This is a genomic window from Lysobacter zhanggongensis (assembly GCF_046638635.1).
Lineage (GTDB): Bacteria > Pseudomonadota > Gammaproteobacteria > Xanthomonadales > Xanthomonadaceae > Novilysobacter > Novilysobacter luteus.
Genome location: NZ_JBJXHK010000003.1, coordinates 1 through 54,262, shown reverse-complemented (window position 1 = coordinate 54,262; position 54,262 = coordinate 1). Strand labels below are relative to the sequence as shown.

General features: G+C 69.5%; 55 protein-coding genes and 1 pseudogene (1 of these 56 cut by a window edge). 28 read left to right on the top strand and 28 right to left on the bottom strand.

All coding sequences use genetic code 11. The features are described from left to right. From eno to ACKVMH_RS01195, 4 genes are all read right to left on the bottom strand, one after another. Window positions 1–128, bottom strand: partial view of a phosphopyruvate hydratase gene (gene eno / locus ACKVMH_RS01210; protein WP_412698941.1) — the start only. It extends 1,159 nt beyond the left edge of the window; only the first 128 of its 1,287 coding nucleotides appear in the window; the start codon lies at window positions 126–128; its stop codon lies beyond the left edge, outside the window. A gap of 19 nt (window positions 129–147) precedes the next feature. Then, complete coding sequence (gene kdsA / locus ACKVMH_RS01205) at window positions 148–981, bottom strand: 3-deoxy-8-phosphooctulonate synthase (protein ID WP_215218497.1); 834 nt, start codon at window positions 979–981, stop codon at window positions 148–150. After that, entirely contained in the window at window positions 978–2,645 is a 1,668-nt protein-coding gene (locus ACKVMH_RS01200; RefSeq protein WP_412698940.1) for a CTP synthase, read from the bottom strand. Before ACKVMH_RS01200 ends, kdsA begins: the two co-directional genes overlap by 4 nt. Window positions 2,646–2,817: 172 nt before the next feature. After that, window positions 2,818–3,114, bottom strand: a complete 297-nt coding sequence (locus tag ACKVMH_RS01195; RefSeq protein WP_215218499.1) for a hypothetical protein — start codon at window positions 3,112–3,114, stop codon at window positions 2,818–2,820. A 305-nt stretch (window positions 3,115–3,419) separates the two neighbouring features. Here ACKVMH_RS01195 and parE point away from each other — a divergent pair, with 305 nt between their 5' ends. Beyond that, the gene (gene parE, locus ACKVMH_RS01190; RefSeq protein WP_412698939.1) at window positions 3,420–5,342 is read left to right on the top strand and encodes a DNA topoisomerase IV subunit B; all 1,923 of its coding nucleotides are present in this window, start codon (window positions 3,420–3,422) and stop codon (window positions 5,340–5,342) included. A gap of 56 nt (window positions 5,343–5,398) precedes the next feature. Beyond that, window positions 5,399–7,369: an alpha/beta hydrolase family protein gene (locus tag ACKVMH_RS01185; protein WP_412698938.1), complete on the top strand. Its 1,971-nt coding sequence runs from the start codon at window positions 5,399–5,401 to the stop codon at window positions 7,367–7,369. A 55-nt stretch (window positions 7,370–7,424) separates the two neighbouring features. On the opposite strand, the gene hutG is transcribed toward ACKVMH_RS01185, so the two are convergent. From hutG to ACKVMH_RS01160, 5 genes and pseudogenes are all read right to left on the bottom strand, one after another. Beyond that, window positions 7,425–8,219 (bottom strand): N-formylglutamate deformylase, encoded by a 795-nt coding sequence (hutG, locus tag ACKVMH_RS01180; protein ID WP_412698937.1) that lies wholly within the window; start codon window positions 8,217–8,219, stop codon window positions 7,425–7,427. A gap of 44 nt (window positions 8,220–8,263) precedes the next feature. Then, window positions 8,264–9,607: a glutathione-disulfide reductase gene (gorA, locus tag ACKVMH_RS01175; protein WP_215218503.1), complete on the bottom strand. Its 1,344-nt coding sequence runs from the start codon at window positions 9,605–9,607 to the stop codon at window positions 8,264–8,266. A gap of 53 nt (window positions 9,608–9,660) precedes the next feature. Next, window positions 9,661–10,932 (bottom strand): NAD(P)/FAD-dependent oxidoreductase, encoded by a 1,272-nt coding sequence (locus ACKVMH_RS01170; protein ID WP_412698936.1) that lies wholly within the window; start codon window positions 10,930–10,932, stop codon window positions 9,661–9,663. Window positions 10,933–11,001: 69 nt separating this feature from the next. Next, window positions 11,002–12,258, bottom strand: a complete 1,257-nt coding sequence (locus ACKVMH_RS01165; RefSeq protein ID WP_412698935.1) for a DUF418 domain-containing protein — start codon at window positions 12,256–12,258, stop codon at window positions 11,002–11,004. 141 nt (window positions 12,259–12,399) lie between these two features. Next, window positions 12,400–12,876: pseudogene (locus ACKVMH_RS01160) on the bottom strand (FKBP-type peptidyl-prolyl cis-trans isomerase); the annotation flags it as partial. Window positions 12,877–12,989: 113 nt separating this feature from the next. Between ACKVMH_RS01160 and ACKVMH_RS01155 the strand changes: the two are divergent. Next, complete coding sequence (locus ACKVMH_RS01155) at window positions 12,990–13,586, top strand: C40 family peptidase (RefSeq protein ID WP_412698934.1); 597 nt, start codon at window positions 12,990–12,992, stop codon at window positions 13,584–13,586. Window positions 13,587–13,704: 118 nt separating this feature from the next. Beyond that, a complete protein-coding gene (locus tag ACKVMH_RS01150) occupies window positions 13,705–14,364 on the top strand; it encodes a C40 family peptidase (protein WP_215218507.1) in 660 nt (219 codons plus the stop codon). A gap of 57 nt (window positions 14,365–14,421) precedes the next feature. Here the strand turns inward: ACKVMH_RS01150 and ACKVMH_RS01145 are convergent, their stop codons facing one another. Beyond that, entirely contained in the window at window positions 14,422–14,913 is a 492-nt protein-coding gene (locus tag ACKVMH_RS01145; RefSeq protein WP_215218508.1) for an acyl-CoA thioesterase, read from the bottom strand. 193 nt (window positions 14,914–15,106) lie between these two features. Between ACKVMH_RS01145 and bla the strand changes: the two genes are divergently transcribed. From bla to ACKVMH_RS01130, 3 genes are read left to right on the top strand one after another with little or no spacing between them, the layout of a single operon-like run. Further along, window positions 15,107–15,988, top strand: coding sequence for a subclass B3 metallo-beta-lactamase (gene bla / locus ACKVMH_RS01140; protein ID WP_215218509.1), 882 nt, complete (start codon window positions 15,107–15,109; stop codon window positions 15,986–15,988). Then, window positions 15,988–16,476, top strand: coding sequence for an NUDIX hydrolase (locus ACKVMH_RS01135; RefSeq protein ID WP_412698933.1), 489 nt, complete (start codon window positions 15,988–15,990; stop codon window positions 16,474–16,476). Before bla ends, ACKVMH_RS01135 begins: the two co-directional genes overlap by 1 nt. Before the next feature lie 58 nt (window positions 16,477–16,534). After that, complete coding sequence (locus ACKVMH_RS01130) at window positions 16,535–18,244, top strand: alkaline phosphatase (protein ID WP_412698932.1); 1,710 nt, start codon at window positions 16,535–16,537, stop codon at window positions 18,242–18,244. A gap of 17 nt (window positions 18,245–18,261) precedes the next feature. Here the strand turns inward: ACKVMH_RS01130 and ACKVMH_RS01125 are convergent, their stop codons facing one another. After that, on the bottom strand, window positions 18,262–18,741 hold the full coding sequence (locus ACKVMH_RS01125; RefSeq protein WP_412698931.1) for a CopD family protein: 480 nt from the start codon (window positions 18,739–18,741) through the stop codon (window positions 18,262–18,264). Between ACKVMH_RS01125 and ACKVMH_RS01120 the strand changes: the two genes are divergently transcribed. The 3 genes from ACKVMH_RS01120 (at window position 18,740) to ACKVMH_RS01110 (ending at window position 21,714) form a co-directional block, all read left to right on the top strand. Next, window positions 18,740–19,348, top strand: coding sequence for a class I SAM-dependent DNA methyltransferase (locus ACKVMH_RS01120; protein ID WP_412698930.1), 609 nt, complete (start codon window positions 18,740–18,742; stop codon window positions 19,346–19,348). The two genes, ACKVMH_RS01125 and ACKVMH_RS01120, sit on opposite strands and share 2 nt — an antisense overlap. 95 nt (window positions 19,349–19,443) lie before the next feature. Further along, window positions 19,444–20,706, top strand: coding sequence for a polyhydroxyalkanoate depolymerase (locus ACKVMH_RS01115; protein WP_412698962.1), 1,263 nt, complete (start codon window positions 19,444–19,446; stop codon window positions 20,704–20,706). Window positions 20,707–20,829: 123 nt separating this feature from the next. Then, window positions 20,830–21,714: a peptidylprolyl isomerase gene (locus ACKVMH_RS01110; RefSeq protein WP_412698961.1), complete on the top strand. Its 885-nt coding sequence runs from the start codon at window positions 20,830–20,832 to the stop codon at window positions 21,712–21,714. 24 nt (window positions 21,715–21,738) lie between these two features. On the opposite strand, the gene speG is transcribed toward ACKVMH_RS01110, so the two are convergent. Continuing rightward, window positions 21,739–22,308 (bottom strand): spermidine N1-acetyltransferase, encoded by a 570-nt coding sequence (gene speG, locus ACKVMH_RS01105; RefSeq protein ID WP_412698929.1) that lies wholly within the window; start codon window positions 22,306–22,308, stop codon window positions 21,739–21,741. A 123-nt stretch (window positions 22,309–22,431) separates the two neighbouring features. Between speG and ACKVMH_RS01100 the strand changes: the two genes are divergently transcribed. Continuing rightward, window positions 22,432–22,728: a hypothetical protein gene (locus tag ACKVMH_RS01100; RefSeq protein WP_215218515.1), complete on the top strand. Its 297-nt coding sequence runs from the start codon at window positions 22,432–22,434 to the stop codon at window positions 22,726–22,728. Beyond that, the gene (locus ACKVMH_RS01095) at window positions 22,725–23,546 is read left to right on the top strand and encodes a DUF72 domain-containing protein (RefSeq protein WP_412698928.1); all 822 of its coding nucleotides are present in this window, start codon (window positions 22,725–22,727) and stop codon (window positions 23,544–23,546) included. Before ACKVMH_RS01100 ends, ACKVMH_RS01095 begins: the two co-directional genes overlap by 4 nt. A 6-nt stretch (window positions 23,547–23,552) precedes the next feature. Here the strand turns inward: ACKVMH_RS01095 and ACKVMH_RS01090 are convergent, their stop codons facing one another. After that, on the bottom strand, window positions 23,553–24,467 hold the full coding sequence (locus ACKVMH_RS01090; RefSeq protein ID WP_412698927.1) for a DMT family transporter: 915 nt from the start codon (window positions 24,465–24,467) through the stop codon (window positions 23,553–23,555). 139 nt (window positions 24,468–24,606) lie between these two features. Between ACKVMH_RS01090 and ACKVMH_RS01085 the strand changes: the two genes are divergently transcribed. Next, window positions 24,607–25,569, top strand: coding sequence for a DMT family transporter (locus tag ACKVMH_RS01085; protein ID WP_412698926.1), 963 nt, complete (start codon window positions 24,607–24,609; stop codon window positions 25,567–25,569). Window positions 25,570–25,645: 76 nt separating this feature from the next. Beyond that, complete coding sequence (locus ACKVMH_RS01080; protein ID WP_215218519.1) at window positions 25,646–26,041, top strand: DoxX family protein; 396 nt, start codon at window positions 25,646–25,648, stop codon at window positions 26,039–26,041. 27 nt (window positions 26,042–26,068) lie between these two features. On the opposite strand, the gene dbpA is transcribed toward ACKVMH_RS01080, so the two are convergent. Next, on the bottom strand, window positions 26,069–27,460 hold the full coding sequence (gene dbpA, locus ACKVMH_RS01075; RefSeq protein WP_412698925.1) for an ATP-dependent RNA helicase DbpA: 1,392 nt from the start codon (window positions 27,458–27,460) through the stop codon (window positions 26,069–26,071). A gap of 105 nt (window positions 27,461–27,565) precedes the next feature. Here dbpA and ACKVMH_RS01070 point away from each other — a divergent pair, with 105 nt between their 5' ends. Both ACKVMH_RS01070 and ACKVMH_RS01065 read left to right on the top strand, forming a co-directional pair. Then, entirely contained in the window at window positions 27,566–27,787 is a 222-nt protein-coding gene (locus tag ACKVMH_RS01070; RefSeq protein WP_215220369.1) for an RNA-binding S4 domain-containing protein, read from the top strand. A gap of 86 nt (window positions 27,788–27,873) precedes the next feature. Beyond that, a complete protein-coding gene (locus ACKVMH_RS01065; RefSeq protein ID WP_412698924.1) occupies window positions 27,874–28,941 on the top strand; it encodes a sigma-54 interaction domain-containing protein in 1,068 nt (355 codons plus the stop codon). Between the two features lie 72 nt (window positions 28,942–29,013). Here the strand turns inward: ACKVMH_RS01065 and ACKVMH_RS01060 are convergent, their stop codons facing one another. Continuing rightward, window positions 29,014–30,243, bottom strand: coding sequence for a BON domain-containing protein (locus ACKVMH_RS01060; protein WP_412698923.1), 1,230 nt, complete (start codon window positions 30,241–30,243; stop codon window positions 29,014–29,016). A gap of 242 nt (window positions 30,244–30,485) precedes the next feature. On the opposite strand from ACKVMH_RS01060, the gene ACKVMH_RS01055 reads away from it, so the two are divergent. Further along, window positions 30,486–30,755, top strand: a complete 270-nt coding sequence (locus tag ACKVMH_RS01055) for a hypothetical protein (RefSeq protein WP_412698922.1) — start codon at window positions 30,486–30,488, stop codon at window positions 30,753–30,755. Between the two features lie 52 nt (window positions 30,756–30,807). Here ACKVMH_RS01055 and ACKVMH_RS01050 read toward each other — a convergent pair whose 3' ends face one another. Then, entirely contained in the window at window positions 30,808–31,026 is a 219-nt protein-coding gene (locus ACKVMH_RS01050; protein ID WP_412698921.1) for a hypothetical protein, read from the bottom strand. Window positions 31,027–31,166: 140 nt separating this feature from the next. Between ACKVMH_RS01050 and ACKVMH_RS01045 the strand changes: the two genes are divergently transcribed. The 3 genes from ACKVMH_RS01045 to ACKVMH_RS01035 all read left to right on the top strand — a co-directional run bounded on the left by ACKVMH_RS01045 (window position 31,167) and on the right by ACKVMH_RS01035 (window position 36,097). Beyond that, window positions 31,167–33,722, top strand: a complete 2,556-nt coding sequence (locus ACKVMH_RS01045; protein WP_412698920.1) for a membrane-bound PQQ-dependent dehydrogenase, glucose/quinate/shikimate family — start codon at window positions 31,167–31,169, stop codon at window positions 33,720–33,722. A 27-nt stretch (window positions 33,723–33,749) separates the two neighbouring features. Continuing rightward, window positions 33,750–34,019, top strand: coding sequence for a GIY-YIG nuclease family protein (locus ACKVMH_RS01040; RefSeq protein WP_412698919.1), 270 nt, complete (start codon window positions 33,750–33,752; stop codon window positions 34,017–34,019). A gap of 86 nt (window positions 34,020–34,105) precedes the next feature. Further along, a complete protein-coding gene (locus ACKVMH_RS01035; RefSeq protein WP_412698918.1) occupies window positions 34,106–36,097 on the top strand; it encodes a protein-L-isoaspartate(D-aspartate) O-methyltransferase in 1,992 nt (663 codons plus the stop codon). A gap of 21 nt (window positions 36,098–36,118) precedes the next feature. Here the strand turns inward: ACKVMH_RS01035 and ACKVMH_RS01030 are convergent, their stop codons facing one another. Both ACKVMH_RS01030 and ACKVMH_RS01025 read right to left on the bottom strand, forming a co-directional pair. Then, the gene (locus ACKVMH_RS01030; protein WP_412698917.1) at window positions 36,119–36,811 is read right to left on the bottom strand and encodes a GNAT family N-acetyltransferase; all 693 of its coding nucleotides are present in this window, start codon (window positions 36,809–36,811) and stop codon (window positions 36,119–36,121) included. Window positions 36,812–36,902: 91 nt separating this feature from the next. After that, on the bottom strand, window positions 36,903–37,850 hold the full coding sequence (locus tag ACKVMH_RS01025; RefSeq protein WP_412698916.1) for a PLP-dependent cysteine synthase family protein: 948 nt from the start codon (window positions 37,848–37,850) through the stop codon (window positions 36,903–36,905). A 149-nt stretch (window positions 37,851–37,999) separates the two neighbouring features. Here ACKVMH_RS01025 and ACKVMH_RS01020 point away from each other — a divergent pair, with 149 nt between their 5' ends. Next, entirely contained in the window at window positions 38,000–38,329 is a 330-nt protein-coding gene (locus ACKVMH_RS01020) for a DUF6122 family protein (RefSeq protein ID WP_215218529.1), read from the top strand. 2 nt (window positions 38,330–38,331) lie between these two features. Here ACKVMH_RS01020 and ACKVMH_RS01015 read toward each other — a convergent pair whose 3' ends face one another. Continuing rightward, entirely contained in the window at window positions 38,332–39,543 is a 1,212-nt protein-coding gene (locus tag ACKVMH_RS01015) for an MFS transporter (RefSeq protein WP_215218530.1), read from the bottom strand. Between the two features lie 91 nt (window positions 39,544–39,634). On the opposite strand from ACKVMH_RS01015, the gene htpG reads away from it, so the two are divergent. Next, window positions 39,635–41,557, top strand: a complete 1,923-nt coding sequence (gene htpG / locus ACKVMH_RS01010; protein ID WP_412698915.1) for a molecular chaperone HtpG — start codon at window positions 39,635–39,637, stop codon at window positions 41,555–41,557. A gap of 91 nt (window positions 41,558–41,648) precedes the next feature. Here htpG and ACKVMH_RS01005 read toward each other — a convergent pair whose 3' ends face one another. The 4 genes from ACKVMH_RS01005 to ACKVMH_RS00990 all read right to left on the bottom strand — a co-directional run bounded on the left by ACKVMH_RS01005 (window position 41,649) and on the right by ACKVMH_RS00990 (window position 44,622). Then, the gene (locus ACKVMH_RS01005) at window positions 41,649–42,020 is read right to left on the bottom strand and encodes a hypothetical protein (RefSeq protein ID WP_412698914.1); all 372 of its coding nucleotides are present in this window, start codon (window positions 42,018–42,020) and stop codon (window positions 41,649–41,651) included. 21 nt (window positions 42,021–42,041) lie between these two features. Next, window positions 42,042–42,518 carry a hypothetical protein gene (locus ACKVMH_RS01000; RefSeq protein WP_412698913.1) on the bottom strand — a complete coding sequence of 159 codons (477 nt, stop codon included), beginning with the start codon at window positions 42,516–42,518 and terminating at the stop codon, window positions 42,042–42,044. A 68-nt stretch (window positions 42,519–42,586) separates the two neighbouring features. Then, window positions 42,587–43,783 carry a PAAR domain-containing protein gene (locus ACKVMH_RS00995; protein WP_412698912.1) on the bottom strand — a complete coding sequence of 399 codons (1,197 nt, stop codon included), beginning with the start codon at window positions 43,781–43,783 and terminating at the stop codon, window positions 42,587–42,589. A 134-nt stretch (window positions 43,784–43,917) separates the two neighbouring features. Continuing rightward, entirely contained in the window at window positions 43,918–44,622 is a 705-nt protein-coding gene (locus ACKVMH_RS00990; protein WP_412698911.1) for a glutathione S-transferase N-terminal domain-containing protein, read from the bottom strand. Window positions 44,623–44,834: 212 nt separating this feature from the next. Here ACKVMH_RS00990 and ACKVMH_RS00985 point away from each other — a divergent pair, with 212 nt between their 5' ends. The 3 genes from ACKVMH_RS00985 (at window position 44,835) to ACKVMH_RS00975 (ending at window position 46,886) form a co-directional block, all read left to right on the top strand. Next, the gene (locus ACKVMH_RS00985) at window positions 44,835–45,449 is read left to right on the top strand and encodes a flavodoxin family protein (protein WP_412698910.1); all 615 of its coding nucleotides are present in this window, start codon (window positions 44,835–44,837) and stop codon (window positions 45,447–45,449) included. Window positions 45,450–45,475: 26 nt separating this feature from the next. Beyond that, on the top strand, window positions 45,476–45,850 hold the full coding sequence (locus ACKVMH_RS00980; RefSeq protein ID WP_412698909.1) for a DUF1428 domain-containing protein: 375 nt from the start codon (window positions 45,476–45,478) through the stop codon (window positions 45,848–45,850). 127 nt (window positions 45,851–45,977) lie between these two features. After that, complete coding sequence (locus ACKVMH_RS00975) at window positions 45,978–46,886, top strand: CPBP family intramembrane glutamic endopeptidase (protein WP_412698908.1); 909 nt, start codon at window positions 45,978–45,980, stop codon at window positions 46,884–46,886. Between the two features lie 28 nt (window positions 46,887–46,914). Here ACKVMH_RS00975 and ACKVMH_RS00970 read toward each other — a convergent pair whose 3' ends face one another. Beyond that, window positions 46,915–48,372 carry an MATE family efflux transporter gene (locus ACKVMH_RS00970; protein ID WP_412698907.1) on the bottom strand — a complete coding sequence of 486 codons (1,458 nt, stop codon included), beginning with the start codon at window positions 48,370–48,372 and terminating at the stop codon, window positions 46,915–46,917. Window positions 48,373–48,554: 182 nt separating this feature from the next. Between ACKVMH_RS00970 and ACKVMH_RS00965 the strand changes: the two genes are divergently transcribed. Then, the gene (locus tag ACKVMH_RS00965; RefSeq protein ID WP_412698906.1) at window positions 48,555–48,989 is read left to right on the top strand and encodes a VOC family protein; all 435 of its coding nucleotides are present in this window, start codon (window positions 48,555–48,557) and stop codon (window positions 48,987–48,989) included. 55 nt (window positions 48,990–49,044) lie between these two features. Here the strand turns inward: ACKVMH_RS00965 and ACKVMH_RS00960 are convergent, their stop codons facing one another. From ACKVMH_RS00960 to ACKVMH_RS00945, 4 genes are all read right to left on the bottom strand, one after another. After that, on the bottom strand, window positions 49,045–49,425 hold the full coding sequence (locus ACKVMH_RS00960) for a hypothetical protein (protein WP_215218538.1): 381 nt from the start codon (window positions 49,423–49,425) through the stop codon (window positions 49,045–49,047). 179 nt (window positions 49,426–49,604) lie between these two features. Beyond that, on the bottom strand, window positions 49,605–50,183 hold the full coding sequence (locus ACKVMH_RS00955; RefSeq protein ID WP_412698905.1) for a hypothetical protein: 579 nt from the start codon (window positions 50,181–50,183) through the stop codon (window positions 49,605–49,607). Between the two features lie 82 nt (window positions 50,184–50,265). Further along, window positions 50,266–51,933, bottom strand: coding sequence for a urocanate hydratase (hutU, locus tag ACKVMH_RS00950; RefSeq protein WP_215218540.1), 1,668 nt, complete (start codon window positions 51,931–51,933; stop codon window positions 50,266–50,268). Between the two features lie 121 nt (window positions 51,934–52,054). Beyond that, a complete protein-coding gene (locus ACKVMH_RS00945) occupies window positions 52,055–52,447 on the bottom strand; it encodes a hypothetical protein (protein WP_412698904.1) in 393 nt (130 codons plus the stop codon). A gap of 168 nt (window positions 52,448–52,615) precedes the next feature. Here ACKVMH_RS00945 and ACKVMH_RS00940 point away from each other — a divergent pair, with 168 nt between their 5' ends. Together ACKVMH_RS00940 and ACKVMH_RS00935 are read left to right on the top strand one after the other, a co-directional pair. After that, on the top strand, window positions 52,616–53,884 hold the full coding sequence (locus ACKVMH_RS00940) for an alkaline phosphatase family protein (protein WP_412698903.1): 1,269 nt from the start codon (window positions 52,616–52,618) through the stop codon (window positions 53,882–53,884). 64 nt (window positions 53,885–53,948) lie between these two features. Beyond that, on the top strand, window positions 53,949–54,262 hold a 314-nt coding region (locus ACKVMH_RS00935), incomplete at its 3' end, for an Ada metal-binding domain-containing protein (RefSeq protein ID WP_412698902.1).

Here is a 54,262-nt window from a genome sequence, read left to right as displayed (position 1 = left end):
GTGGACGCGCCCGACGGCACCATCGCGCGGCCGAAGCTGCCGTCGGCGAGGGTGACCTCGGCCTCCAGGGTCGGGTTGCCGCGGCTGTCGAGGATTTCGCGGGCGTGGACTTTGGCGATGGTCGTCATGTCGGGTTCTTTGCAGGTCTCAGGATTGGGATTCGAGGAAGCCGTTGCGCTTGGTCACTTCGTCGATGGCCATCAACGTCTCCAGCAGCGCGCGCATCTTCGGCAGCGGCCAGGCGTTGGGTCCGTCTGACAGCGCTTCTTCCGGCTTGGGGTGGGTTTCCATGAAGATGCCGGAAATGCCGACCGCCATCGCCGCGCGCGACAGCACCGGCACGAACTCGCGCTGGCCGCCGCTCTTGCCGCCGGCGCCGCCGGGCAGCTGCACCGAATGGGTCGCGTCGAACACCACCGGGCAGCCGGTGTCGCGCATCACCGCCAGCGAGCGCATGTCGCTGACCAGGTTGTTGTAGCCGAAGCTGGCGCCGCGCTCGCAGACCATGATGTCGCGGTTGCCGGTGGCCAGCGCCTTGTCGGCGACGTGCTTCATCTCCCACGGCGACAGGAACTGGCCCTTCTTGATGTTGACCGGCTTGCCGGCGCCGGCGACCTTCTGGATGAAGTCGGTCTGGCGGCACAGGAATGCGGGGGTCTGCAGGACATCGACCACCGAGGCGACCTCGTCCATCGGGGTGTACTCGTGGACGTCGGTCAGCACCGGTACGCCGAGCTGCTTCTTCACCTCCGACAGCACCTTCAGCCCTTCCTCCAGGCCGGGGCCACGGAAGCCCGACACCGAGGTGCGGTTGGCCTTGTCGAAACTGGACTTGAAGATGAAGGGAATCCCGAGCTCGCCGGTGATTTCCTTGAGCGTGCCGGCGGTGTCGAGCTGCAACTGCATCGACTCGATCACGCACGGGCCGGCGATCAGGAAGAAGGGCCGGTCGAGGCCGATCTCGAATCCGCAGAGTTTCATGCGTGTGCCTCCTTGAGCAGCCGTCCGCCGGCCTGCGCCTTGTGCTCGCGGGCGGCGCGGATGAAACCGACGAACAGCGGGTGGCCGTCGCGCGGGGTCGACAGGAACTCCGGGTGGGCCTGGCAGGCCAGGAACCACGGGTGGCGGTCGCGCGGCAGTTCGATCATCTCGACCAGCAGGTCGTCCATCGACTTGGCGCTGATCACCAGCCCCGCGTCCTCGAGCTGGGTGCGGTAGCGGTTGTTGAACTCGTAGCGGTGGCGATGGCGCTCGCCGACGACGTCCTTGCCGTACATCGCGTGCGCCAGCGTGCCGGGCTTGATGCGCTGGTCCTGCAGGCCGAGCCGCATCGTCCCGCCCAGGTCGCTCTCCTCGTTGCGGCGCTCGACGTCACCGGCGGCGGTGCGCCACTCGGTGATCAGGCCGATCACCGGGTGAGGGCTGGCCTTGTCGTTCTCGGTGCTGTTTGCGCCTTCCAGGCCAGCGACGTTGCGGGCGTAGTCCACCACCGCCGCCTGCATGCCGTAGCAGATGCCGAAGTACGGGATGCCGTGCTCGCGCGCGTGGCGGGCGCTGTCGACCTTGCCTTCGAAGCCGCGGTCGCCGAAACCGCCCGGCACCAGGATGCCGTCGACGCCGGCCAGTGCCTCCTCGGCGCCAACCTTCTCGATGTCGCTCGACTCCAGCCACTTCAGGTTGACCCGGGTGCGCTGGCGCAGGCCGCCGTGCTTGAGGGCCTCGGCCACCGACTTGTAGGCGTCCTGGTGGTCGACGTACTTGCCGACCACGCCGATGGTGACCTCGTCGACCGGGTGCTCGCTGGCGTCCAGCACCGCGTCCCACTCGGCCAGGTCGGCCGGGCCGGCCGGCAGGCGCAGGCGGTCGATGATCAGGTCGTCCAGCCCCTGCTCGTGGAAGCGCTGCGGCATCCGGTAGATGTTGTCCAGGTCGACGGCGGAGATGACCGCGCGCTCGGAGACGTTGGTGAACAACGCGATCTTGCGGCGCTCGCTGTCGGGCAGCGGCTGCTCGGAGCGGCACAGCAGGATGTCGGGCTGGATGCCGATCGAGCGCAGCTCCTTGACCGAATGCTGGGTCGGCTTGGTCTTGAGCTCGCCGGCGGCGGCGATCCACGGCACCAGGGTGAGGTGCATGAACAGGGCCTTGTCCGACCCGCGCTCGGTGCGCAGCTGGCGGATGGCCTCCAGAAACGGCAGCGACTCGATGTCGCCCACCGTGCCGCCGATCTCGACCAGGCCGACGTCGAAGCCCTGGGTGGCCTCGACGATGCAGCGCTTGATCTCGTCGGTGATGTGCGGGATCACCTGCACGGTGCCGCCAAGGTAGTCGCCGCGGCGCTCCTTGCGGATCACGTTCTCGTAGATGCGGCCGGTGGTGACCGAGTTCTTGCGGCTCAGGCGGGTCCGGACGTAGCGCTCGTAGTGCCCAAGGTCGAGGTCGGTCTCGGCGCCGTCGTCGGTGACGTACACCTCGCCGTGCTGGAACGGGCTCATGGTGCCCGGGTCGACGTTGATGTACGGATCGAGCTTCATCATCGTCACGCGCAGGCCGCGCGCTTCGAGGATGGCCGCCAGCGAGGCTGCCGCGATGCCCTTGCCGAGCGAGGACACCACGCCGCCAGTGACGAAGATCAGGGGAGTCATGGATTTTTGTGCCGCTGGAAAGCCGCAGTTTACCGGCTGGGGCGCCGGGCCGCGACCGCTTGACTATTCCGGGCCGCACTGTCCCGCATCGGCGACCGCCGCCGCGCGCCCATGAAAAAAGACGCCCCGGCGGACCGGGGCGTCTTTCTGGAACGTGGATCGGTCCGATGGCTCAGTAGCCGTCGTCCTCTTCGGGCTCCACTTCGCCTTCGGCCTCGACCGCGGCATCGGCCTCGACGTCGGTCGCGGCAGCGGCCTCGGTGGCCTCGGCCGCTTCGTCGACCAGCGCCGAAGCGTCGCCGACAACGTCGCCGGCGGTGGTGGCGGCCTGCTCGACCTCGGCCTGCTCGACCTGGGCCTGTGCATCCACCTCGGCCTGGGCATTGACGTCGGCCGACTGGGCGAACGCGGCCGGAGCGGCGATCAGACCGGCAATCACGGCCGGCAGCATCAGCTTGCGAATATTCATGCGATGTCTCTCCTGAGATCTTTGGAAAATGGGTGAAGCGCCCGGGCGGGGGCCCGGGAACGCGGCGGCGGGATCCGGGGGAGAATCCGCGCAGTCGCATGCCGCCGGGGAACAGGGGGTACCTCGACGACGGCCCGACCCTAGCCGCCGGTTCCTCGCTCCAGCCTGAACGAACGGGAAATTAACGCTGGCCGCCCGCGTGACGCGGATACGTGCCGGTCGCGCGAACCGCGCGCGACTTCGCTTGACCGTCCCCCGCCCCGTCTTCATCCTCGCCGCTCCGCCGCGCCGTGCCGTACGCCCAGATGAATACCCGCTACAACGCCGCCGATATCGAAGTCCTGTCCGGGTTGGACCCGGTCAAGCGTCGGCCCGGCATGTACACCGACACCACCCGCCCCAACCACCTGGCGCAGGAGGTCATCGACAACTCGGTGGACGAGGCGCTGGGCGGCCACGCGAAGGTGATCGAGGTGACCCTGCATGCCGACGGCAGCTGCGAGGTGTCCGATGACGGCCGCGGCATGCCGGTCGACATCCACCCCGAGGAGGGCATCCCCGGTGTCGAGCTGATCCTGACCCGGCTGCACGCGGGCGGTAAGTTCAGCGGCAAGAACTACACCTTCTCCGGCGGCCTGCACGGCGTCGGCGTCAGCGTGGTCAACGCGCTGTCTACCCGGGTCGAGCTTTTCATCAAGCGGGACGGCAACGAGTACCGGATGGAGTTCCGGGACGGGGACCGCAGCTCCGAGCTGGAGGTGGTGGGGAGCGTCGGCAGGAAGAACACCGGCACCCGCCTGCGCTTCTGGCCCGACCCGAAGTACTTCGACACCCCCAAGTTCAACCTGCGCTCGCTCAAGCACCTGCTGCGCGCCAAGGCCGTGCTCTGCCCCGGCCTGACCGTCCGGCTGCACGACGTCGCCGGCGACGAGAAGCTGGAGTGGCATTACGAGGACGGCCTGCGCGACTACCTGCGCGGCGAGCTGGCGGAGGCCGAACTGCTGCCGCCGGAGTTGTTCGTCGGCCACCTGCAGAAGGACACCGAGGTGGTCGACTGGGCCGTGGCCTGGGTGCCTGGTGTTGATGGGCGTGCGGGCGAACTGGTGCAGGAGAGCTACGTCAACCTGATCCCGACCGCCCAGCACGGCACCCACGTCAATGGCCTGCGCACCGGCTTCACCGATGCGCTGCGCGAGTTCTGCGACTTCCGCAACCTGCTGCCGCGTGGCGTCAAACTGGCGCCCGAGGATGTGTGGGACCGGGTCGCGTTCGTGCTGTCGCTGAAGATGACCGACCCGCAGTTCTCCGGCCAGACCAAGGAGCGGCTCAGTTCGCGACAGGCCGCGGGCATGGTCGAGGGCGCCGCGCACGACGCTTTCAGCCTGTGGCTCAACCAGCACGTCGAGCTCGGCGAGCGGATCGCCCAGCTGGCGATCGAGCGCGCCAGCGCCCGGCTGAAGACCGAAAAACAGATCACCCGCAAGAAGGTCACCCAGGGTCCCGCCCTACCCGGCAAGCTGGCCGACTGCACCAGCCAGGACCTGTCGCGCACCGAGCTGTTCCTGGTGGAGGGCGACTCCGCCGGCGGCAGCGCGCGCCAGGCGCGCGACAAGGATTTCCAGGCGATCCTCCCGCTGCGCGGGAAGATCCTCAACACCTGGGAGGTGGCCTCCGGCAGCGTGCTGGGCTCGCAGGAAGTGCACGACCTGGCCGTCGCCATCGGCTGCGACCCTGGCAAGGACGACATCACGGGCTTGCGCTACGGCAAGGTGATCATCCTGGCCGACGCCGACTCCGACGGCCTGCACATCGCCACCCTGCTGACCGCGCTGTTCCTGCAGCACTTCCCGGCGCTGGTCGCGGCCGGCCACGTGTTCGTGGCAATGCCGCCGCTGTTCCGCGTCGACCTGGGCAAGCAGGTGTTCTACGCCCTGGACGAGGAGGAGAAGCGGATCCTGCTCGAGAAGATCGAACGCGAAAAGGCCGAGAAAAAGAAGGGCGCGGCCGGCGCGGTCAATGTCACCCGCTTCAAGGGCCTGGGCGAGATGAACCCCTCGCAGCTGCGCGAGTCGACCATCCACCCCGACACCCGCCGGCTGGTCCAGCTGACCGTCGACGACGCCGATGCCACGCATTCGCTGATGGACATGCTGCTGGCCAAGAAGCGCGCCGGTGACCGCAAGGCGTGGCTGGAGAACAAGGGCGACCTGGCGACGCTGGAAGTCTGACCCCCTGCTGCGGCGTGGCAGACTCCCGGGACACATCCGTGTTCCGGGGAGGGAACATGCCACATATCCGCTGTTTCGGCGTTGCGCTGTCCTTGCTGTTGTCTGCCCCCGTGGCAGCCGCCAGCCCACCCGCCGCGGAACTGTTCGCCAAGCATTCCGAGATTTCCGACATCGCACTGTCGCCCGACGGCACCCGGGTCGCGATGGCGGTGCCGGTGGCCGAGGGAACGGAGACGCAGCTGCAGATCATCCCGCTCGACGAGGGCGGAGGCGCGCTGGCATTGCGCTTCGGCAAGCAGCAGCACGTCACCGACGTGTACTGGACCACCAACGAGCGCCTGGTGGTGTCACGCGCCGAGATGGAGCCATTGCACGCGGAACCCTACAGCCGCGGCGAGCTGATCGCGACCAATGCCGATGGCAGCGACCAGGAGCTGCTGTTCGGCTACATCGGCGACTTCTTCATGAAGTCCGGTCGCCGCAAGGACAACGGCTTCTCGGCGCTCACCGGCCTCATCCTCGACGACCCGGGCATGGCGCTGGTGACCTTCCGCTGCTGGAACTGCGGAGAGGAGCCCGACACCGTACTTTTCCGCGTCGACACCCGCACCGGCGTGCGCAAGGAGGTCGAGCGGTTCCGCGGCGACACCATTTTTGGCGCCGACCGAAGCGGCACTGCCCGGATCGCGGTCAGCCGCGATGCCAACGACAACCCGTTGATGCGCTATCGCCCCACCGCCGACGCGGCCTGGCAACCACTGCCGCGGACGATGGCGGGCTATTCGCTGTCGCCGTTGCGGTTCTCGGACCAGCCGGACGTCATGTTCGCACTGGTGTCCGACAAGGGTGAGCCCGAACGCCTGTACCGGCTCGACCTGGCCGCGGGCACCCGCACCCTGCTGGCGGGGCGGGCGGACATGGAGATCGCCCGCGTGCTGTACGAAGGCAGCCGCGGCGCGCCGTTCGGTGTGTTCTTCGATGCCGGCAAGCCCTCGATCGAGTACATCGACAAGGCATCGCCGTGGGCCGCGCTACACGCCGGCTTGATGCAAAGCTTCCCGGGCGAACTGGTCATGCCCTTCGACTTCAGCGACGACGACAGCAAGCTGATCTTCTTCACCTACTCCGGCAGCCACCCCGGCGCGTACTACCTGCTGGATCGGACGGCGGGGAAGATCCGCCTCATCGCCGAGCTGAAGCCCTGGATCGAGCCGGCGAAGATGGCGCCGGTGCGGCCGATCGAATTCAACAGCCGCGACGGCCGGACGCTGTACGGGTTCCTGACCGCTGCCGGTGACGGCCCCCGGCCGATGGTGGTGATGCCCCATGGCGGCCCACACGGGCCGTATGACCGGTGGCGGTTCAATCCGGAGGCGCAGTTCCTGGCCAGCCGCGGCTACGCCGTCCTGCAGGTCAACTACCGCGGATCCGGCGGGCGTGGACAGCAGTTCATCGAGGCGGGCTACCGCGAATGGGGCGGGCGCATCCAGGACGACATCGCCGACGGCGTCCGCTGGGCGGTCGACCAGCAGCTGGCCGACCCGTCGCGCGTGTGCATCTACGGTGCAAGCTTCGGTGGCTACGCCGCACTGATGAACTCGATCCGGTATCCCGACGCCTACCAGTGTGCCATCGGCCACGTCGGCGTCTACGACCTGCAGATGATGTTCAAGGAAGGCGACATCGCCGCCCGCCGCGCCGGACGTTCTTACCTGGAGCGCGTGCTCGGTACCGACGAGGCCGCGCTGGTCGAGAACTCGCCCGCTCGGCAGGTGGACCGCATCAAGGTCCCGGTGTTGCTGGCGCAGGGCCGGATCGACCGGCGCGTTCCGATGGAACAGTTCGACGCGCTCGCCACCGCGTTCCGCAAGAGCGGGCGTCCGGCGGAAACCCTGGTGGTGCCCGGCGAGGGACACGGCTTCTACAAGCCCGAGAACCAGGCGAAGCTGCTGGAAACGATGGCGGATTTCCTCGACCGCCACATCGGCGGCCGCTCCGCGGGCCCGACCGCCGCCACTGCGCCCTGAGAAGTGTGGCGCCGGCCGACGATGCGGTCGGCGCCTCCGCTTTCCCCCCCCGCTTTCAACCGGCTCCAGGCCCGGCCAGCGCGGCCAGCAGCAGGCGCCGAAGCACCGGCTGCAAGCGCGCCGCCCGTTCCGGCAGGTACTCGAACGTCGCCTCGTCCATGTAGCAGCGCTGGCTGGTCTCCAGCTGCACCGCCTCGACCGCACGATCGGGATCGCCGTAATGGCGCGTGATGTGGCCGCCCTTGAACCGTCCATTGGCGACCCAGTCGAAGTCGTGTTGTGCGGCGAGGACCGCCTCCAGTCGCTGCTGCAGTGCCGGCAAGCAGCTCGTCCCGCCGCCGGTGCCGAGGTTGAGGTCGGGCAGGCGGCCGTCGAACAGGAACGGGAGGTCGTCACCACGGATCGAGTGCCCTTCCCACAGCACCGCCCGCCCGTGTTCCAGCCGCAGCCGGGCGAGCTCGCCCGCCAAGGCGTCGTGGTACGGGCGCCAGTAGCGTTCGACGCGATCGCGCACTTCGGCCTCGTCGGGTTCCGCGCCGGGGAGGTAGACCGGCTCGCCGGTGAACCGCACGGTCGGGCACAGGCCGGTCGTGTTCTGCCCGGGGTACAGCGAGGTGTCGTCAGGCGGACGGTTGAGGTCGACGACGTAGCGCGAGTACCGCGGGACCAGCACGGAAGCGCCCAGTTCGCGGGCGAAGTCGTACAGGCGCGAGACGTGCCAGTCGGTGTCGGGCGCGGCACGCGCGACCTCGGTCATGCGCGCGGCGAGTGCCTCGGGGATCACGCTGCCGTCGTGGGGCAGGCTGACCAGCAGCGGCGCAGTGCCGCGGTGGAGCGCGTAGGTATCCATCCGGCCATTGTAGGAGCGGCTCCTACAGGACGCTCGCGCCCGGCCTAGCGCATGAGCACCACTTCTTCGGCGCTGGTGGGGTGGATCGCGACGGTGTCGTGCAGGTCGTCGAGGGTGATGCCCCGCTTCAGCGCGACCGCAAAGCCCTGCAGGATCTCGTCGGCGGCCTCGCCCAGCAGGTGTATGCCGACCACCCGGCGGTCGGGGCCGGCGCAGACCAGCTTGAACACGCTGCGCTGCGGCGAGTCGACCAGCGCATGCAGCATCGGCCGGAACGACGCGGTGGCGACATGCACGTCGTCGCCGTGCTGCTCGCGCGCCTGGTCTTCGGTCAGGCCGACCTTGCCCATGGGCGGATGGCTGAAGACGACCGTTGGGATGTCGTGCGGATCGAGCGGCCGGTCGCGGTTGCCGTAGAGGCGGTCCATCAACCGGCGGGCGGCGGCGATGGCGACCGGCGTCAGCGGCAGGTCGGTGCTGACGTCGCCCACCGCGAAGATGCCGTCCACGTTGGTGGCGTGCCGCTCGTCCACCACGATGTGGCCGCGGCGGTCGGTCTCGACTCCGGCCGTGTCAAGGCCGATTGCGTCGGTGTTGGGGCGCCGGCCGGTGGCGAGCAGCACTTGGTCGAACACCAATTCAGATGCACCGGGGGCGATGACCTGGAATCCGTCGCCGGTCTTTTCCACGCCTTCGACGCTGCAGCTGAAATGGATGTGGATGCCGGCCTGGCGGTAGTCCTCGGCCAGCTGTGCGGTGAGTTGCGCATCGAAACTGTCGACCAGCCGCTGCCCGCGCACGAAGACACTGACCGCGCTGCCCAGCGCCTGCAGCACGCCAGCCAGTTCGACCGCGATGTAGCCGCCACCGACCAGCGCGACCCGGGCCGGCGCTGCGGTCCAGCCGAAGAAATCGTCCGACGTACCGGCCAGCTCCGCGCCCGGCATGTCCGGCCGCACAGGGTGGCCGCCGGTGGCAATCAGTATCCGTGGCGCGCGCAGGCGGACGCCGTTGCTGCATTCGACCGTGCCTGCACCCGCGAGCCGGCCGCGCACCGGCAGCAGGGCCACGCCGGCCTTGTCGAGCCGCTGCTGGTAGCTGGCGTGGATGTTGGTGATGTAGCGCTGGCGGTGGGCGATGAAGGTCGGCCAGTCCAGCGCGCAGTCCTGGGCGGGAAACCCGAGCCGCCCGGCGAACCCCAGCTTGCCGGCCACCTCGGCCGCCAGCCACATCGCCTTCTTGGGCACGCAGCCGGCGTTGACGCAGGTACCGCCCAGCGCTTCGGGTTCCAGCAGTGCCACCCGGGCACCGTGCTCGGCCGCGCGGAAGGCGCCGGCCAGCCCGCCGGATCCGCCACCCACCACGATCAGGTCGAAGTCGTTGTGCATCGCTCGCTCCGCTGGTGATGGCCCATCGTGCCCGAAGCGGCGTGTAGGCGGCCTCAGGCGAAGCGGTCGGGACGGTACGGCGCGGGGTCGACGGCCGGCGCATGCCCGGTCATCAGGTCCGCGACGAGCTGGCCGGTGCCGGTGCTCATGCCCACGCCCATCATCCCGTGGCCGGTCGCCAGCCAAAGGCGCTCGTGGCCGGGGGCACGCCCGATGATCGGGATGTCGTCGCAACTCATCGGCCGCCAGCCGTACCAGCGCTCCCGGACCTCGGGGCCGACCGGTTGGTGCAGGTACTCGGCCGCGCCGCGCTCGAGCGCACCGAGCCGGCGCTCGTTGAGGCTGACGTCGAAGCCGGAGAACTCCATCGTGCTGCCGAGCCGGAACCCGCCGTAACCCCGGCTGTCGTCCCAGGTGGTGACGCAGACCGAGCGCTCGCGCAGGATCAGCGGGCGACGCGGTACCAGCGACGGCAGTGAATAGGTGACCGAATAGCCCTTGCCCGGCTGCATCACCGAACGCAGCCATGGCAGCCCGACCGCGCCCGCCAGCCGGGGCGACCACGCGCCCAGCGCCAGCACCACCTGGTCGGCCTGCACCACCTCGCCGGCCACCCGCAGTGTCACCCCGTCGCGGTCGCTCGCCAGCGAGTCCAAGGCGGCATGCTCGACCACCACCCCGCCGCGCTCGCGCACGGTCCGGGCCAGCTCGATGACGTAGCGGTCGGGACGCAACACGGCATCCCCGGAGAACCGGATCGCGCCGGCGACACCGGGCTTGACCGCCGGTTCCATCGCCTCGAAACGGGCACCGTCGATCACCTCGACCGCGATGCCCAGTTCGCGCAGCAGCGGGATCTCGCGCTGGTCTTCCTCGAACTTGCGGTCACTGCGGAACACGTAGTCCTCGCCCGACTCGCTGAAGCCGCAGTCCAGCCCGTAGCGCGCGATCCAGTCCTGCAGCCGCAGCCGCGAATCGTTGAGCAGTTGTGACTTGGCACGCGCGCTGCTTTCCCAGTCGCGCAGGTTGCAACGACCGGCAAAACGCCACATCCAGCGCCACAGCACCGGGTCGAGCCGCGGCCGGACGTACAGCGGAGCGTCGGGCGTCAGCATCATCCGCAGCGCGGTGGCGACCATGCCCGGCGCTGCCAGCGGCGGTGCGTGGCTGGGCGTGATGGTGCCGCAGTTGCCATGTGAACTGCCGCCGCCGACCCGGCCTGCGTCGATCACCGTGACCCGCCGGCCGGCCTCGATCAGGGCCAGCGCCGAGGCGAGCCCGACCACACCGGCCCCCACCACCACCACGTCTTCGCGTCGATCCATGGCGGCGAGTTTAAGCGGCGGCGAGCAGCCGGTGTCAGGCAGGCGATCCCGCCCGACCGACCCAGGGACTCAGGCAGCCACGGGCGGCACCGGGCCCGACGCGCGCCGCATCGGCGGCCACTGGAGGTAGGTGAAGGCGCGCCACAGCCACTCCATCGGACCGTAGCGGAACCGCGACAGCCACCAGCGGCTGAGCGCCACCTGCAGCGCGAACACCACCACCACGCCCAGCACCTGCCAGGCGCGCGACACCCCGCCCCACAGGCCCAGCCCGTAGCCGTAGAACAGCAGCGTGCCGATCACCGACTGCGCGAGGTAATTGGTCAGCGCCATGCGTCCGGCCGGTGCGACCGCCCGCAGCCAGGCAGCGCCGCGCTGCAGGGCCAGCACCACGATGCCGACGAAGGCCAAGGCCATCAGCGGGGACCCGGCCATGTGCAACGTCATCGCCATCATGGCGTCGGGATCGGCGCCGGCGACCATGTCGGGGTTCGGGTTGATGGCCACGCTCGCCAGCGTCAGCGCAAGGCCAGCCAGCCCGCCAAGCCATGCGAGCCGGACGAACATGCGCCGATGGGCCGCCGGCTCCGACATGGCCCCGCTGCGGACCAGCCACGCGCCTATCAGGAACATCCCCAGCACCAGCGGCACGAGGAAGAAGTTGTCGCCCAGCGACTCCATGAACCACTGAAGCCTTACCGCGTTCGCCTCGGCGTAGCTGCCCGAAGAATAGGCGGCGATCTCGGCGTCCCGCAGCGAGGCCATGGTCTCGGCCATCGCCGCGGCGTCCGGGTCGGAGGCGGCATCGCCCATCGCCATCATCGCGGCCGAACCGAGCAGCATCAGGGCCAGCAGCACGCCCCAGATCCATGCGCCCCACTTCCACAGCTGTGTCGTCGCCGTATTGCGGAACAGCGCCATGAGCAGCAGCGCGGTCACCGCGTAGGACACCAGGATGTCGCCCGACCAGACCAGCAACGCGTGGACCAGGCCGATCAGCAGCAGCCCGAACGTGCGCCGCAGGTACATCGGCACGAACCCGCGGCCGGCCGCCGCGGCACGGCCGAGCATCACCGCGAACCCCATGCCGAACAGCAGCGAGAACAGCGTCCAGAACTTGCCGCGCACGAACACGTAGACGAACGCGTCGGCCAGCCAGTCCAGTCCACGCGCGTCCGGCGCGATGCCAGAGGCCATGTCGGCCAGCGGCGCAGTGAAGTACTCGACGTTCATCAGGGCGATGCCCAGCAGCGCCAGGCCGCGCAGCACGTCGAGGTTGTCGATCCGCTCCGATGCCGATACCGGCGTCAGGGTCGTGGTGGTCATGCGCAGCCTCCCCAGGCATTGAAGCGCCGATCATGCCAGCCGCGCAGGCGTCGGCAACCGCCACACGTCATGCCGGCCCCAGAACGAAGTCGGCCCGCAAAGGCGGGCCGACGGGGTCTGCGATGACGACCGCTGCGGTCCGTGCTGGTGCCCGCCCTCGCCGTGCACGTGGCCGTGCGGGATCTCTTCCTCGCTTGCCTCGCGCCCCTCTACGATCTCGATCTCGAAACTCCGGTCCTGGCCGGCCATCGGGTGGTTGAGGTCGCCGTCGACCACGCTCATACCGACCTTCTGGACGGTCACCGCGCGCGGGCCGAAGTTGGTCGGCAGCACGGCCTGCATGCCGGGGACCAACTTGACGTCCTTGAAGTACTTCTTCGGGACGCGCTGGGTCAGGTTGGGCTGGATCTCGCCGTAGGCCTCGGCTGCCTTCACCTCGGCGGTGAACTTGTCGCCGGCCTCGCGGCCGTCCATCGCCTTCTCCAGCCCCGGGATGATGTTGCCGTGGCCGACCAGGATCGCCAGCGGGCCGCGGCCCTCGGAGGATTCGAGCGACTCGCCACCCTGCTCGGCGACGGAATAGTGGAAGAGGACGACGCGGTCTTTCTCGATTTTCATGCGGTTACTCGGTGGAGGCCGGACGGAGGACCGTCGCGTGGCGCGGGCAGCACCACCGGTCGGTGGCGGCGAAGGGGGTTGCCGTCGCGCCCCGGGACAGCCAAGCTGTCGGCGTGACGAAGGCCGCGCATTATCCCGGCATCAACGCCCACGCGCCAGCACGCCCGGTGCAGGCCGCCGCGTCCCCGACCCTCCGACCCTTGGCCGCGCTGTGCTGCAGCCTGCTGTTTTGCGCAGGTCTGGCCGGCTGCGGAAGCGGAAGCGGAAGCGAAGTGGCGCGCTCGCAGCCTCCGCCGCCCGGTCGCGACTGGGCCACGCGGGCGCCGAGTGATCCCGCCGCCGCCAATGCGGTGCTGATGCGGGCGATCAGCCTGGTCGGCACGCCCTATCTCTATGGCGGCAACACCCCGCAGTCCGGGTTCGACTGCAGCGGGCTGGTCAACTATGTCTACAGCGACATGCTCGACCTGCGCCTGCCGCGCAGCTCGGGCGCCCTGGCGGACTACCAGGGGCCGCGGATCGCCCCGGACCAGCTGTCCCCGGCCGACCTCGTGTTCTTCGGCAGCGGCGGCCGGGTCACCCACGTCGGCATCTATGTCGGCGACGGCCGTTTCGTGCATGCCCCCAGCAGTGGCGGGACGGTCCGGCTCGACCACCTGAACGGGCACTACTGGCGGGACCACTACAGCGGTGCGAAGCGCGTCCTCTGAACGCACCTGCCGAAGTGGAATGAACGCCGCATACTCCTAACGGAAAATTAACTCTATTTGAACCTCTTGGCCGGATTCCGCGGGCATGATGCCCGCGTGATGACTTCGTGATCCCCAAGTGACGACCAAGACCCCAGGCCAAGGCCGCCCGAATACCTCCGCCGCCCGCACCCCGCGTGCCGCAACCCGCCTCCTTCTTTCGATCCTGCTGGCCGCCGCCCCGGCGCTGCCGGCCTTCGCGCAACAGGCCACTCCGGCGACGGCGGCCAACGCCCCGGCGCTGATGCCCGACGCGATGACCCTGCCCGACCGCGCGCTCATGCTCGCCAGCGACATCAACACACTGCTGGTGTCGGGCAAGACCGCCGCCGTGGCGGCCGACTACCAGCCCACCGACGGCAAGGTGAAGAACGTCCTGCAGCGGGCACTCGCCCTGCTCGGCACGCCCTACCGCTGGGGCGGGACCTCGCCGGACAAGGGGTTCGATTGCAGCGGGCTGGTCAGCTACGTGTTTCGCAACGCCCTGGGCGTCGAGCTGCCGCGCGTGTCGCGCGACCAGGCCCGGACCGGTGAGCTGATCGCCGACAAGTCCGAGCTGGCCGAGGGCGACCTGGTGTTCTTCGGCAAGCGTGGCCGCGTCGACCACGTCGGCATCTACGTCGGCGAAGGCCGCTTCGTGCACGCCCCGAGCACCGGCAAGGACGTGATGGTGTCCAGCCTGGAGACCGGTTACTGGAGCGGCAAGTACATGCAGGCCCGGCGCGTGGCGGGCATCTGAAACGAGCCTTCCCGTGGTCCTGCCGAAGCCGCCTCCGGGCGGCTTCGTCGTTTCCGGCTACAGCTCGCCGGCCAGGCGGTAGCGTTCGACGGTCTGCTCGATGCCCTTGCTCAGCTCCATCACCTGCAGGGCGTAGTCGGCGAGGTGGCGGTCGTCGTCGCTGACCGGTGTCCACGCCGGGACCGGAGTGGGCTTGCCTTCGACCCCGTCGAGGGCGACGAACACGATGACGCAATGTGTGCACAGCCGCGGCTCGCCCCCCATCGGATCGCGGGCGCTGACCTCGACCGCGAAGTGCATGCTGCTGGTGCCGGTGTGGACCAGCTTGGTCCGCACCGTGACCAGGTCGCTGATGCGTATCGGCGACACGAAGCGGATGCCGCCGACCGCGACGGTAACGCTGTAGGTACCGCTCCAGCCGACCGCGGCGGCGTAGCCGGCCTGGTCGATCCACTTCATCACCACCCCGCCGTGCACCTTGCCGCCGTAGTTGACGTCGGTGGGCTCGGCCAGGAAGCGCATCGTCAGTTCGCGCTGGCTCCCGCTCACGTGCGGGCCCCCGGCGCGATGCGCCAGACAGGCGGGCTGGGGGCGGCGGCGGTGCAACGGCTCATCGGCGACTCCTGCGAGGGACGGCCGATTATGCGCAGGCATCCGGTGCAGGCGGGTTGACGGTTCGCCGGTGGCGACGCCCGCGGCGATCGCCCACACTTGCGCGCCCGATCCACACCAGGGTGCCCCGATGGTTTCCTCCCGCCTGCCGACCCTCGCCTGCGCGTTGCTGTGGGCCGCCTCCTCCACCACCATCGCCGCCGAGGCGGTGTTGCCGGTGGCGCACGGCTACCAGACCCGCGAGGCCTGGCGCGAGCCGGTGGCACCGTTCCGGATCGCCGACAACACCTGGTACATCGGCACGCGCGGGCTGACCGCGCTGCTGGTGAAGACCGACGAGGGCGCGGTCCTGCTCGACGGCGGCGTGGCATCGGCCGCGGACATGCTGCTGGAGCACATGGCGTCGGTGGGCGTCGAACCCCGCGACCTGACCTACATCCTCCACAGCCACGCGCACGGCGACCACGCCGGCCCGCTCGCGGCGGTCAAGCGCGCCACCGGTGCCATGCTTGCCAGCAACGCAGAATCGGCCGTGCTGCTGGCGCGCGGTGGCAGCGACGACATCCATTACGCCGACGCCATCCTGTTCCCGCCGGTGCAGGCCGACCGCCTGCTGCAGGACGGGGAGACCATCACACTGGGCGGCATGGCTTTCACCGTCCATTTCACGCCCGCCCACACGCCCGGGTCGATGAGCTGGAGCTGGACCGACACCCGTGACGGACAGCCGGTGCGCATCGCATACGCCGACAGCGTCAGCGCGCCCGATTACCGGTTGCTCGACAACCCGCGCTACCCGCGCATCGTGGAGGACTACCGCGCCGGATTTGCCGCCATCCGCGCACTGCCCTGCGATCTGCTGATCGCCCCGCACCCCGACAGCGTCGGCTGGGCGCCGGGCGCCGCCGCAGATCGCCATCCGGCACCGGTCGGCTGCCAGGCCTACGCCGACAACGCCGAGCGCCGGCTGGACGAACAGCTGGCCACGCAGCGCCGGGAGGCAGGCAACTGATGCCCTACACCCCGATCGTCGCAACCCTTGGCTACGTGCTGTCGCCCGACGGCCGCGAGGTGCTGCTGGTCCACCGCAATGCCCGTCCCGACGACCAGCACCTGGGCAAGTACAACGGCCTCGGCGGCAAAATCGAGCCCGACGAGGACGTGGTGGCCGGCATGCGCCGGGAGATCCTCGAGGAGGCCGGCATCACCTGCGAGCAGCTGCGCCTGCGCGGCACCGTCAGCTGGCCGGGGTTCGGCAAGCGGGGCGAGGACTGGCTGGGCTTCGTGTTCCTGGTGACGCGTTTCGCCGGCACGCCCTTCACCCGCAACCCGGAAGGCACGCTGGAATGGGTGCCGCTGGACCGTCTGCACGAACTGCCGATGTGGGAGGGCGACCGTAACTTCCTGCCGCTGGTGTTCGACGACGACGAGCGGCAGTTCCACGGGGTCATGCCGTACCGCGAGGGGCGAATGGTCTCCTGGAGCCATTCGCGCGCCTGAGGCCGGATGCAACAACGGCGCGGCATAATCGCCCGTTCCACGGTCCCAGGTTGTTTCCATGCCCGCACGCGTCCGCCTTCCCTTGCTGCTCGCCTCCGCGTTGTCCTCCGCCCTGCTGACCGCCTGCGTCAGCACGCCGCAGCCGCGGGACAGCGCCGCGGGGCCAACTGCAAGCCTGCAGGTCGAGGTCCCCGCCATCGAGCGCCCTGCCGGTGAAACCGCCGCCTGGTGGTTCCGCGACGGCGCCGCCCAGGCGGCCAGCCGCGGCGCGATGGCAGGCCGGGCGCGCAACGTGATCCTGTTCGTCGGCGACGGCATGAGCCTGACCACGGTCGCCGCCGCACGCATCCTCGACGGCCAGCGCAAGGGCCAGCCGGGCGAGGAGAACCGCCTGGGCTGGGAGGACTTCCCGGCCACCGCGCTGAGCAAGACCTACAACACCGACCAGCAGACCCCCGACTCGGCCGGCACCATGAGCGCCATGGCCACCGGCGCCAAGACCCGTGCAGGCGTCATCAGCATCGGCCAGTCGGCGCCGTTCGGCGACTGCGCGGCGTCGCTGGAAGCCCCGCTGGTGACGTTGTGGGAGCTGGCGGCCGCCAGCGGCATGGCGACGGGCGTGGTAACCACCGCGCGCGCCACCCACGCCACCCCCGCAGCGACGTTCAGCCATGCGCCCAACCGCAACTGGGAGAGCGACAGCGCGATGCCGGCGGCGGCCAAAGCGGCGGGCTGCGTCGACATCGCCCGGCAGATGATCGAGTCGCCGTACGGCAACGGCCCCGACGTGCTGATGGGCGGCGGCCGCACCAATTTCTTCCCGTCCGACCAAGCCGACCCGGAATACCCCGACGCCCGCGGCCGCCGCGCCGACGGGCGCGACCTGATCGCCGAATGGAAGCGTCGCCACCCCGGCGGCACCTATGCGTGGAATGCCGGGCAGCTGGCCGCCGCGCCGGCCGACGGGCCGCTGCTGGGTCTGTTCGAACCCAGCCACATGCAGTACGAGCACGACCGCCCCAACGACCCAGCCGGCGAACCTAGCCTGGCCGAGATGACCCGCGCGGCGATCACCCGCCTGGCGACCGACGCGGACGGGTACGTGCTGCTGGTCGAGGCCGGCCGGATCGACCACGCCCACCACGACGGCAACGCTTTCCGCGCACTGAGCGACACGATCGCGCTGAGCGAGGCGGTCGACGTCGCGCGCCGGATGACCTCGGCCGACGACACCCTGGTACTGGTCACCGCCGACCATGCGCACACGCTGACGTTCGCCGGCTACCCGACACGTGGCAACCCGATCCTGGGCAAGGTCCGCGAGACCAACGCCGACGGCAGCGTCGAAACGTCCACCGACGCGCTGGGCCTGCCGTTCACCACGCTTGGCTACGCCAACGGCCCCGGCTACACCGGTGCCAGCGGCAGCCAGCCGGCCGGGCCGAAGTCGTTCCCGCACCGGCCGGGCGAGTACCTCGCCGCAACCGGCCGCCCGGACCTGAGCTTGGTCGACACCGGTGGCCCCGATTACCTGCAGGAGGCCACCGTGCCGGGCGGCAGCGAGTCGCATGGCGGCGACGACGTCGGCATCTGGGCACGGGGGCCGGGCAGCGCGGCGGTACGCGGCAGCGTCGAGCAGAACACCATCTTCCACTTCATGCTGCAGGCGACGCCACGGCTGCGCGAGGCGATGTGCGCGGCCGGTCGCTGCAACTCCGATGGCGTGCCGGTGGAACTGCCGGACGCCAGCGCCCTGCACGGGCACTGACGGCCATCAGGCGGCGATCAGAACGGCTTGGCCAGGACCAGCCAGACGATCGCCACCAGCACCAGCACCGGCAATTCGTTGAACCAGCGCATCGACCGGGCCGACGGCAACGGCCGGCCCGCGTCGACGCCCTTCAGCCAGCGCCCGCTGGCGATGAAGTACGCCAGCACCACCGCCACCAGCAGCAGCTTGGCGTGGAGCCAGCCGCCGGCGATGTCGAAGTGCAGCCACAGCACCAGGCCCAGCACCACCGCCAGCGCGAACATCACGTGCCCGAAACGGTACAGCCGACGCCCCATGAGCACGAGCCGCTCGCGCACCGCAGGCGCCTCACCCGCCTCGGCGATGTTGACCAGGATCCGCGGCAGGTAGAACACCGCCGCCATCCAGGCGATCACGAACACGAGGTGGAAGGTCTTGGTCCAGAGGTAGGCCACGGCGGATCCGGCAGTCGGGCGCGATAGGATCGCATGCCCCGCGCCACTCCCCACCGCCATGACCAAACAGTACGACCAGGCCTACTTCGACCGCTGGTACCGCGACCCGGCCCTGCGCGACACCGCGATCGGCGGCGGCGCGCGACTTGCCCGGAAGGTAGCGCTCGCCGTCGCCAGCGCCGAATACCACCTGGAGCGGCCAATCCGGACCGTGCTCGATATCGGAGCCGGCGAAGGCGCCTGGCGCGCACCCCTACTTAAACTGCGGCCGAGACTCCAGTACCTGGGCTTCGACAGCAGCCACTACGCGGTGGAGCGTTTCGGGGCACGGCGCAACCTGCATTTCGCCCGCTTCGGCGATTTCGAGCACCTGCGTCCCTGCCCGCCGGTCGACCTGCTGGTCTGCAGCGACGTCCTGCATTACCTGCCCACGCGCGAGCTGGACCGCGGCCTGCCCGCACTGGCCGAGCTCTGCGGCGGCGTGGCCTTCCTGGAAACGTTCACCCGTGCCGACGGCATCGATGGCGACGTCGAAGGCTTCCACGCGCGGCCGGCGAAGTTCTACCGCGAGCGGTTCGCAGGCGCCGGCCTGGCGCCGCTCGGCTCGCACCTGTGGCTGTCGCCCGCGCTCAGGGCCGGGGCCGCCGCGTTGGAAGTGCCTGAATAGCCTCCACCGGTACCTGCGCGCCGGTTCACGTGCGCGCCATCCCGATCGGCTACGCTGCAGCGCAACATATCCGTACCGGGGAATCGGAACGCATGCTGCTTTACCAGATGCACGAGTTCGGCCGCGCCTGGATGGCGCCGGTGACCTATTGGGCCGAGGCCGGCGCCAAGATGTTCGGCGCCAACGGCGGCTGGCCGTCCAACATCCCCGGTGCCAACCGCTTGGCGGCCGGCTACGAGCTGCTGTACCGGATCGGCAAGGACTACGAGAAGCCCGAGTTCGGCATCCACCGCATCGAGGTTGACGGCCGCCAGCACCCGGTGATCGAGCGCGAGGTGCTGCGCAAACCGTTCTGCCGGCTGCTGCGTTTCAAGCGCTATGCCGACGACGCCGGCAACATCACCGAGATGAAGGGCCAGCCGCCGGTGCTGGTGGTCGCGCCGCTGTCCGGCCACCACGCCACACTGCTGCGCGACACGGTTCGCACGCTGCTGCGCGACCACAAGGTGTATGTCACCGACTGGGTCGATGCGCGCATGGTCCCCGCCAGCGAGGGGCCGTTCCACCTCGATGACTACGTGCGCTACATCGAGGAGTTCATCCGGACCATCGGTGCCGACGACCTGCACGTGATCAGCGTCTGCCAGCCGACCGTCCCGGTGCTGGCGGCGGTGTCGCTGATGGCCGCGCGTGGCGAAGCGACCCCGCGCTCACTGGTGATGATGGGCGGCCCGATCGACACCCGCGAGAGCCCGACGCAGGTCAACGACCTGGCCGTCGACCGCCCGCTGTGGTGGTTCGAGGCCAACCTGGTCCACCCGGTGCCCGCCAACTACCCCGGCCACGGCCGTCGGGTCTACCCGGGCTTCCTGCAGCACGGCGGCTTCGTCGCGATGAACCCGGAACGCCACGCGCAGTCGCACTGGGACTTCTACCAGCACCTGGTCGAAGGCGACCTGGAGGACGCCGCCTCGCACCGTCGCTTCTATGACGAGTACAACGCCGTGCTCGACATGCCGGCCGAGTACTACCTGGACACCGTGCGCATCGTGTTCAAGGAGCACCTGCTGCCGCGCGGGCTGTGGGAGGTGGGCGGCGAGCGGGTGGATCCGGCGGCGATCACCGGTACCGCGCTGCTCACCATCGAGGGCGAGCTGGACGACATCTCCGGCCAGGGCCAGACGCGCGCCGCGCATGCGCTGTGCAGCGGCGTCGACGACAAGCACCGCGAGCACATCACCGTCGAGGGTGCCGGCCACTACGGCATCTTCAGCGGTCGGCGCTGGCGCCGGCAGGTGTACCCGCAGGTCCGCGACTTCATCGCCCGGCAGGCGGGCCGCGACAGCACCACGGCCTGATCCGCGCCGCCAGGATCGTCCGGTTGGCCGGCGGCGACGGCATCGGCCACAATCGGCCGGTCCCCGTCCTGGAGCCACACCGTGCCGAACCCGCGCCTGCTGTCGACCGCGTTGCTGCTTGCCCTGTTCGCCACCGGTGCCGCCGCGCAGGCGCCCGACGCGGACGAGGCGGCCAAACCAAAGTCGGCGCAGGAGATCCTCGACGCCTCGCCCGACGCGCACTGGCGCGCGCTGGACCCGGCCAACACGCTCTACATGGAGCTCGACGCCGGCCGGGTGGTGATCGAACTCGCTCCCCAGTTCGCCCCGCGCCACGTGGGCAATATCCGCGCGCTGGCCCGCGAGGGTTTCTGGGATGGCCTGAGCATCTACCGGTCGCAGGACAACTTCGTGGTCCAGTTCGGCGACCCGACCGAGGAGGAGGCCGACCGCAAGCCCTTGGGCAGCGCCGAGGCGCACCTGCCGGCCGAGTTCGAGCGGCCGGCCGCCGGCCTGGAGTTCACCGCGCTGCCCGACGCCGACGGCTGGGCGCCGCAGGTCGGTTTCGTCGACGGCTTCCCGGCCGGTCGGGACCCCGACACCGGCACCGCGTGGATGGCGCACTGCTACGGCGCGCTCGGCGCCGGGCGCGACATGGCGGCCGATTCCAGCACCGGTGCCGAGCTGTACGTGGTAACCGGACAGTCGCCGCGACAGCTGGACCGCAACATCACGGTGGTGGGCCGGGTCGTGGACGGCATCGAGTTGCTGTCGGTGATCCCGCGCGGCCGGGACCCGATGGGCTTCTACGAGGACCCGGCCGAGCGCACGCCGATCAAGGCTATCCGCCTGGCCAGCGAAGTACCGCCGTCCGAACGCAGCCAGCTCGAGGTACTGCGCACCGACAGCCCGACGTTCGCCGCCGCCACCGAGGCGCGCCGCAACCGCCGCGACGACTGGTACAAGGTCCCGGCCGGCCACATCGACCTGTGCAACGTGCCGTTGCCGGTGCGCGAGGCCGACGACTGACCGGCACCGCCCCCGGCGTCCGCCTCAGGCGTCGCGCCGCTCGTCCTCGCGGCCCAGCGCCTCGTGCTGGAAGATGCACATCCGGATGACGCTCCGGTAGCGCCCGTCGCTGAAGAACTCGTCGACCAGCACGCCCTCGCGCTGGAAGCCGGCACCCTCGTAGACCCGGATCGCCGACGCGTTGTCCACATCGACCAGCAGGTACAGCTTGTAGAGGTTGAGCACCCGGAACGCATAGTTGATCGCGCGGCGGGTCGCGGCCTTGGCGAAGCCCCGTCCCTGGTGCTCGGGCGAGATCATGATCAGGAACTCCGCACGCCGGTGCAGGTGGTCGATCTCGACGAGTTCCACCAGCCCGACCCGCTCGTGCGCCTGGGTGTCGGCCTGTTCGTGCTCGACGATGAAGCGCCGCTCGGACTGGTCGTGGATGTGCTTGCGGTACAGCTCCTCCAGCTCGACGAACGATTCGTACGGCTCTTCGAACCAGTAGCCCATCACGCTGCGATTGTTGTTGAGCACGTGGACGAAATGCAGGTCGCTGCGTTCGAGCGGGCGCAGGGTCACGTACGGGGTGGGCGTGGGCGGTGGCGGCATCGTCGGGTCCATCGCCGCAGCGTAGCCGGGCCACGGTGAAGACGGCCGCCAGCGTCGCCGCCGTCACGTCCCGTTTCCCGTGCGCTGCCTAGCCTCGTTCCACCCCCCAGCGAGACCACCCACATGGCCCAGCTACGCATCAGGATCACCGGCAGCGACGATGACGCCCGTGCAATTTCCAACCTCCTGACCAGCATCGACGGGATCGAGCACGTCGAGGAGATCTCGGACCTCATGCCGCACATGGACGACCCCGACTCGAGCTCCGCCGGGCTGCCCGACGACCAGGGTCCGGGCATGCAGTTGCTGGAGATCGAGACGCCCAACCCGTCCACCCACGCCAAGGTGCGCGACGCGGTACGGACGCTGGCCGCCAACCTCGACGTGATGGTCGAGTTCGAGAGCGACGAATACGAATGAGCGAACCCGACGCTGGCGTACCGGCGATCGACGGGATCCGCGTCGGCGTGGGCGGCTGGACGTTCGAGCCGTGGCGCGACACCTTCTACCCCGATGGCCTGGTGCAGCGGCGGGAGCTCGAGTACGCCAGCCGGCGGTTGAGCGCGATCGAGATCAACGGCACCTATTACCGCACCCAGAAGCCCGAGACCTACGCGCGCTGGGCCGCCGAAACACCCGAGGGCTTCGTGTTCCCGGTCAAGGCACCGCGCCGGATCACGCAGTCGAAGGTGCTGGCCGGCACCGCCGGCCAGGTCGGGGACTTCCTCGGCGGCATCACCGCACTCGGCGACCGGCTCGGCCCGGTCGTCTGGCAATTCGACAGCAACAAGCGACTCGATCGCGACGATGTCGAGGCATTCCTGCAGTTGCTGCCCGACCGCGTCGACGGCCATGCGATGCGCCATGTGCTGGACGTGCGCGACCCCGGTTTCTTCGACGCCGACCACCTCGCGCTGGTGCGCCGCCACGGCATTGCGACCGTGTTCGCCGATTCCGACGAACATCCCTCTTTCGCCGACATCACCGGCGACTTCGTCTACGCGCGGCTCATGCGCTCGCGCGCCGAGCTGGCCACCGGCTACGCGCCGGCGGCGCTGGACCGCTGGGCCGAACGCGCGCGCGAATGGGCCGCCGGTGGCGAGCCCGGCGACCTGCCGCGGATCGGCCCTGTCGCGCCGGGCAAGGGCAGGCGCGAAGTTTTCATCGTGTTCATCGGCGCCGCCAAGGAACGCAACCCGGCCGCCGCGATGGCGCTGATCGACCGCCTGCAGCGCTGATCCGGTTCAGGCCTTCGTTTTCTGGGTGATCGCGACGCTGCCCAGGATCAGCAGCCCGGCGATGCCCATCGATACCGTCAACGGCTCGTCCAGCAGCCACCACGCCCAGCCGACCGCGAACAGCGGCACCAGGTAGGTCACGGTGACCGCCCGGCTGGCGCCGATGCGCTGCACCAACCGGTAATACACCGCGTACGCCAGACCGGTGCAGAGCACGCCCAGCAGCGCGGCCGACCACCAGGCCTGCGCCGATACCGGTGCCTCGGGCCACTCCGCTACGGCGAACGGCAAGGTCAGCAGCGCGGAGGTGCCCAGCGTCGCCGCGGCCAGCGCCGCCTGCGGCATGCCGGTGAAGTAACGACGCAGCAGGTGCACGCCGATGCCGTACATGAACGCCGCCCCGCAGCCGGCCACCACCGCGAGGCCCAGGCTGGGGCCGGCGGTCTTGCCGCTGGCCAGCACCACGACGCCGGCAAACCCCACCAGCAGGGCCACGGCGCGGCGCAGGCCGATCTTCTCGCCGAAGAACAGGAACCCGACGAGTGCCGTGAACAGCACCGCCATCGCATTGGTGATCGCGCTGATGCCCGCCGGCGCGTGCTGGGCCGCCCAGGCGAAAAGCGCGAACGGCACGGCCGAGTTGATCGCCCCGACCGCCACCACCTTCGGCCAGACCCGGGCCGGGAAGCCCGACCGACGCGCCCACAGGAACGGCATCAGCACCAGCGCGCCAAACGCCAGCCGCAGCTCCGACAGCACCGCGGTGCCGAACTCGGGCGCGGCAACCCGCTGGAACATGAAGGACACGCCCCAGATCGCGGCCAGCACGACCAGTTCCAGCGGCGTCAGCCACTCGCGCAGCGGCGTTGCGGGAACATCGGGAACGGACGCGGCAGGCGTCCCGCCGGCAGGGGTCGACATGGGCGTGGGGGGGGTGTGAGGGGAAGCCGCCATTGTCGGCCCCGGAAGCCGCATGGACAAAGTGTCTTCGGCCGGAACCGGGATGAACCGCCCGATCCGGCACTCGTTTCCACCACCCCCGTTTGGGCACACTGCCGCGATGCCCATGTCTCCGACCAGCAAGGCCTTCCTGCAGATCCACTTCTGCGTGGTGCTCTGGGGCTTCACCGCCATCCTGGGCAAGCTGATCACCCTGCCGGCGCTGCCGCTGGTGTGGGCCCGCATGCTGCTGGTGGTGGTGGCGTTGGCGCTGCTGCCGAAGGTCTGGCGTGGGCTGCGGGCGATGCCGCCGCGGCTGTTCTGGGCCTACGCCGGGGTGGGCGTGCTGGTGGCCCTGCACTGGCTGACCTTCTACGGTGCGATCAAGCTCGCCAACGCCTCGGTCGCCGCGACCTGCATCGCGCTGGCGACCGCGTTCACGGCGATCGTGGAGCCGTGGCTGGCGCGCACGCGGTTCAGCAAGCGCGACCTCGCACTCGGCATCGCGGTGCTGCCCGGGGTGGCGCTGGTGGTGGGCGGCGTGCCGGACGAGATGCGCATCGGCATCGCGGTGGGCGCCCTGTCGGCGCTGCTGGTCGCGCTGTTCGGTTCGCTCAACAAGCGCCTGGTCGATCACGGCGAACCGCTCACCGTCACCGCCATCGAGCTGGGTGCAGGCACCGTGGCGCTGACCCTGCTGGCGCCGCTGATGCCGTTCTTCCCGGTCGATGCGATCGCCGAGGCCTTTGCCGGCGACCTGCTGGTGATGCCCGGCGGGCGCGACATCGCACTGCTGCTGGTGCTGTCGCTGGCGTGCACGCTGTTGCCGTTCGCCCTGTCGCTGATGGCGCTGCGCCACATGAGCGCGTTCGCCGCGCAACTGGCGGTCAACCTGGAGCCGGTCTACGCGATCATCCTGGCGATCCTGCTGCTGGGCGAGCAGCATGAGCTCGAGCCGCCGTTCTACCTCGGCGTGGTGGTGATCCTCGCCGCGGTGCTGGTCCACCCGCTTCTGGCGCGCCCGCGCCGGATGGACCATGCCGAGGTGCTGGCCACGGCCGAATCCAAGCAGCTCGGCGACTAGCGGCGCCATCGCGCGGAGTACGATCGACCGCCAGCGGCATGCCGCATCACCGCCTTCAACCAGACAGGGAATACCGATGAATCCAAACACCCAGAACGACCTCGGCAGGCTGCTGTTGCGCGTCACCCTCGGCGTGCTGGTGCTGCTGCACGGCATCGCCAAGCTCAACGGCGGCCTGTCGGGCATCGTCGGGATGGTGGAGGCACAGGGCCTGCCGGGCGTGCTCGGCTATGCGGTGATTATCGGCGAGGTGGTCGCGCCGCTCATGCTGATCGCCGGCTTCCACGCGCGCATCGGCGGCCTGCTGGTCGCGATCAACATGCTGGTGGCGATCGTGCTGGTGCATGCCGGCGAACTGGCCGGCTTCAACCGCCAGGGCGGCTGGGCACTGGAGCTGCAGGGCATGTTCCTGGTGTCGGCCATCGTGATCGCGCTGGTCGGGCCGGGGCGTTTCAGCGTCAACCAGCGGTAAGGCCCGAGCGCCGCGCAGGCGCGGTGGTCAGAGGCGGTTGACGCGGAACCGGCGCCCCTTGATGCGGCCTTCCCGCAACCGCGCCAATGCGGCCGCGGCACGGTCGCGGGCGATGGCCACGTAGCTACGGGTCGCGAACACGTCGATCTTGCCGACCGCCGCCACCGGCAGGCCGGCCTCGCCGGTCAGTGCGCCGACGATGTCGCCGGGGCGCAGCTTGTCGGTCTTGCCGCCGTCGATGCGCAGCGTCGCCATCGGCGCGGGTGGGACGTTGCGTGCCTTGCCGGCCAGCGGCGTGGCCCGCTGCCAACGGATCGCCACCCCAGTGCGCTCGGCAATCGCCTGCGCGCGGGCCTCCTCGCGCGGCGTGCACAGGCTCAGCGCGAGCCCGTCGCGGCCGGCGCGGCCGGTTCGCCCGATGCGGTGCACGTAGACGTCCGGGTCGGTCGGCAGTTCGTAGTTCACCACGGCCGCCAGGTCCTCGACGTCCAGTCCGCGTGCCGCCACGTCGCTGGCCACCAGCACGCTGCAGCTGCGGTTGGCGAACCGCACCAGCACCTCGTCGCGGTCGCGCTGCTCCATGTCGCCGTGCAGTGCCAGCGCATCGAAGCCGTGGTGTTGCAGAGACCCGGCGACCTCGTCGGCGTCGCGCCGCATGTTGCAGAACACCACGCACGACGGCGGCTGGAATTCCAGCAGCAGGGCGGCCAGCAACGCGGTGCGCTGCGCCGGTTCGACCTGGTAGAACCGCTGGTCGATCGCCGCGTGCTGGCCGTCGCCCTCGATGGTGACCTCGACCGGGTCGCGCAGCATCGCCGTCGCCAACGTGCGGATCGACTCGGGGAACGTCGCCGAGAACAGCAGGCCCTGGCGCTCCTTCGGCGTCTTGCCAACGATCTCGCGGATGGGTTCCTCGAAGCCCATGTCCAGCATCCTGTCGGCCTCGTCGAGCACCAGCGTGCGAACGCCGCGCAGGTGCAGCGCCTTCTTGCGCAGCAGCTCCTGGATCCGGCCCGGCGTGCCGACCACCACGTGCGGGTCGTGCTCCAGCGATGCCAACTGCGGACCGAGCGCCATGCCGCCGCACAGCACCGACACCTTCAGGTTCGGCAGCCCCAGTGCCAGCTTGCGGATCTGACGGCCGACCTGGTCGGCCAGCTCCCGGGTCGGGCACACCACCAGCGCCTGGGTTTGCACCTTGCCCAGGTCGATGTCCCGCAACAGGCCGAGGCCAAACGCCGCGGTCTTGCCGCTGCCCGTCGGCGCCTGCGCGATGACATCGCGACCCTGCAGGATCGGTGGCAGCGCCTGCGCCTGGACCGGCGTCATCCGGGTGTAGCCGAGCGCGTCGACACCTGGCAGCAGGGCTGCCGGCAGCGACAGCGAGGTGAAGGAGAGATCGGAGGCGGCATCGTTCATGCGCGCATGATCGCAGCTTCGGGCGTGACGCAGTGCCACGCCGGCGACGCGTTGCACCGTCGCGCCTCGCCTGCCAACCTGCCCGCCCCCGCCGACGCCACGACCATGCAGACCATCGACTTCGAGCTCGACCGCGACCACGTGGAACTGAACCAGCTGCTCAAGCTGGTCGGCCTGTGCGACAGCGGTGGCGCCGGCAAGGCCCTGGTCGCCAGCGGCCACGTGCGGGTCGACGGCGCGGTGGAGCTGCGCAAGACGTGCAAGATCCACGCGGGCCAGCGCGTGCAGCTGGGCGACTGCATCGTCCGCGTCATCGCGGCTGCCTGAACGGCTCAGGGTCGGCTGGCTCCGGACGCACCCGGAGAACATCCCGGTGACAGCTCGTTAACCGCGCCGCGGCTACGGTGCATGGCATGGACAACGACACGTCTCCGCACCCGCTCGCCGGAAGTTGCGGCCCGACCGGCATGGTCGGGCGTTGCGCCGCCATCCGCGGATTGCAGGAAGACCTGGCCCGCGTCGCCACCACCCCCGCCTCGGTGCTCGTGGCCGGCGAGAGCGGTACCGGCAAGGAGCTGGTCGCCCATGCAGTGCACGTGCTGAGCGGGCGCCAAGGGGAGTTCGTCGCGGTCAATTGCGGCGCGATCGCGCCAGAGCTGCTGGCCAGTCACCTGTTCGGCCACGAGCGTGGCAGCTTCACAGGCGCGGCGGCGCGGCATGCCGGTTTCTTCGAACAGGCCCATCGCGGCACGCTGTTCCTCGACGAGATCACCGAGATGCCGGCCGCACTGCAGGTATACCTGTTGCGCGCACTGGAGACCGGCACGATCACCCGCGTCGGTGGCACGGGATCCGTCGCGCTGGACACCCGCATCGTGGCCGCAACCAACCGGGACCCCGCCGAGGCGATCGATGACGGCCTGCTGCGCGAGGACCTGTTCTACCGGTTGGCGGAATTCATCGTCGAACTGCCGCCGCTCCGCGCGCGCGGCGATGACGCCGTGCTGCTGGCGCAGCACTTCCTGGATGCGCTCAATGAGGAGTACGGCAGCCGCAAGCGGCTGGATCCGGACGCTACGGCGGAAATCCTGCGTTACGACTGGCCGGGCAACATCCGTGAGCTGCGCAGCGTGGTGCAACGAGCCTTCATCCTCAGCGACGGGGACGTGGTGTCGATCCGTGACGCCGGCCGCCACGCGCTGCGCCGGCGCGCCGCCGACCAGGACGCCAGCACCGTGGTGTTCAACGTCGGCATGACCTACGCCGAAGTGCAGCAGGAAATGCTGCGCAAGACGCTGGCGTATTTCGACAACGACAAGACCCGCACCGCGCGCACGCTCGGCGTGAGTGTGCGGACGATCCACAACCAGCTTGCGCGCGAGCAGCGCGGGGCACGACGCGCGGCGCCGGAGACCGGCGACAGCGGCACCACCGCGCACCGTCGGCGCAACGACGACGACCTGCGCGCACTCACGGCCTAGCGACCCCCGCAAGACGGGCAAAGAAAAGGCCCGCCGGTGAGGCGGGCCTTCTGCTACGTCGCGGCGCCTTTGCTAATGCGCGGTTCCGGTCGAACCGCTCGTCGGCGTGGTCGGCGAGCCGGTCTGGCTGCCCCCGCTGGCGCGGTTGGCGCCGCTCTCCTGTGACGTCCCGGAGGACTGCATGCCCTCCGACGCAGAACGCACCTTCAGCCGGTTTTCGACGTTGCGAACGCCACTGCAGCTGTCGGCCAGGTCCTCGGCGCGGTGCTTCATCCAGCGCTGCGACACGGTGCCTTCAAGGGTCGCGGTGCCGTTGGCGACCTTGACCTCGATGCCGCTGGCGTCCACGTCGTGGTCGCGGGTCAGGCGCTCGCACAGGTCTTCGGTGATGCGCTCGTCCGAGCGGGTGTAGTTGCGCGGCCCGACGCCACCGTAACCACCGCCGTAGGTGCTGCCGCCGAACTCGGAGCGGCTGTAGCTCTGGCGCCCCATGCCGGCGTGGCTCTGCTGGGTGTCGCCGGGCGACACGAAGGATTCGCCGCTGTAGCCCTGGCTGCCGTAGCGGTACTGGTCCGGGTTGCCATAGCCCGAGCTTGTCCCGTAGCCCTCGCCCTGCTGCCGGTTCTGATAGCTGGAATAGCCCTGCTGGGCGTACGCGCCGCGGTTGCCCTGGTACTGCTGCTGGCGTCCTTGCTGCGCGTCCTGGCGCGGCGAGCCGTACTGGTACTGCGAACCGCGTTGCCAGTCCGACTGGGCACGCGCGCCGTACCCGCCGGCTTCGCGGTCGTACGGCGCCTGGCCCAGCGAGGTCTCGCCCAGGCCCTCCTCGAACGACTGCCCGTACTCGCGCTCCATGCCGCCCTGGCCCCAAGCCTGCGCGCGACCGTAATCCTGCGATGCATAGTCATCGGCGCCGTATTGCTGGCTGCCCTGCGTCCGGCCGTACTGCTGATGGCCGCTCGACTGGTATCCGCCCTGACCCTGCGGCCGCTGGTACTCGCCCTGCTGGTAGCCCGGCTGCTGGTAAACCTGCTGCTGGTAGCCGCCCTGCTGGTGGCTGGCCTGGGCGCCCTGGTACTGCTGCCGGCCGCGCGGACCGCCCTGCGCCCGCGACTGGCCGGCGCCCTGCGACTGGTAAGTGCTGCGGTTGTTCCCGTAGCGATTTTCGTCGTTGCGATCGGTCATCTCGTTTCTCCTGTCATTGAGCCATGCACGACCCGCCTGCACGCATCGCGCACCCAGTTGCATCACGTCTTCGGCGACGGCCTTGAGGTCTTCGCCCATCTTGTTGTCGTTACGCATCGAGTTACCTCCGTCAGGGACCCGACCGCGACGGGGGTCGCGGCCCGCCATCCCGGTGGACCCGATGGAGAGAGGCGCAAGACGCGTGCCAACGGCCGGATGCGTCAAACAGCCGTTCCACAGCCTTGGCACCGTGACGTGTTTTCACGGCTGCGCAGGTTTTTCCGTGACGACCCCGTCAACCGTCCGCGCGTGCCGTCGTGGGAGATTTGGATCCACCCCGACAGTTCCGGAGAAGCGTCATGAACATCCGCCTCGCCATTGCCTGCAGCGCCGCGCTCGCCCTCGCGCTGAGTGCCTGCGACCGCCGCGAACTCGAACCCGTCGAACCGGCGGACTCGGCATCGACCACCATCGTCGACAACCCCGCCGTAGCGCCGGGCGGCGATGTCGACACCACCCAGGACCCCTGTTTCGGTTTGACCGGCCAGGCCGAAACCGATTGCCGCGCCAGCCACGACCCTGCGGTCGAAGAGGACGCACGGGACAACCCTGCGCCCGTCGGCGACTGACGACGAAGTGGCCGCCCGGCGCCATGCCGGGCGGCTCGGCTCAATTGCGGGTCTATGGCGCTTTGCGCTGACCGTCAGGCGGCGCGACGTCGTCGTCCGGACTGGCCTCGCGCTGCTCACCGCCGCTGAACTCATGCCACTCGCCTTCGCGGGTCCGGGTGTTGCGGTCTCCCGAACTGTGGCCGTACTCGCGGCGCTTGCGTCCCTCCTCGAGGTGCTCGGCAGGCGGGGTTGCGTCGTTGGCGTGTTCGGGGTGGTCGGTCGGGTTCATCGCGCACTCCGGTCGGAAAGGATCCCCAGCCTGCGCGCTGGTCGATGAAGCCACCGTCGTGCGGTCGCGCCATCTTCACCCGACGGGTCCAGAGCCGTGCCTAGGATGAACGCCGACCCCAGCCACATCGGAGGACCGCGATGTTCCGTGAACGCGCGCACCCCGGATCCCACTGGCCGCGATGGTTGCTTGGCGGCGTCATCGCCCTGCTCGGGCTCACCCTTGCCATAGGCGGCGGCTGGCTGCTCACGCTGGGCGGCTCCTGGTACTACCTGCCTGCAGGTATCGCGCTGCTTGTCGCCGGTGGACTGCTGATGCTCGGCCGCATCGGCGGCGCATGGCTCTACGCGGTCGTCCTGCTGGCCACCATCGGGTGGGCGGCATGGGAGTCAGGGCTGGACTATTGGCGCTGGATACCGCGCCTGGGCCTGTTGGTGGTACTTGCTATCCCGGTAGCACTGCTCGCGCCGCGCCTGCGCGGTGGCCCCTCCCGCAAGACAGGCTGGGGCATGGCGGCGGTGCTGGCGCTGGTGTTCGCCGGCGTATTCGCGCTCGCCTTTGTACCGCACGGCGTGACCCGTTCGGCGACCCCGTTCCCGCAGCCCTCGACGGTGTCACAGCGCACGACATCGGACGATGCCGCCACCCAGCCGGGCGTCGCGCCGGCGCCGGGTGACTGGGGCGCCTACGGCCGCAGCCATGCCGCCACGCGCTTCAGCCCGCTCGACCAGATCACCGCCGACAATGTCGACCGGCTCGAGCGGGTCTGGACCTACCGCACCGGCGACCTGCCCGAAAAGCGCTGGGGCGCGGAGACCACGCCGCTCAAGGTCGGCGACACCCTGTACCTGTGTTCGGCACGGAACATCCTGATCGCACTGGATGCGCGCACCGGCGACGAGCGGTGGCGCTACGACCCACGCGTCGCCGAGGAAAACATTCCCTACACCGCCGCGTGCCGGGGCGTTGCCTACTACCAGGTGCCCGCGAGCGGCAGCACCGCGCCCGCGGACGATGCGGGCGAAGTGCCAGAGGCGTCCGCAACATCCGGCGTCGGTGAATCCTCAACCGCCGACACCTCCGCGGCACGCGACACCGCCGTCGCGACCCTGGACGGCGTCCGCCGCGACTGCGCCACCCGCATCATCGAAGGCACCCTGGACGGGCGGCTGATCGCCGTCGACGCACGGACCGGCCGCCCGTGCACCGATTTCGGCGACAACGGCCAGATCGACATCACCCGTGGCATGGGCGAGGTCTCGCCCGGGATGGTGTCGATCACCTCCGCGCCGACCATCGTCCAGGGCGTCATCGTGACCGGCCACCAGGTGCTCGACGGCCAGCGGCGGATGGCGCCATCGGGCGTGATCCAAGGCTTCGACGCGGTCACCGGGCAGCAGCGCTGGGCGTGGGACATGATGCGACCCGACCGCACCGCCCTCGCCCCCGGCGAGACCTATACCCGCGGCACGCCCAACATGTGGACGACGGCCAGCGCCGACGAAGAGCTGGGACTGGTCTACCTGCCGATGGGCAACGCGGCTGCCGACTACGTCAGCGCATCGCGGCGCCCACCGGAAATGGAGTACTCCACCTCGCTGGTCGCGCTGGACGTCACCACCGGCCGGCCCGCGTGGCATTTCCAGACCGTGCACAACGACGTGTGGGACTACGACCTCGGCTCTCAGGCGACGCTGGTCGACGTGTCCACCGCAGCCGGCACCGTGCCGGCGCTGGTGTTGCCGACCAAGCAGGGCGACATGTACGTGCTGGACCGCCGCACCGGCCAGCCGCTGCACGGCGTCGAGGAGCGGCCGGTCCCCACAGGCGGCGTGCCGACCGAGGAAGGCCTGCGTTCGCCCATCCAGCCGTACTCGCAGTACCACACGCTGGCCAAGCGCGAACTCACCGAGCGCGACATGTGGGGCCTGACCCCGATCGACCAGATGATCTGCCGGATCCAGTTCGCCGGCGCGAGCTACGAGGGGATGTACACGCCGCCGACCACCGACCGCCACTGGGTCGAGTACCCCGGCTACAACGGCGGCTCGGACTGGGGCGGCATCGCGATCGACCCGCAGCGCGGGGTGATCATTGCCAACTACAACGACATGCCCAACTACAACATCCTGGTCCCGCGCGAGGAGGCCGACCGGCGTGGCTGGGCGCCGCGCGACGAGGCCCGCGGCGACATGGGCGGTGCCGAGGGTGCCGGCGACCCGCAAGCGGGCACGCCGTACGCGATCGACGTCAACGCCGGCTGGCGCCTGCCCTTCACGGGGTTGCTGTGCAAGGAGCCGCCCTACGGCGGCATCCGCGCGATTGACCTGGCGACCGGCGAGACACTCTGGGACCGGCCCTTCGGCACCGCCCGCAAGAACGGTCCGTTCGGCATCCCGTCGTACCTGCCGATCGTGATCGGCACGCCCAACAACGGCGGCCCCGCGGTCACCGCCGGCGGGCTGGTGTTCATCGCCGCCGCCACCGACGACCTGATCCGCGCGATCGACATCGAGACCGGCGAGACCGTCTGGAGCGACGCGCTGCCGGCCGGTGCGCAGGCCACGCCGATGGTCTACGAGACCGGCGGCAGGCAGTACCTGGTCATCATGGCCGGCGGCCACCATTTCATGGAAACGCCGGTCGGCGACTACGTGATCGCCTACGCATTGCCCGGCGACCACGACGGAGGATGACCGCGACCGCCGCCGTACACTGCCGCGATGACCTGGTTCGTCTACCTGATCGAATGCCGCGACGGCAGCATCTATACCGGCGTTGCCACCGACGTGGCGCGCCGCTATGCCGAGCACGCCGCCGGCAAGGGCGCACGCTACACGCGCGCACGGCCGCCGGTGCGGTTGCTGGCCCGCTTCGAACATCCTGACCGCGGCAGCGCACTGCGGGCCGAGTACGCGATCAAGCAACTGACGCCGGCGCGCAAGCGCGAACTCTGCGCCGACGCGCCATCCGCGGGTTCCGCGTCGCTGTAGCGGCCACTTCTACGGCGCGCCGGTTTCACGCGCACGCAAGGTCGACGCGGCCACCGTGACGGCATCGCAGGAACCGGAGCTGTCCCATGGCCGACCTGTCCCGCGCGCGCGACCGCATGGTCGACGTCCACCTCGCCGGGCGCGACATCCGCGACCGTAACGTCCTCGACGCGATGCGCGAGGTGCCGCGCGAGGTGTTCGTCGATGCGGGCATGCGCGAGTTCGCCTACGAGGATTCGCCGCTGCCGATCGGCGAAGGCCAGACGATCTCGCAGCCCTACATTGTCGCCCTGATGATCCAGGCGGCCGGGATCGCCCCCGGCGAGCGCGTGCTCGAGGTCGGTGCCGGCTCGGGGTACGCCGCCGCGGTGATGAGCCGCATCGCGGGCCGCGTGCACACCATCGAGCGTCACGCGCCCTTGGCCGCGCAGGCGCGGGAGCGATTCGAGGCGCTGCGTTACGACAACATCGAGCTGCGCGTCGGCGACGGCAGCCGCGGCTGGCCCGAGGCCGCACCGTTCGACGCGATCCTGGTCGCCGCCGGTGCGCCGGACACGCCGCCGGCGCTGCGCGAGCAACTCGCGATCGGCGGCCGGCTGGTGATCCCGGTCGGCGAGGACGGACAGCACCAGCGCCTGCGCCGGATCACCCGTACCGGCCCCGAAACCTATAAGCAGGACGACCTGGGTGGGGTGATGTTCGTGCCGCTGATCGGCGAACAGGGCTGGGCCGAGGACGGCCGTCGCGCGGCGGGCAACCCCGTCCCGGCGCGCGAGCGCAGCGTGCCGGAAATGATCGCCGAGGCCGCCCTGCCGCTGCCCGACCTTGATGACGACGACTTTGCAGACCCGTTCGAGCGGTTTGCCCATTGCCGCGTGGTGATGCTGGGGGAAGCCAGCCACGGCACCGCCGAGTTCTACCGCGCACGCACGGAGATCACCCGCCGGCTGGTCGAGCGCCATGGCTTCACGATCGTCGCCCTGGAAGCCGACTGGCCCGACGCCGCCGCACTCGACCGGCACGTCCGCCACCGCCCGCCGCGCGCCGACGCCGAACCGGTGTTCCAGCGCTTCCCCACCTGGATGTGGCGCAACGCCGAGTTCGCCGAACTGGTGGTGTGGCTGCGCGCACACAACCACGGCCGTCCCCGCGAGCAGCAGGCCGGCATACACGGGCTGGACATGTACAACCTGGGTGGTTCGATCGCCGCGGTGCTGGAGTACCTCGACAAGGTCGATCCCGAGGCCGCCGCTGTCGCCCGCGAACGCTACGGCTGCCTGACGCCGTGGCAGAAGGAACCAGGCACCTACGGCCGCGCGGTGCTCACCCGCGGCTACGCCAAGTGCGAGGCGGAGGTGACCCGGCAATTGCATGAACTGTTGCAGCGGCGGCTGGAGTACGCCGCCCGCGACGGCGACGAGTTCCTGGACGCGGCCCAGAACGCGCGGCTGGTGGCCGCCGCCGAACGCTACTACCGGGTCATGTACTACGGCGGGCCGCAGAGCTGGAACCTGCGTGACACCCACATGTTCGAGACGCTGCAGCATCTGCTCGACGCCCGCGGCCCGGAGGCGAAGGCGGTGGTCTGGGCGCACAACTCGCACATCGGCGATGCGCGCCACACCGAAATGGGCCGCGCGCGCGGCGAGCTCAATATCGGCCAGCTGTGCCGCGAGCATTTCGGCGATGGCGTGGCGCTGGTCGGCCTGGGTACCCATGCGGGCACCGTGGCCGCCGCGCACGACTGGGACGACGACATGCAGGTCATGAAGGTGCGGCCTTCGCGCGCCGACACCGTCGAGCGGCTATGCCACGACAGCGGCGTCCGCCGGTTCCTGCTCGACCTGGGCGAGGGCCGCGACGGAGCCCTCGACCGCCGGCTGCTGGAACCGCGGCTGGAGCGCTTCATCGGGGTGATCTACCGTCCCGACACCGAACTGCAGAGCCACTACGCCGAGGTCACCCTACCCCGGCAGTTCGATGCCTGGGTGTGGTTCGACGAGACCCGGGCTGTGACCCCGCTCGGCCCCACGCACCCCGGCCCGGGCATGCCGGTCACCTGGCCGACCGGGCTGTAGCGGCGGGGAAAAGCGGCAGCGCTAGACCCGACGCAGCGACCAGAACGGTAACCGCCGCCGCACGCGGTAGCCGACGTGCTCGTACAGCCGACCGGCGCGCGCGTTCTCCTGGCTGACGTGCAGGAACGGCGTCCGCCCGCGCGCGAGGTTGTCGTTGACCAGCATCGCCAGCAGCCGCCGCGCGTACCCGCGCCCCCCGAAATCGGGATGGGTGCATACCGCGCTGATCTCCCGCGCGGTGTCGGTGCCGAGCCGCTCCCCGATCATCGCCGCCAGCCTGCCGTCCTGGTAGATGCCGAAGTAGCGCCCCAGCTCCATCGTGCGGGCGCGGAAGTAGTGCGGATAGACCAGCGCGGTCAACGCGAGGACGTCGGCCCGGTGGGTCGGGCCGAGCTCGATGATCGCGGGCCCCTCGATCCCGGGCACCGGCCGCGTGCAGACCATCTGCGAAAGGGGGAGGTGGGCGGTGAGGTCCCAGCCCGCATCCAGGGGCGGCGGCCCGACGCCCAGCAGGTAGACGGTCTCACCCGGTTCGACCAGCGCCTGCAGGGCCACGGCGATGTCAGCCGCGTCGGCGCCCTCCTCGCCCGGTACCCCGAGGAACGGCGCATAAGCGGGCGGGAACCGGGCCACGTCGCCGTGGCGCAACGCCAGGTCGCGATGGCAGGTATCCAGCGAGGCCCAGAACGGATTGTCGAGTTCCGATGCGCGCATGCCGCGGGGCCGCCAGTTCGAATGGATGTGGTGACGCCAATGTACGCCCGGTGATGGCACCGTGCGCACGGTGCACCCGCCTACCCGGCGGTCAGCCGAACGCGGTGTCGACCAGCCCTGGTGCCGGTGCGCTGAAGTGGTCCTGCAGGTACTTCTCGCCCTCGTCGCAGAACAGGGTCACCACCGTCCGCAGCTCCGGGTGCTGCTCGCGCACGCGCCGGGCGGCGATCAGGTGGGCGCCGGAACTCGGGCCGCACAGCAGCCCGTGCCCCTGCGCCAGCCCACGCATGGCGGCGATCGCCTCCTCGTCGGTGACCGACAGCAGCTCGTTCACCAGCGCGCCGTGCCGGGCGAAGATGCCGGGCACGAAGCCATCGGAAATACCTTCGATCGCGTGGGTGTCGACCTCCCCGCACAGGATCGTGCGCGACTCCGACGGCTCCATCGCGAACAGCCGCACCGCGGGATTGACCGCCCGGAACGCCTGACCGACGCCGATCAGCGTGCCGCCGGTGCCCACGCCCATCACCAGCGCGTCCGGCACCCGGCCCGCGGGCAGCTGCGCGAGGATTTCCGGTCCGAGGATCTCGCGGTTCTCCTCCACGTTCCATTCCGAATCGAACTGACCGGGGCAGAAGAACCCGTCCTGCCGGCCGAGCTCGCGCGCCCGCTCCAGGGCCGAATTGACGTGGAAGTTGCCGCAGAACTCCACTTCAGCCCCGTACGCGCGCGAGATCGCCACGCGCTCGTTGGACAACCCCTCGGGCATCACCACCCGCATCCGGTAACCCTTGACCGCGGCCACCATCGACAGCGCGTTGCCGGTGTTGCCGCTGGTCGCCTCGACGAGGGTGTCGCCGGGCTTGAGCAGCCCGGCGGCCTCGGCCTTCTCGACCATGTACAGCGCGATGCGCGCCTTGATCGAGCCAGACGGGTTCATGAACTCGCACTTGGCGAAGACGCCGTCGACCTCGATCAGCGGGGTGTCGCCGATCGCGTCGAGGATCGACGCCGATACGGAGTTGAAGCGGGTGGCCATCCGGGAGTCCTGCAGTGCGGCGAGGCCCACAGTGATACCCCCGCGGGCGTCAACGATGGCTGATCCACGTCAAGCGGCGGCCGGTCCCGTGCTCGGCCGTTCGCCGGCCCACCGTAGACTCCCCCCCCCAACGCCCTTCCAAGCCCGCCATGGAACTCGATTTCCGCGCCGCCTCCCACCTCGTGCTGCACGCGCTGGTACCGCTGGCGATCGCGCTGGTGTTCTTCCGTCCACGGTGGCGCCAAGCGTGGCTGTGGATGCTGGCCGGCTGGCTGATCGACATCGACCACCTGTGGGCCGACCCGATCTACGTGCCGGACCGCTGCAGCATCGGCTTCCACCCGCTGCACCGGGCGCCGGCGATCGCGGTTTACGCCTTGTTGCTGCTGCCACGCCGGACGCGGTTGCTCGCGATCGGCCTGCTGGTCCACATCGGCCTGGACGGGCTGGACTGTGCATGGATGCAGCACGCGGATTGACGCTACCAGCTGTCCTCGAGCACCCGCGGCCTAGACGACGCCCACGCGCCCCACGCCAGCACGGCGATGCACAGCGCGAGGAACGCGACCGGCCAGTGCCAGCCCCCGGTGACGTCCCGCAGTTGCCCGACCACCAGCGGACCGGCACAGGCCACCCCGTAACCGACCCAGTGCATGAAGCCCGACAGGGCGGCGGACCCGGCCGGCGTGCGCGTGCGCAGGTTGATCAGCGTCAGCGCCAATGGGAACGTGCCGCCCGCCAAGCCCAACAGCCCGGTCCAGAGCGCCGGCCAGGAAGCGGGTGCCAGTAGCATGCCGGCATAGCCGACGGCGTAGAGGGCCAGCATCGGCAGCACCAGCAGGAACGGCGACCGCGCCCGCGAGGCCAGCACCGGCACCGCCAGTGAGGTCGCGAGCCCGGTGGCGGTGTACACGCCGAGCATCGCGCCCGCCGCGGCCGGCTCCAGGCCGGCATCGGTCATCCAGCGCGGGATCCAGGTGAACATCGCGTAGGTCACCAGCGAGGTCATGCCCAGCAATGCCGCCATCGCCCAGGCCAGCGGCGAGCGCCACACGTGCGCCCCCGGCGGCAGTGTGGCCCGCGGCAGCACGCCCTCCGCGACCGACGCGGCGGCGATCCGCCTGCGACCCCCCTGAAGCACCCAGGCCCACGGCAGCAAGGCCAGCACCGCGGGCACCACCCAAGCCGCCAGCGAGACCCGCCAGCCCATCGACATCGCCAGCGGCACCGCGACGAACGCCGGCGCCATGGTGCCCAGCTGCATCGAGGTGATGTACACCGAGCTGACCACGCCGACCCGGTCGAAGAAGTAGCGCTTGACCAGCGGCGGCAGCACCACGTTGCCCATGCCCATCCCGGCCAGCGCCAGCAGCGAACTGGCCATCAGCCCGCCGGTGCCGTCCACGAAGCCGCGCGCCAGCATGCCGGCCGCGGCCAGCGCCATCGCCAGCAAGACGGTGCGCTCCAGCCCCAGCCGATGGGCGATCGGCGGGGTCGCCACACCGAATACGGCGAAGGCCAGGGTCGGCAGCATGCCGAGCACGCCCGCCGCGGTGGACCCGAACGCCAGCGATGCGCCGACGGTCTCCAGCAACGGGGTAAGCGAGGTGATCGCGGTGCGCAGGTTGAAGGCGGCCAGCGCGATGCCGGCCAGCACCAGCAGCCGGCCGCGCCAGGGATGGGGGGATGCCATGCGCGCAATGCTACCCGGGGGCGTTGTTTTCCGGCCGGTCGACCCCGATCTCGGGGACTCCAGTCCGCTCCACGTGTCACGGAAAACGCAGATGGCTACCCAAACCGCACCCCAGACCGAAACCCGCCCGTTCGAAGCCGAAGTCGCCCAGGTCCTGCACCTGGTGACGCACTCGCTCTACTCGCACAAGGAGATCTTCCTGCGCGAGCTGATCTCCAACGCGTCCGACGCCTGCGACAAGCTGCGCTTCGAGTCGCTGGCCAACCCCGAGCTGATGTCCGGCGATGGCGAACTGCACATCGACGTGAGCTGGGACGAGAAGGCCCGCACGATCACCATTGCCGACAACGGCATCGGCATGAACCGCCACGAGGTGGTCGCCAACATCGGCACCATCGCCAGCTCCGGCACCCGTCGCTACCTGGAGGCGATGGCGCAGGACAAGAAGGCCGACGCGCGCCTGATCGGCCAGTTCGGCGTCGGCTTCTATTCGGCCTTCGTGGTCGCCGACCGCGTCACCGTGCTGACCCGTCGCGCCGACGCGTCGGCCGGTGAAGGCGTCAGGTGGGAGAGCGATGGCAAGGGCGAATACACCCTGGAGCAGGTCGAGGTGCCGGCGCGCGGCACCACCATCGTGCTGCACCTGAAGGCCGACGAGGACGAGTTCCTGTCGGGCTGGAAGTTGCGCTCGCTGATCCACCGCTACTCCGAGCACGTCGCCTTCCCCATCCGGATGCCGAAGGACTCCGACGCGCACGATGGCAGCGACGAGGCTGCGGAAGACGGCAGCCAGTCCGCCGACAAGGCCGAATGGGACACCATCAATGCGGCGTCGGCGCTGTGGACCCAGCCCAAGTCGGAGATCTCCGACGAGGACTACCAGGGCTTCTACAAGTCGCTCGGCCACGACTTCGCCGACCCGCTGGCGTGGAGCCACAACCGGGTCGAAGGCAACCAGAGCTTCACCACCCTGCTGTACCTGCCGGCGCAGCCGCCGTTCGACCTGATGATGGGCGGGCGCGATGAGCGCAAGGGACTCAAGCTCTACATCAAGCGCGTGTTCGTGATGGACGCCGCCGAAGAGCTGCTGCCCAACTACCTGCGCTTCGTGCGGGGCGTGGTGGACGCCGACGACCTCCCGCTCAACGTCAGCCGCGAGCTGCTGCAGCAGAACCGCCAGCTGGAGCGGATCAAGGCCAGCTGCACCAAGCGCGTGCTCGACCTGATCGAAGGCCTGGCCAGGAACGAGCCGGAGAAGTTCGCCACCTTCATCAAGGCGTTCGGCAACACCCTCAAGGAAGGCATCGGCGAAGACACCGCCAACCGCGAGCGCATCGCCAAGCTCCTGCGCTTCGCGTCCACCAAGGGCGACGACGCCAGCAGGTCGGTCTCGCTGGACGATTACATCGCCCGCATGCCGGAAGGGCAGGACACCATCTGGTACGTCACCGGCGAGACCCACGCCGCGGCGGCCGGCAGTCCCCAGCTGGAAGCGTTCAAGGCGCGCGACACCGAAGTGCTGCTCATGTCGGACCGCATCGACGAGTGGATGCTGGGTTACCTGCACGAGTACGAGGGCAAGAAGCTGCAGAGCGTCGCCAAGGGCGAACTGCCGCTCGACGACGCCGCGAAGCAGAAGCACGAGGAGGCCGCGAAGGCCGCCGAGCCGCTGGTCGCCAGACTCAAGGAACTGCTCGGCGACCGCGTCGGCGAGGTACGCGTGTCGGCGCGCCTGACCGACTCGCCGTCGTGCCTGGCGCTGTCCGATTACGACATGGCCCCGCACTTCGCCCGCCTGCTGCGCGAGGCCGGCCAGGATCTCCCCGACAGTAAGCCCACGCTGGAGGTGAACCCGCAGCACCCGCTGGTGCAGCGCGTGCAGGCCGAGGCCGATGAAGCAACCGCGAAGGACATCGCCAACCTGCTGCTGGAGCAGGCCGAGATCGCCGCCGGCGCCACCCTGCCCGACCCTGCCGCATTCGTGCAGCGGATGAACCGGCTGCTGCTGGGCTGAGTCCTGCGGCAACTGGAGTAACGAGAAAGCCCGCCGGATGGCGGGCTTTTTCATGAAGACGGCAGGGCGACGCAGAGTTCTCGGCTGACAGTCAATCCACTGCCGGCGGCAGAAACCGGTCCTGCTCACGCACCACGCTCGCGTAATCGGCCGACTCGTAGGCATTGATGCAGGTCATCAGCGACAGGTCCGTACCCGCCGTCTTCGGGACGGCGGGGCGCTCTTGCACCCAGTCGTCGAAGAACCAGCGAACGTTCGCGTAGGCCTCTTCGCTTTCGTGACTGCCCAGCTGGAAGTAGCCGCCCGTTGCCGCGCCACCGTGTCCCGCCCCGCCCTCGACGTGCTCTGCAATGCAGTAGGCAAGCCCCCACTGCTTCAGGGTCAGACGCGGATCGGGAACGGTGGTATGGGTGCTGCAGGCAGCCGGTCCGAGCACAAACAGCAGGACGACCGGACGCATCATCTGCAATCGTCGAAAGAGGGCTCACGCTTCATTCGCAGCGCCCGAATCGCCCATAACCTGCGGTCCACACACCTCCCACTGCAACTCACCCCGGACCCGTGGCACTTCGATCACGGTCAGGCCTGCGCCCGCCGACGACTGCAAGCAGAAGTGCCGGCTGTAAATGCGTCCGACAGTGGGATCTCCACCCGATACCGGATTTACGATCTGCGAGTTGATCGACACGCCGTAACGCTCTCCCGGCTGCAGCGTGGCGACAAGCTCGTTGGATCCGCCCGCAACCAAGGCGGTGCCAAATGGAATGCACTCGTCGGCGGTCAACGTCACCGCCGGCTCCAGCGGCGTAATCCAGCGCCAGACGTACTCCCAGTCCGCGCCTGTGAACCGGTTGACCGATATCGCTGTCAGCATCGGGGGCGTACGCCGGGCTTCGTCAGTGTCGGCAACCGTAAAACACAGCTGCGAATCGACAATGCGCACCTGCGCCTGCTGATACATCCCGGCGGGTTGGATACAGCCACCGGTAGCCGGCACGACGGCGAGACAGAGAAGGAGGCTGCAGGTTCTCATTCGGTCACCTTGGGCAGGTTGGAGGTCTCTGCAGGGCTGGCGATAAACGGCGCGAGGACACTTTCGTAAAGACGGAGGACGTTCGGATATCGAGCGTAGCGGGCTTCATAGACTTCGTTCTGGGCGTTACGGAACTTCACCAGAAAGTAGTCCGCCAGGATGTTCCCTTGAGCCTCCATGTTGTAGTCGCAGAGTTGCCGTCCGGCGGCCAGGGTGTACGCGTAGGACATGCTCGGGCGTGGCGCCCGTACACGCTTGACCGGATAGCCCAGCTGGTACTGCCAGACATGCGTCATCTCGTGGACCAGCAGGCGCTTGTGGACGTCCATCTCCAGTGAGAAATCCGGCTTGAACAGTCCCGCCGGCAGGTAGATCTCACCATTGGGCGCGGTCGCCGTGTCGTCCGGCTGGAAGCCGAACAGCATCCAGTAGCCGTGGTTGTGCAGCTTCACCGAGTCGTAGTCGACCGACGAACCGAACACCTGCCGCAACATCGCGACCTCACCGGAGGTCAGGCCGCGGTCCTCGGCCTTCGTGGCCACCCGATGGGTGGACGACCCGACGGCCGACGCGTTGGTGGCGGCACCGCTCAATGCCACCTGCACGCTCTGCGCCGGTAGGGCGGCCGCCACACAGCAACCCTGCGCGCCCGCCGGCGGTAGCAGCTCGGCGGATTGGAACCCCACGGCCTGCGCGGTGGCGACCCTGCCGGTCCGGCCATCGGCATCGGTCACGCCTTCGGCGGTCGAGCCGTCGGCCAGGTGCAGGCGATAGCCGAGGTTGGACAGCGGCGCGCCGCTCGGACCCACGAACTGGATCTGCTCGTCAAACGCCGGCGACGCCGACGCGCCTGCCATCGCACCAGTGAGAGCCGCAGCGGCCGCGCCCGCGGTGGCGCCCTGCCCGCCGCCGGAGCCGCCACCGCTGCCACCGCCACCCCCGCCGGCATCCAGAAACGCCCGCACCTGCTGCACCGCCAGCACCTTGCAGCCACAGGCCAGCGAGCTGCCATGCAGTGCCACAGCCTCGCCGTCGATGATGGTCGCGGGGTCGCCGTCGACGATCGGGAACGTGCCCTGGTGTTTCGGGCAGCTCGCCTTGTCGTTGACCCGGGCGACGGGCTTTCCGTCGATATCGGTGAATGGCGAGCCGGTTACCACCTGCCCGCCGCTGCTGGTGGCGTCGCCCACCACGGCCCACATCCTTGTCATGCATCCCTTCCTGGGTAAAGTTGCCGGGCCAGTTTCGCCCGTGCTCGTGCGTGGTTTCAACCACCGCCTGCACCCGTTTGCTGTGGCACTCCGTCGACGAGGTTCGCGCAGCTACCTCACTCGCCCGCCGGCACCTCCAACCCGCGCTGCACTGCCGGCCGCGCCAGCCCGCGCTGCAGCCACGCATCGACGTGGATAAAGTCGTCGTAGCCCACCAGCTCGCGGGCCTCGTAGAAGGTGATCAGGTTGTTGACCCAGCCCAGCGTGGCGATGTCGGCGATCGAGTAGTCGTCGCCCAGCAGCCAGGTACGGCCATCGAGGCGCCCGTCGAGCACGCCGAGCAGGCGGCGCGATTCATCGACGTAGCGCTGCCGCGGGCGCGGATCCTCGATCTCCTTACCGGCGAATTTGTGGAAGAAGCCGAGCTGGCCGAACATCGGTCCGACCGAGGCCATCTGGAAGAACACCCACTGGATCGCCTCCCAGCGGCCGACCGGGTCGGCCGGGATGAAGCGGCCGGTCTTGTCGGCCAGGTACAGCAGGATCGCGCCGGACTCGAACAGCGCCAGCGGCCGGCCGCCCGGGCCGTCGGGGTCGATCAACGCGGGGATCTTGCCGTTGGGGTTGAGCGCCAGGAACCCGGGCGTGTGGCTCTCGCCTCGGGTGATGTCGACACGGTGCGGCTCGTAGGCCAGCCCGGTTTCCTCCAGCATGATCGAGACCTTGACCCCGTTGGGCGTGGCCAGCGAGTACAACTGGATGCGATCGGGGTGGCGCGCCGGCCAGCGGCGGGTGATCGGGAACTCGGACAGGTCGGGCACGGGTCGCTCCGGGAGGGGTGGCCCACGAGCCTACGCCGGCGGCCGCGGCGCGATGGGGCCGCTGGCGGAACGCTGCGTCCGCGTGCGGCCCGTGCGCGCCGATGTCCGCATCGCCCCCAGCGCGTACGGCTGGCGCGGCCGCTCACGCCGCATGCCCGCCCCCTTAACCCGGCCGGTGCAAGGCTGGCCGCTCCTTGATCCGGGAGCCGCCCATGCCGCTGTCCGCCTTCGGCCTCAACTGCACGCTGACCGCCTCGCCGGCCGAATCCTCCACCCAGCTGCTGCTTGACCAGGTGCTCGCTGCATTGGCTGAACACGGCGCGTCGACCGACAGCACCCGCGTGGTCGACCACCACGTCAAACCCGGGGTGCGGGCCGACGAAGGCGATGGCGATGAGTGGCCCGGCATCCGCCAGCGCGTGCTCGACGCCGACATCCTTGTGGTCGCCACGCCCATCTGGATGGGCCAGGCCAGCAGCGTCGCCAAGCGGGTGCTGGAGCGCCTCAACGCCTTCCTCGGCGAGATCGACGACAACGGCTGCTACCCCACGTTCGGCCGCGTGGCGACGGTGGCGGTGGTGGGCAACGAGGACGGCGCCCACCACGTCACCGCCGAGCTGTACCAGGGTTTGGCCGACCTCGGCTTCACCATCCCCGCCGCCGGCGCGACCTACTGGGTCGGCGAGGCGATGCAGAAGACCGACTACAAGGATCTGCAAGAGACGCCGGAGAAGACCGCCTCGACCACGAAGACACTGGCCAGCAACGCCGCCCACCTGGCCCGCTTGCTGCGGCAGAACCCCTACCCACCGCCGACGCCGCAATAGCGCCGGCACCCCACCGGAGAACCGCCATGTCCTACATCGATGGATTCGTCATCGCCGTACCCACCGCCAACAGGCAGAAGTTCATCGACCACGCCAACACCGGCGACTCGGTGTTTATCGAGTACGGCGCCACCCGCGTGGTCGAGTGCTGGGGCGACGACGTGCCCGACGGCAAGCAGACCGACTTCCGCCGCGCCGTGCAGGGCAAGGAGGACGAGACGATCGTGTTCTCGTGGATCGAGTGGCCCGACAAGGCAACCCGCGACGCCGGCATGAAGAAGATGATGGACGGCAGTGACCCGCGGATGGACCCGAAGACCAACCCGATGCCGTTCGATGGCGCCCGGATGATTTACGGCGGGTTCCAGCCGGTGGTGGAGCTCGGCGCGGCGCCAGGCTGAGGCTGCCACACCCCGGCGATGCGGCCACCGCGATGCTCTAGGTCGATCGTTGGGCGACGATCGACAGGTAGCGGTCGAAGCGTGGCGATAACAACATGGCAACCATGTCCCCGTCCCCCCGCACACAATGACCCTCGTCCGCCCCGCGTGGCTCGCATTGGCCGTCGCCGCCGCGTTCTACCTCGCATCGCTGGCCGTACTGGTGCGCGAGCCCGGGTTCTCGCTAGCTGAACCGCTGTTCCTGCTGGCGGTACTGGGAATCGCGTTTCCCCTGCTGGCGTGGGCACTTACCGCGACGCCGCGGCGCCCCACGCCGGCGCCGGCCGATGCACCGGCGCAGGTGCCGGGGGTGCTGCTCTACCTGGCGGCGTTCGCAGTGCTGGTACTGGGCTGGGGGTTCAGTGCGCTGAAGGCGACATTCCCGGATGAGCCGCTGCATTCGGCCCTGGAGCTGGTGGTCAAGCTCGTGACGATGGTCGTGCTGCCGCTGTGGTTGTTCGGCCACTGGCATCGCCGCAGGGCCGGGCCACTCGGCGCGGGCCGACTGCTGATGGTGTTCGTGGCGATGTCGCTTGCCTACCTGGCATTGCAGGCGGTGTTCGGCCGCGGTCTTCAGACCATCGGCGAATTGGCGCCGTCTGCTTCAACGTTGGCCTGGGCCATCCCGGCGTGCTGGCTGTGGATGTCGCTTGAGGCCGGCCTGGCCGAGGAAGTGCTGTTTCGGAGGATCCTCCAGAAGAAACTCGCGGTGGCTACCGGCTCGCACGTTGCCGCGATCGCCCTCGCCTCGCTGCTGTTCGGCCTCGCCCACGCACCCGGATTGTGGATGCGCGGCGGGCACCTGATGGAAGGCGTGGCGCAGGCGAGTCCGACGTGGGCGGTGGCGTACTCGGTGGTAATGGTCGCCCCGGCGGGGATCGCGTTCGGAGTCCTCTGGGCACGCACCCGATCGCTGTGGCTGGTGGTACCGCTGCACGGCATGGTCGACCTCATTCCCCAACTGGCGCCGTTCATCCGCGCCTGGACACCGGCCTGATACCCCGCTGCGTGGCCAGCCCCGCGCACTACACCTGCGCTGTCTTCCACTTGCCGCGGGTGAACAGCCACAGGGTGAACAGCCCGACCGCGGTCTCGGACACGAACACGCCCCAGAACACCCCGGTCTGCTGCCAGTCCAGTTGCAGCGCGAGGTACCAGCACAGCGGGATCTGGATCAGCCAGAAGAACACCAGGTTGATCTTGGTCGGCGTGACCGTGTCGCCGGCGCCGTTGAACGCCTGCACCGCGACCATCCACCAGCCGTACACGAAGAACGAATACGACAGGATCCGCAACCATTCCCCGCCAATGTCGATCACCATGGCATCGGCGGTGAACAGCGCCACCAGCTCGCGCGGGAACGCGAAGAACAGCGCCGATACCGCGACCAGGTAGGCCATGTTGTACCAGCCGATTCGCCACACCGAGGCCTCGGCGCGGCCCGGCTCGCCGGCGCCGAGGTTCTGTCCAACCAGCGTCGCCGCGGCGTTCGACATCCCCCACGCCGGCATCGTGGTGAACATCATGATGCGGATCGCGATCGTGGCGCCGGCGACCGCCTCGCTGCCGATGCTGGCGAGGATGCGCATCAGGAAGATCCACGAAGTCATCGCCACAATCATCTGGCCGATGCCGCCCAGCGAGGTGCGCACGATGTTGAGCGCGGTCGCGCCGTCCCAGCCCAGCTGCGAGGCGGCGACGCGGATGTGCTGACCGCCGCGGAACAGGATCCACAGCTGCATCAACACGCCGAGGCCGCGGCCGATGGTGGTCGCGATCGCCGCGCCCTCGATGCCCATCGCCGGTACCGGGCCGAAGCCGAAGATCAGGATCGGGTCGAGGACGATGTTGAGCCCGTTGGCGACCCACAGAACCCGCATCGCGCTGGAGGCGTCGCCGGCGCCGCGGAACACCGCGTTGATCACGAACAACAGCATGATCACCGCATTGCTGCCGAGCGCCCACTGCATGTAGCGGTAGCCGTGCTCCAGCGTCCACGCGTCGGCGCCCATCAGCTGCAGCAACTCGCGTGCCCAGACGATGCCGGCAACCGCAAACGGGAGCGATGCCAGCGCCGCGATCCAGATCGCCTGCACTGCGCTGACGGCGGCCGCATCGCGCTTGTGCTCGCCGACCCGACGCGCGACCACGGCGGTGACGGCCATCGCCAGGCCCATCGCGATCGCGTACAGCAGGAACAGGTAGCTCTCGGTCAGCCCGACCGTGGCCACCGCCGACGCACCGAGCTTGGCGACGAAGAAGATGTCGACCACCGCGAAGGTGGATTCCAGCACCAGCTCCAGCACCATCGGCACGGCGAGCAGGAACACGGCTCGACGCAGCGGGATCTTTGTGTAGTCGGCACCGGTGCCGCGGATCGCGTCGCGCAGCTCGGCCCACAGAGGGCCGGTGGGGACGTGCTCGGGGAGCGCGGCGGCGGCGCCTTCGACGTCGTCGCCGGGGGATCGGGAATCGGTGTTCATCCAGTACTCCGCTCGAGGCGCTCCGCTCCGGAACCGGGATGGTAGAGCGTGATCCGGCCGCCCTTGTCCAGCTTTCGACGAACGGTGCATCCCTGAATCGACAGCTGTCGATTTCCGGCACCGCCGACCGTCGCCATGGGACCGGGACACATTTCGCCCCTATCACCGACAGGAGACCACGCATGAAGCACGCCAACCCCTACCTCAACTTCGACGGCAACGCGCGCGAGGCGTTCGAACACTACCGCGACGTGTTCGGGGGCGACTTCGTTACCGCCATGACGTTCCGCGAGTTCGGCGGCGAACAGATGGGCATCGACGGCACCATGCTCGACCGCCTCGCCCATATCGCGCTGCCGCTCGGCACCTCCCTGCTGATGGGCTCGGACGTCACCCGGCCGCAGGACTTCAAGGTCGGCACCAACCACTACATCGCGCTGGAGGCCGACACCGGCGAAGAAGCCGAACGCGTGTTCACCCGGCTGTCCGACGGCGGCAGCACCGAAATGCCGTTGCAGAAGGTCGAGTGGGCCGAGCAGTTCGGCATCTGCCGCGACCGCTACGGCGTGCAGTGGATGGTCAGCTACACCGGCGCGGTCACTTTCCGGCAACCCTGACCGGGAGGCCTACAACCGGGTTGCCTGCATCTGCAGGCACCCCTGTAGTTGACCGTCAATCTCCGTCAGGGCAGTCGGCCTGGACGTCGTAACCCAGATAGTAGTACCCGCTCCAGAGTTCACTTGTCGCCCCAGCAGGGTTGCCTAGAACGAAAAAGCGGACTCCCTCGGCAGTTGCGCAGTGATCGAAGGTGTCGCGAAACCCGTCGCCGTCAATGTCCAGTTCGGATCCCGGCACCCCCGCGGACGGCGGCCCCACCATACCGATCGCCAGCGCAACCGCATCGGCGGGTTCGACAAGGTAGAACGCCAATCCGCTCGCCAGGTTCGTCGAGCGCCGGTCCTCGTTCAACGCGGGGCAATGGTCCCCGGGGGCTGCTCGACGCTTTATCCGTGCGGCCGCCAGTTGCTGCGGATCGCCCAGTGTCACGATCATGACGGATGTGCCAGACGCCACGCCGGCGTCTGTGAGAGCGATGCATGGACCATGCAACCACCCCATTGTCGGCAGCGAGGTTGGCTCAGCCCGGGAGGAGATGACGGCGGGCACACATGCGGACACACACGCGCATGAAAGCGCGAGCGAAGCGGTCCATATGGAAAGACTCGACATCACTACCTCCCGTTGAACGACCAGTGCGGTGCATCGGAGCGCAGCTTCCGCACGCCATAGGATGCGCCCACCCCGTGCAGCGGCAGATTGGCGTTGACGGCCGGTGTCCATGCAACGGAAACCATCCCCCCGTCGCTGCGGGGCAGCCGCAGGGTCCCTTTCCAGCGGATGTCCATGTCAATGGCGCGGCCGGCGATGTGGTTGCTCGTCAGGGCTGGCGGATAGATGCTGCGCGGCGGCATGGCCAGCCCGAATCCGCGGGTCATCTCGAGCGCGCCCGACCTGCTCTGCAGGTCATTTCCGTGATCCCAGCGGATCCCGACACCCGCCATCGGCGCGGCATCGGCGTCGGCGGGCCTGCACTTGCCATTCGCGATCTTCCAGGACCAATGGAACAGGTATGCCCGTTTCGGGCTCCGCCGCGTCGCAGACACGTCGACTCGTGCTCCCGCGCTCTCCAGCACGGCGACGAATGTTTCAACGTTGCGTCGGAACGAACCTTCCAGAGCTTCGATCCGGTTGCTGTTGCGGGCATGGATGTTCGCCCACGCCACCCAGTGATCACCACTTCTCGTATCCATCGTTCCTCCTTGAACGGGTCTTTCATCCTTGTTCCGACTGCTCGGACGACCAGTCGGTTACCACGTGCTGAGTTCCGTTCGTTCAATCGACCATCGGCAGCTTGAGCCCCTGCTCCTTCGCGCACTGCCTGGCGATTTCGTAGCCGGCATCGGCGTGGCGCATCACGCCGGTGCCGGGGTCGTTCCACAGCACGCGCTCGATGCGGCGGTCGGCCTCGACGCTGCCGTCGCAGACGATGACCACGCCGGAGTGCTGGCTGTAACCCATGCCGACACCGCCGCCATGGTGGAGGCTCACCCAGGTGGCGCCGCCTGCGACGTTGAGCATCGCGTTGAGCAGCGGCCAGTCGCTGACCGCGTCGCTGCCGTCCTTCATCGCTTCGGTCTCGCGGTTGGGCGAGGCGACCGAGCCGCTGTCGAGGTGGTCGCGCCCGATCACGACCGGCGCCTTCAATTCGCCGTTGCGGACCATCTCGTTGAACGCCAGGCCGAGCTTGTGGCGCTGGCCCAGGCCGACCCAGCAGATGCGTGCCGGCAGGCCCTGGAAGGCGATGCGCTCGCGCGCCATGTCGAGCCAGTTGTGCAACTGCGGGTCGTCCGGGATCAGCTCCTTGACCTTCGCGTCGGTCCGGTAGATGTCTTCCGGGTCGCCCGACAGCGCGACCCAGCGGAACGGACCGATGCCGCGGCAGAACAGCGGGCGCACGTAGGCCGGCACGAAGCCGGGGAAATCGAATGCGTTGTCGCAGCCTTCATCCTTGGCCATCTGGCGGATGTTGTTGCCGTAGTCGAAGGTCGGCACGCCCTGCGCATGGAACGCGAGCATCGCCTCGACATGCACGCGCATCGACTTCTTGGCTTCGTCGCGCACGGTGTCCGGGTCGGCCTGCTGTGCGCCGAGCCACTGCTCGACGGTCCAGTCGATCGGCAGGTAGCCGTGCACCGGGTCGTGCGCGCTGGTCTGGTCGGTGACCGCATCGGGCCGCACGCCGCGGCGCACCAGCTCGGGCAGCACCTCGGCGGCATTACCCAGCAGCGCGATCGACTTGGCCTGGCCGGCCTTGGTGTATCGCTCGATGCGCGCCAGCGCGTCGTTGAGATCGTTGGCCTGCTCGTCCACGTAGCGGGTCTTGAGGCGGAAATCGATGCGGCTCTGCTGGCATTCGATATTGAGGCTGCACGCGCCGGCGAGCGAGGCGGCCAGCGGCTGGGCGCCACCCATGCCGCCCAGGCCGGCGGTCAGGATCCACTTGCCGGTGAGGTCGCCGCCGTAGTGCTGACGTCCCATCTCGACGAAGGTCTCGTAGGTGCCCTGGACGATTCCCTGGCTGCCGATGTAGATCCACGAACCGGCCGTCATCTGGCCGTACATCATCAAGCCCTTGCGGTCGAGCTCGTGGAAGTGCTCCCACGTCGCCCACGCCGGCACGAGGTTGGAATTGGCGATCAACACGCGCGGCGCGTCGGCGTGGGTTGGGAAGATGCCGACCGGCTTGCCCGACTGCACCAGCAGGGTCTCGTCGTCGCCGAGCGTGCGCAGCGACGCCAGGATCGCGTCGTAGCTCTCCCAGTCGCGGGCGGCACGGCCGATGCCGCCGTACACGACCAGGTCTTCCGGGCGCTCGGCGACCTCGGCGTCCAGGTTGTTCTGCAGCATCCGGTACGGCGCCTCGGTCAGCCAGGACCGGCAGTTGAGCTCGGTGCCGCGCGGCGCGCGGATGGTGCGGGAGGGGTCATGGCGGCTGGACATCGACGCGGGTCCTTGGTCGGAGCGAGGCGCCGATTATCGCAGAGGCGGAAAACCAACCCCCGGACACGACAACGCCCGGGCGGGCCGGGCGTTGCGTGGGGCAGGCAGGACCGCGAAGCGGTCAGCGGATCGACGGATCCAGCCGGCGCAGCGCGTCGGCGATGTCGGTGGCGCCGGTGCGGTCCAGGTCCTCGCGGCTGTACACGCGGCCATTGGCAGCCACGCAGTCGTCGCGGTCCAGTTCGTCGACGGCTTCAGCCTTCGCTTTTCCGGCGCCGCGGTTGCGGGTCGCGACGACGCGGCTGCCGGTGTAACGCATGCAGTCGCGGCGGGCGTCTCGTTCGACAGCGGTCTCGGCGCCGGCACGGCGTTCGTCGGATGTACGGGGTTCGAGGGCGGTCTCAACCTGGGCCGCCCCGGTGACAGCGGGGGAAGGGGTCTTGGGCGTATCGACCTGCGCCGCTGCGGCAAACGCGAGCGGGGCAAGCAGGCCGGCGAGCATCAGGCGCTTCATGGCAATCACCTCTCGGATGGGGACGATGGGCCGCGTGGTCCGAGCATACGCCTGCCATCCCGGTGCCCCGGCGCCGGCGAGGGGTGGGATTCAGCGCCCTGACAGGATGGCCAGACCATGCAAAGCCGCGCCCGACGTTTCGCAACCCGCGCTGGCTATCATCGATGGATGCACCGTATCCGCGTCGCGGCCGCTGCCGCCTTCATTGCGCTGGTGGCGATCGGCTGCCAGTCCTCACCCACCTCGACCGCCGTCGTCGACGCGGCTGCCGCAACGCGCCCGTCCGTCCTGCTGGTCTCGATCGACGGCTTCCGCGCGGACTACCTGGGGCGCGGCATCACCCCGAACATCGACCGGCTCGCGGCCGACGGTGCACGCGCACGGTGGCTGGAACCGTCGTACCCGAGCCTGACCTTTCCCAACCACTACAGCATCGTGACCGGGCTGCGGCCCGACCGCCACGGCATAGTCAACAACACGATGGAGGACCCCGCGTTGGGCGCGTTCAGCCTGGGCCGCCGCGAAGCCGTTGGCGACGGGCGCTGGTGGGGCGGCGAGCCGGTGTGGGTGACTGCGGAGAATGCGGGACTGCCGACGGCGACGCTGTTCTGGCCGGGCAGCGAAGCGGCCATCGGCGGCGTGAGACCCACCCGCTGGCTGCCCTACGACGGCGACCTGCCCGACGCGTCCCGCGTGGACACCGTGCTGGGGTGGCTGTCCGAGCCCGATACGACCCGGCCGCGGTTCGCGACGCTTTACTTCGACGCACTCGACCACGCCGGCCACGACGCCGGTCCCGACTCACCCGAAGCGACGTCGGCCATCGTCGCCATGGACGCGGCAATAGGACGCCTGCTGGACGGCTTGGAAGTGCGCGGCCTGCAAGATCGGGTGGATATCGTGCTGGTGTCCGACCACGGCATGGCGGAGGTGCCGGCCACACAGGTCATTGCCAGCGAGGACATGGTCGACCCGGCCGTCGCCCGGGCCGTGTCCGGCGGGCCCGCTCTCGGTTTCGAGCCGTTGCCCGGGCAGGTGGCGCAAGCGGAGGCGAAACTGCTCGGCACGCATCCGCACTACGCGTGCTGGCGCAAGCATGAGCTGCCGCCGCAGTGGCATTACGGCAAGCATCCACGGGTGCCCGCGATCATCTGCCAGATGGACGAAGGCTGGAGCACCGCGTCGCGCGAGCGTATTGCGCGCTGGCCGCGCAGCGGTGTCCGCGGCGCGCACGGGTTCGACCCCGCACTGCCGTCGATGCGGGCGATCTTCATCGCGCGCGGCCCGTCGATCCGCGACGGCGTGGTGGTGCCGGCGTTCGACAACGTCGATGTGTACCCGCTGCTGATGCGCCTGGTCGGGCTGCCGGCGGCGTCGAACGACGGTGACGGCGATGCGCTGGGCGTGCTCGAACCGGGGCTGGACGGGCACCCCTGAACCGTCCGGCATTGGTGTCCGAATCCGGCGAGTTCCACCGGATCGCCGGTGCTAGCCTGCACCCATGCCGTCGCTCGCCGCCCGCACCGCCACGCCCGACCCGCAGGTCTGCGAGCAGGCCCGGCTAAGCCGCGACGCGCGGTTCGACGGACTGTTCTTCACCGCGGTCGCCAGCACCGGGATCTACTGCCGGCCGGTGTGCCCGGCGCCGCCGCCGAAGCGGGAGAACGTCAGCTACTACGCCAACGCGGCCGCGGCCGAGGCGGCGGGGTACCGACCGTGCCTGCGTTGCCGCCCCGAACTGGCACCCGGCGACGACAGCTGGCGCCGCGGCGATGCGACGGTGGCGCGCGCCCTGAAGCTGATCGACCAGGGTGC

What these genes read in the sequence shown, in the direction of transcription:
- kdsA (WP_215218497.1), bottom strand. Translation starts at nt 981, where the DNA reads ATGAAACTCTGCGGATTCGAGATCGGCCTCGACCGGCCCTTCTTCCTG.
- ACKVMH_RS01200 (WP_412698940.1), bottom strand. Translation starts at nt 2,645, where the DNA reads ATGACTCCCCTGATCTTCGTCACTGGCGGCGTGGTGTCCTCGCTCGGC.
- ACKVMH_RS01195 (WP_215218499.1), bottom strand. Translation starts at nt 3,114, where the DNA reads ATGAATATTCGCAAGCTGATGCTGCCGGCCGTGATTGCCGGTCTGATC.
- parE (WP_412698939.1), top strand. Translation starts at nt 3,420, where the DNA reads ATGAATACCCGCTACAACGCCGCCGATATCGAAGTCCTGTCCGGGTTG.
- ACKVMH_RS01185 (WP_412698938.1), top strand. Translation starts at nt 5,399, where the DNA reads ATGCCACATATCCGCTGTTTCGGCGTTGCGCTGTCCTTGCTGTTGTCT.
- hutG (WP_412698937.1), bottom strand. Translation starts at nt 8,219, where the DNA reads ATGGATACCTACGCGCTCCACCGCGGCACTGCGCCGCTGCTGGTCAGC.
- gorA (WP_215218503.1), bottom strand. Translation starts at nt 9,607, where the DNA reads ATGCACAACGACTTCGACCTGATCGTGGTGGGTGGCGGATCCGGCGGG.
- ACKVMH_RS01170 (WP_412698936.1), bottom strand. Translation starts at nt 10,932, where the DNA reads ATGGATCGACGCGAAGACGTGGTGGTGGTGGGGGCCGGTGTGGTCGGG.
- ACKVMH_RS01165 (WP_412698935.1), bottom strand. Translation starts at nt 12,258, where the DNA reads ATGACCACCACGACCCTGACGCCGGTATCGGCATCGGAGCGGATCGAC.
- bla (WP_215218509.1), top strand. Translation starts at nt 15,107, where the DNA reads ATGGTTTCCTCCCGCCTGCCGACCCTCGCCTGCGCGTTGCTGTGGGCC.
- ACKVMH_RS01135 (WP_412698933.1), top strand. Translation starts at nt 15,988, where the DNA reads ATGCCCTACACCCCGATCGTCGCAACCCTTGGCTACGTGCTGTCGCCC.
- ACKVMH_RS01130 (WP_412698932.1), top strand. Translation starts at nt 16,535, where the DNA reads ATGCCCGCACGCGTCCGCCTTCCCTTGCTGCTCGCCTCCGCGTTGTCC.
- ACKVMH_RS01120 (WP_412698930.1), top strand. Translation starts at nt 18,740, where the DNA reads ATGACCAAACAGTACGACCAGGCCTACTTCGACCGCTGGTACCGCGAC.
- ACKVMH_RS01125 (WP_412698931.1), bottom strand. Translation starts at nt 18,741, where the DNA reads ATGGCGGTGGGGAGTGGCGCGGGGCATGCGATCCTATCGCGCCCGACT.
- speG (WP_412698929.1), bottom strand. Translation starts at nt 22,308, where the DNA reads ATGCCGCCACCGCCCACGCCCACCCCGTACGTGACCCTGCGCCCGCTC.
- ACKVMH_RS01100 (WP_215218515.1), top strand. Translation starts at nt 22,432, where the DNA reads ATGGCCCAGCTACGCATCAGGATCACCGGCAGCGACGATGACGCCCGT.
- ACKVMH_RS01095 (WP_412698928.1), top strand. Translation starts at nt 22,725, where the DNA reads ATGAGCGAACCCGACGCTGGCGTACCGGCGATCGACGGGATCCGCGTC.
- ACKVMH_RS01090 (WP_412698927.1), bottom strand. Translation starts at nt 24,467, where the DNA reads ATGTCGACCCCTGCCGGCGGGACGCCTGCCGCGTCCGTTCCCGATGTT.
- ACKVMH_RS01085 (WP_412698926.1), top strand. Translation starts at nt 24,607, where the DNA reads ATGCCCATGTCTCCGACCAGCAAGGCCTTCCTGCAGATCCACTTCTGC.
- ACKVMH_RS01080 (WP_215218519.1), top strand. Translation starts at nt 25,646, where the DNA reads ATGAATCCAAACACCCAGAACGACCTCGGCAGGCTGCTGTTGCGCGTC.
- dbpA (WP_412698925.1), bottom strand. Translation starts at nt 27,460, where the DNA reads ATGAACGATGCCGCCTCCGATCTCTCCTTCACCTCGCTGTCGCTGCCG.
- ACKVMH_RS01070 (WP_215220369.1), top strand. Translation starts at nt 27,566, where the DNA reads ATGCAGACCATCGACTTCGAGCTCGACCGCGACCACGTGGAACTGAAC.
- ACKVMH_RS01065 (WP_412698924.1), top strand. Translation starts at nt 27,874, where the DNA reads ATGGACAACGACACGTCTCCGCACCCGCTCGCCGGAAGTTGCGGCCCG.
- ACKVMH_RS01060 (WP_412698923.1), bottom strand. Translation starts at nt 30,243, where the DNA reads ATGCGTAACGACAACAAGATGGGCGAAGACCTCAAGGCCGTCGCCGAA.
- ACKVMH_RS01055 (WP_412698922.1), top strand. Translation starts at nt 30,486, where the DNA reads ATGAACATCCGCCTCGCCATTGCCTGCAGCGCCGCGCTCGCCCTCGCG.
- ACKVMH_RS01050 (WP_412698921.1), bottom strand. Translation starts at nt 31,026, where the DNA reads ATGAACCCGACCGACCACCCCGAACACGCCAACGACGCAACCCCGCCT.
- ACKVMH_RS01045 (WP_412698920.1), top strand. Translation starts at nt 31,167, where the DNA reads ATGTTCCGTGAACGCGCGCACCCCGGATCCCACTGGCCGCGATGGTTG.
- ACKVMH_RS01040 (WP_412698919.1), top strand. Translation starts at nt 33,750, where the DNA reads ATGACCTGGTTCGTCTACCTGATCGAATGCCGCGACGGCAGCATCTAT.
- ACKVMH_RS01035 (WP_412698918.1), top strand. Translation starts at nt 34,106, where the DNA reads ATGGCCGACCTGTCCCGCGCGCGCGACCGCATGGTCGACGTCCACCTC.
- ACKVMH_RS01030 (WP_412698917.1), bottom strand. Translation starts at nt 36,811, where the DNA reads ATGCGCGCATCGGAACTCGACAATCCGTTCTGGGCCTCGCTGGATACC.
- ACKVMH_RS01025 (WP_412698916.1), bottom strand. Translation starts at nt 37,850, where the DNA reads ATGGCCACCCGCTTCAACTCCGTATCGGCGTCGATCCTCGACGCGATC.
- ACKVMH_RS01020 (WP_215218529.1), top strand. Translation starts at nt 38,000, where the DNA reads ATGGAACTCGATTTCCGCGCCGCCTCCCACCTCGTGCTGCACGCGCTG.
- ACKVMH_RS01015 (WP_215218530.1), bottom strand. Translation starts at nt 39,543, where the DNA reads ATGGCATCCCCCCATCCCTGGCGCGGCCGGCTGCTGGTGCTGGCCGGC.
- htpG (WP_412698915.1), top strand. Translation starts at nt 39,635, where the DNA reads ATGGCTACCCAAACCGCACCCCAGACCGAAACCCGCCCGTTCGAAGCC.
- ACKVMH_RS01005 (WP_412698914.1), bottom strand. Translation starts at nt 42,020, where the DNA reads ATGATGCGTCCGGTCGTCCTGCTGTTTGTGCTCGGACCGGCTGCCTGC.
- ACKVMH_RS01000 (WP_412698913.1), bottom strand. Translation starts at nt 42,518, where the DNA reads ATGTATCAGCAGGCGCAGGTGCGCATTGTCGATTCGCAGCTGTGTTTT.
- ACKVMH_RS00985 (WP_412698910.1), top strand. Translation starts at nt 44,835, where the DNA reads ATGCCGCTGTCCGCCTTCGGCCTCAACTGCACGCTGACCGCCTCGCCG.
- ACKVMH_RS00980 (WP_412698909.1), top strand. Translation starts at nt 45,476, where the DNA reads ATGTCCTACATCGATGGATTCGTCATCGCCGTACCCACCGCCAACAGG.
- ACKVMH_RS00975 (WP_412698908.1), top strand. Translation starts at nt 45,978, where the DNA reads ATGACCCTCGTCCGCCCCGCGTGGCTCGCATTGGCCGTCGCCGCCGCG.
- ACKVMH_RS00970 (WP_412698907.1), bottom strand. Translation starts at nt 48,372, where the DNA reads ATGAACACCGATTCCCGATCCCCCGGCGACGACGTCGAAGGCGCCGCC.
- ACKVMH_RS00965 (WP_412698906.1), top strand. Translation starts at nt 48,555, where the DNA reads ATGAAGCACGCCAACCCCTACCTCAACTTCGACGGCAACGCGCGCGAG.
- ACKVMH_RS00960 (WP_215218538.1), bottom strand. Translation starts at nt 49,425, where the DNA reads ATGATCGTGACACTGGGCGATCCGCAGCAACTGGCGGCCGCACGGATA.
- ACKVMH_RS00955 (WP_412698905.1), bottom strand. Translation starts at nt 50,183, where the DNA reads ATGGATACGAGAAGTGGTGATCACTGGGTGGCGTGGGCGAACATCCAT.
- hutU (WP_215218540.1), bottom strand. Translation starts at nt 51,933, where the DNA reads ATGTCCAGCCGCCATGACCCCTCCCGCACCATCCGCGCGCCGCGCGGC.
- ACKVMH_RS00945 (WP_412698904.1), bottom strand. Translation starts at nt 52,447, where the DNA reads ATGAAGCGCCTGATGCTCGCCGGCCTGCTTGCCCCGCTCGCGTTTGCC.
- ACKVMH_RS00940 (WP_412698903.1), top strand. Translation starts at nt 52,616, where the DNA reads ATGCACCGTATCCGCGTCGCGGCCGCTGCCGCCTTCATTGCGCTGGTG.